Below are 55797 nucleotides of genomic sequence, written 5' to 3' on the forward strand. Positions count from 1 at the left end.
TGGGATAAGCCCTCTCATTCATCTACTTGGACGTGGCCGTTCTAGACGCCGTTCCATTATGTGATATACATCACATGCCATTGGCCGTGGCGTCGTCAGAAGAGGGTGTCGCGGCCCGCAACGGCCGTAGCCGGTGGGTCCACACTGGGCTGGTTCGGCGTCGATATCAACCTCGATCGCACCGACGAGGTCAATGTTGTCCGAGTGGGCCGGTGAGATATGGGCAGGCTATTGATTTGCGCGATTTCACCGGCCCTCGTATTCAACTGCGCCCCAAGTGATGTGATCTCATCCAGATCGGTCTTCAGCGGCTCGACCATCGGGAGCTCTCCATTGTTAGCACCAAATCCCCGCTACAGCAGGCGTGAACGCATCACTCCGGAGGCGGCGGGGTTGTGGCCCATCGACGGGTGCCGGGGTTGCGGCGCGAGGAGTTGGCGCGCGCGGCGGGGGTCTCGGTCGACTACTACGTGCGCATGGAACGCGGCAGCCTCGCAGGCGCCTCCGAATCCGTCCACGACGCCCTGGCCACCGCGCTGCAAGCCCCGCTGAACGCAACGCGAGGGTCAGATGGTGACGACGATTTTGCCGACCTGATGTCCCTGTTCCAGGTGGTGGTGTGCGGCGACGATGTCGTCGAGGGTGAACACGCTGTCGATCGTGGGGTGCAGGGCGCCGGTGCGGATTCCCGCGGTCAGGAATGCCGCGATGCGGCGCACCGCCACAGGGTCGAGGGTGTGCTCGAAGCTCATGTACCGGATCATCGTGATCGGGCTGGCCGGGAACGGCGCGGGCCGGGGATCGAGCCAGCCCACCGTGACCAGGGTGCCGCTGAATGGCTTTGCCGCGTCGGCCAATTGGGCCAGGCCGGGACCCATGACGGAGTCCAAGACGATGTCGGCGCCGGCCCCGGCGGTGTGCCGGTGCGTGGCCTCGACGACATCGTCGTGGTCGGTGACGATGACAGCGGCGGCGCCGGTGGCCAGCAAGATGTCCCGCTTCGCGGCGTGCCGGGTGACGGCTAGGGGAACAGCGCCGATCTGGTTGGCGATCTGGATGGCGGCGAGGCCGACAGAGCTGGAGGCGGCGGTGATCAGGACATGGTGACCGGGTCGCATCGCGGCCTTCTCGACGAGGGCGCCGTAGGCGGTGGAGTAGGCCACCCATAGCGCTGCGGCGCTCGTGGCGTCCAGTCCGGCGGGTCGAGCGATGACCCGATCGGCGGGCAGGACGATGTGTTCGGCGTAGGTGCCGTTGATGTCCATGTCGGGCACGGCGGTGACGACGACCGCATCGCCGATCGCCCATCCCTCGACCTCGGCGCCGAGGGCATCGATCGTTCCGGTTGCTTCGACTCCGAGACGGGCGTGTGGCATTCGGATCGGCCGCGGGGACATGCCCGCACGCACCATCTGGTCCAGTCGGTTGATGCCGATGGCTTCGACCTTGATTCGCACCTCGTCGATGCCCGGGTCGCCGACCGGCTCGTCGATGATGCGCAGGACTTCGGGGGCGCCGGTCTCGTCGAAGACGACGACTCGTGACATGGAAGGCTCCTGACTCAAATTTCTTGTACAGTCGTTCTAGGAACAATTTCTAGTACAGTCGTTTTAGGAATGTCAATCCGCGAACGAGGGAGCGCAACGATGGCAGGGCGGCCGGTCGACCATCGACACCGGGAAGAGCTGCTCGAGGCGGTGGTCGACTACACGATCGAGCATGGGCTCTCCGAACTGTCGTGGCGGCCGGTCGCGGCAGGCCTCGGGGTCTCACCGACCACCCTGGTGCACCACTTCGGCACCAAAGAACAAATGCTTCAGGCCATCCTCGAGCGGTTGCGGCGGCGCATGTTCGCTGCCACCGGTGATGCGGCGGGCGCGCATCCCGACCTTGCGACGGCAGCCCGCGCGGTCTGGACCCGCAGCTCCGACCCGCGGCGGTGGGCGGAGTTCAAACTGTTCTTCGCCGTCTACGGGCGCGCTCTGCAAGCTCCGCGCCAATTCGCCGACTTCCTCGACCATGTCGTCACCGACTGGAAGATCGCACTGTGCGAAGCCCAGGCGTCCGACACCGACCCCGAGACCGCGGCTCGCACAGCCACATTGGTGATCGCCACGATCCGCGGCCTGCTGCTCGACCTGCTCGCCACCGGCGACCGCGACCGGGTCCAGGACGCCGCCGAGAGCTTTCTGGGAACTCTCGAGCGCCGGGCGTGACCTCCGGAGATCTCGCTCGGCTAGGCGTGGCGGCCGAGAGCTCAGGAGCTGCGGCGAGAACTCGGTGAAAGCGGTCTGCGCGCGTCGGTATCCGGTCGGCACGACTGGAACAGCAGCTCCACCGCGGTCCGCAATCGGTCAAGCGGTTCGCCGCTGTTGACCGTGGCCGCGCGAATCTGTTCCACCGTGCGGCTCAGCGCGTCCTCCACAGCAGCGTGCGCCCGCGCCCCAGCGAACCGTTGGCAACCCGCCAGCCGCCAGTTCGATTGGCGACCTCCCCGATCCCGGCCGCGTCGAGATCCGCCGGACCTGGCGGTGCGCTCCCAACGGCGCGAACAGCGTCAGGATGAGGTGGTTCTCGCACCGTCCTGACGCTGTTCAGCTGGACTTCACCCTTCTAATCTGGGTCCTGTCGTCAGCTCAGCCTGCTCGGTTCCGTCTCGACGAATTCCGCGCCCTTCGGTGGGCATCGGCTCCGGATGAGTGGGTTGGCGACCGGGCTATGGGCGAGTCACCTCGGTGGCGTGGAGGTTGCGCAGGGTGCCGTCGCCCGCGTCGTACTGGGAGGGGTAGAGCAGTTGTACGGCGACGGTCAGGGGTGTCCCGGGCTCGATGGTGTGGGTGTCATCCGGCGTAGCGATCACGACCGATCCGTCTGTGCCGTCCTTGATCACGCTGTACCACTGACTCTGCTGGGGATTGATGCGGGTTCGTGGCGGGACGTCGAAACCGATCTCCCACCACACCACCCGCTGTTCGTGGGCGGCCAGAGTGAGTTCGTAGCTGATGACCCAGCCCTTCGCGTCGTCGGGCCAGGTCTGGGGCCACTGCCCGACGATCACGGGGGAGACGGTGACGGGCGGTCGGTCGACATCGGTGGTGACCGAGCCGGAGTGTCGTTCGGCGGTATTGGCGCGTGAAGGTGAGGTGATGAGGCTGGTGCAGGTGAGTCGGCCCTCGAACTGCGGATCGATCGTGCCGGTCAGGTGGATGACCGCTTTGCCGCCCTTGGGCAGGTCGATCGGCATGTGCAAGCCGTCGCGAACCGAACCGGTGCCGCAGACAGCTCCGTTGTCGGCTTGGCAGGTCAGTTCCAGATCGGTCAGCTCTGTCGGGACGGTGCCGTCGAGCACGGCGTCGGGGGCGTCGTTGGGGCCGAGATTCTGCACACCGATGGTGTAGGTGATCCGATGCCCCGACTGTGCTGTCTGCGGGCCGCTGATCTCCAGAGGCATTTCCGCGGGCAGGGTCACCTTCAGGTTCCTGATGCGGTGGTAGGCGGTCGCGGCGCCGGTTCCGGCCGCGAAGCCCAACTTGAAGGTCTCGGGCACGCGGGGCTGACCGTCCGCACCGCCGAGATCGAAATTGTCGATCAGCAGGGTGCCGTTCGGGTTGGTCTTGTCGGCGTGCCGAACCGTGAGCCGACCGCCGATGATGGAGACCTGGATGTGAGCGCCGCGCTCCCAATCCGCGCGGAATCCGCCCGGCACCGCAACGCCGGTGAGCCACCTGAACCCTTCCCGCAGGTTGCCTGCTCCGCGTACCCCGAGAGTGTTGGGCCGTGATGTACCGCCTCCGGTACCGGCCAGGGGTGTGGCGAAGTTCCCGAAGTTGTCGAAGCCGACGCCGACGAATCCGGCGGTGACCCCGGGTGCCACGATCTGCCCCGACCCCGTTTTCGTAGTCGAGTAGCCGAGTGCGGCGCCGATACCGCCGGGCTGGGTGGTGTGCGCGCCGTCGATCACGTAGACGCTGAAGCCGTCGCCGAGCATGGCTGCTCCCTCGCAGGAGTAGTCGAAGTCGATGGTGACCCCGAGCGTGGAGGAGAACGCCTGATCAAGGAACGCTGTCCCGGCCTGGGAGTTGGCGTTGGGGGTGAGTTCCAGGCTGCCGTCGTGCAGCCGCGCGCTGCCCAGTAGATGCCAGTGCGGGTTGGTCACGGTGTCCTGGGTGAACGATTCGATGATCGGGAACTGTGCCTGCTGGATGGTGACCGGTGCATACGTCGTCATAGTCGTCCTCCTTGGCCGGATATGCCATGAGATGAGCGGTTGCGCCACGTGGATCGGCTTCGCCGCAGATCCGGCGAAGCCCCGGGCTACTCATGCCGCCCCCGGCCGAGTAGCCAAGGGCCACACCCGTCGACTGTAGGAACATTCGAGCGCGACCGATTCACCTCTTTCGAGTGAACCGGGGCAGCCACCGTCACCTACGCTTCTGCTTCAACGGCGCGACGCCGCCGGCTCGTCGTCCATGCGATATCCGGCATCGGGCGGTCCTCCCCGGCCGCCCAACTGCTTGCCGAGGTCGGTGTCGTTCGTGGTGCGCGAGACGCCCAGCGGCCGGGCGACCGAGGAGCGACACCGGGGCATGCACCGAGAGTTCCAGCCGGAGCGTGGAAACATCGATGGCACCGTCGACGAGGCTTACCGGCTGCGGATTTCAGGCGGCGGCTTTCGCGAGTCGCCCAGTCGTTTCCGGACGGTGGCCGTGATCCGGCGTCGTCCGGAGCCGGACGTCGAAGCCGCGTAGGCGCTGACGAGTATCAGTGCGCAGCCGGACAACTGGAGCATCGTGGGCTGCTCGCCGAGGACGACCGCCGCCAAGGCGAGCGCACCGACCGGGGTCAGCATGAGCATGGCCGCGCTCACCGTGCTGCTCAGGTGGGCGGTGGCCAGGGCGATCAACAGCCAGCCGCCGATCTGTCCGCACACCGCCGTCAGGGCCAGCCAGCCCAGAGCCGCCCAGCCCGGCGTGAATGTGACCCCTGGCCACAGCGCTCCGACGACGGCCGCGGACAGGAGCACCACCCGGTAGGACTGGACCACCTGCCCGTTGTGCCCGCCGCGGCGCAGGAGGAACAGGAACGCCGAGTAGCACAACGCGGCGAGGACGGCGTGGACCGTGCCCGATACGGGGTCGCTGCCGGAGGCTCCGGTCTCGAAGACGCCGCCGGTGAGCAGGATGCCCGCCACCAGGAACGGCGAGACGACGAGGAACGCGCCCCGAATCGGCTCGCGGTCGATGAGCAGCGCCAGCAGCGGAACGATGACGACCTGCGCGTTCACCAGCACCGCGGTCAATCCGGCGCCGACCTCGTAGATCGCTCGCGTCCACAGCAGCGCATCCGCGGCGAACAGCACACCGGCGGTGACAGCGACCGCGGCCTGTCGCCAGGACAGCGCACCTTCCCGGCCCCGTTCACCACCGGCCAGCGGCCACAGCAACGGCAACGGCAACGCACAACGGAAGAACGTGGCGGTGGCCGGTGCGACGCCGGACAGATCGATGAAGACCCCCGAGGTCGCGACGCCGAGCGCGCCCACGGCCATCGCCGACCGGGGCCGTGCCCGAACTCCGCGCGACACCGCTCCCAGAAATCGCTGCCGCCGCGAACCATTGAGCATCGGCCGACGCTACAACCGAAGGATCGGCGAGGGCATCCGATTATCCGCGCGATGGCGAGGTGCGCAGGCGATTGGACCGGAGCACTGGTTCGAACGCGCGTGGCGTCGTGCTGAGATTCGGTGTGAATCCTTTTCCCGAGGTCGGTCCTCTCATAGTCGTGCCGGCAATCGGGTCGGCACGGTAACGAGGAGGTCGTTGTGATCATTGCCGCTGTCGCTGTCGCCGCCGTGCTGGTCGGCTGGTGTAGCGTGACGCTGCTTCGCCGCCGGAGCCGCTCCCGTGACTGACCGGATCTGGCCCGACGAACAGTTGGTCGTGGCAGCGCGCGAGGGCGACGCCGCCGCGATCACCACACTGGTATCGGGCTCCTATCCGCATGTCCGCCGGTTCGCCCACACACTGTGCGCCTCCGCCGAAGACGCGGAGGACGCCGCACAGGAGGCGCTGATCATCCTCTACCGCAAGATCGGGACCTTGCGGGCCTCCGGCGCGTTGGCGTCGTGGATGTTCCGCATCGTCCGCAACGAGTGCCTGCGGCAGTGGCGAACGAAGATCAGGCAGCCCGAGCCGATTCCCGACGCCGCCGTGGCGTCGGCCGAGGAGGAGGCGGTGCGGCGGCTCGAAGCGGGCCGGGTGGCGGCCGTGATCGCGGCGCTGCCCGCCGACCAGCGGCGGGTACTGATCATGCGCGATGTGCAGGGATACAGCGGCCGCACGGTCGCGGGCATGCTCGGGCTCAGCGTCGCGGCGATGAAGTCACGGCTGCACCGCGCCCGCGCGACGGTCCAGCACGAGCTGCGGAACACACCGTGGCCGGACTCCGGAGAGGAGCGAACGAAATGACCGACGAGCGAAGCTTCGCCAGCGCCTCGGTGCCCCGGCACCTGGCCCGCGGTGTCGCGGGCTTCGGCGCGCTGATCGGCGCGATCGCATTGCTGCCGGTATTCGGGGCGTTCAGCTTGCTGCTCGCGCCGGTGGGTCTGCTCGCACTGCGCGGGTGCCCGACCTGCTGGGCGATCGGATTGGTGCAGACGATCTCCCGGGGCCGGTTGCGGCGTTCGTGCGTCGACGGTCAGTGTCGATTGACCCCTGCCGGGCACGGTCGGACAGAGCACACGACAGTCGATCAAGTGCCCGACTCGGCGGTATCGCTCTTCGCCGATCACCGTGTCGCGGTTCGGTCACCGCGGGACTTCTCACGCCGGGACTGACGGGGCCGTCGTCCATCGAGGCCGAGCGCATGATCGCGGGGTGCGCTCGGCTCGGTGCGGTCCGGGTCGCTGTGCGCCGCTGAGCTGCCGAATTCCCTCCGGACAGGTCGAACGAGGTCGTCGCGATGGACGGCGACATGGCGCTATCGCGGTGGCGATGTGGGTTGTACGCTGCGGCGACTCGAGTCCGAGTCCGCGATGATCAGTCGGACTTCACCGGCGACCGCGCGACCTCGGGAAGTCCCCCGATGACACCGTCGGCTTCCGAAGCGTGAATCTCCTTCTCGCTCAGGCCGAGTGCGGTGAGCAGCTCCGTGTTGTGCTGGCCGAGCAGGGGAGCGGGCCGACGGTGATCGCGGCGCGGGTTGCGGGAGAACCCGACCGGCACGGTGCTGTGGCTGGCCGTCTCGGCGGCAGAATGGGCGACCGGCTCGAAGTGCTCCCGGAACCTTCACCTGTCCAGCAGCACGTTCCGGACACGATTCACTGGCGCGCGACTTCGCGCCGGATGGGGAACGAAGAGATACCGCCTCGACGTCGTCGCGACCAGCATCGTCGACGTAATCCAGCACGCGGGCGGATGGTTGTTCGACCGCTCGGTCGCCGGGTGGGATGTCACGGCGCTGGTGACCGACCCGTCGGACACGCGACCGCTGCGCATCCTCGGCGCGGAGGCGCTCGACCTCGAGCAAGTGCTCGCCCCGCGCGGGCAGGGGCGTCAGCCGCACGCTCTCGCGGTGGCCGCCGACGTCTGCGAATGCGATCGCCGGGCGCGCCGGGGTCTGCTGAAGGCGCTGGACGACGGCGGCGTGCAAGTGGTGTTCTGGGGTGAGTCTCGAACCGCCTCCCGCGCGGGCGCATTCCGCCCGCGTCACATCCCGTTGTCCGCGTCTGCCGTGGCGTCGCCGAACGCCGAAACCGCGCAGGCGACGGTGCAGCAGGCGTGGTCTGAGAGCTGCTCGAGGGTGATCACGCTGCCGGTGATCGCTATCGGTGGGGTGACCGGCAGTACGCGGACTCGGAGGGAATCGGTTTCGGCGATCTGGTCCGCCGGAAGCAAGGCCCAGCTGTGCGGGTCGGAACCGATCTCGACCACGGCGTCCTGGGTGGTTCCGATAGGCCGGCCGAACTTCGGACGCACTCCGGCTTCTCGGAACGCGGCGTCGATCGCGTCGTGCAGCGGCGGATCGGACTGCCGGGACGGGACCCGCAGTGCGTCCCCGGCCAGGTCGGTGATGGCGGCTACGCCGCGCGCCGCGGCGGGATGATCTCTGGACACCACCGCGCGCAGCGGTTCCGACCAGGTCGGTGAGACGGTGAGCCCTGGCGCGGAGACCACACCGCGGGCCAGCGCCAAGTCGAGTTCGCCGCGCCGCAGCGCGTTCAGCCGCTCGACGACCGGCAGATCGACGAGGACGACTTCGAACGCCGGGGTGTGTTCGCGCAGCGCATCGATGCCGCGCTCGAGGCGGGCGGTCAGTCCTGCCGTGGTGCCGATGCGTACTGTCGCGGCGGGCCGACCGGCGACAGCGCGAACTCGGTCGGCGGCGGCGAGCGCGTCCCGCGCCGCGGCGAGCACGCCACGCCCCGCCTCGGTGAGCTGGACGCGGCGTGGCGATCTGTCGAACAGCCGGACCCCCAGTTCTCGTTCCAGTCGTGCGATCTGCTGGCTGACCGCCGGTTGCACGATGCGCAGCCGCTCGGCGGCCCGGCCGAAATGGAGCTCCTCGGCGACGGCGACGAAGTATCGCAGAGCACGTAATTCCACTGTGCCTCCCGTCGGTACCTGCGGCGATCACATCATGTTATTGCTGCGCAGCGGAATCGGGTCTGGCTGCCTCCAACCATCCCGTGCTGGAGTCGAAGTCATGAGCATCGAACTGGGTACGCTCGGAGCCCACCTGCGCCACAGCGAGGTGACCCTGCGGCAAGCGGCCGAAATCGAAAGATCCGGGTACGGCGCGTTGTGGCTGACCATCTCGCCACCCGCCGATCTGACCGTGGCCGCGCGGATACTCGACGCCACAGAGCATCTCGTGGTCGGCACCGCCGTGGTGAACATCTGGACCACCGACGCGAGGACGGTGGCCGCCTCCTACCACCGGATCGCGGCCGAACACCCCGATCGGTTGATCCTCGGGATCGGCGCCGGACATCGCGAAACGGATCCGGAGTACGCGTCGCCCTACGACGCGATGGTGGCTTACCTCGCCGAGCTGGCCGACGCCGGTGTGCCCTCGGACCGGGTGGTGCTGGCGGCATTGGGGCCGAGGATGCTGCGCCTGGTGCGCGACCGCGCCGCCGGGACGATCCCGGTTCTGGTGACGCCCGAATATATTCGGCGAGCGCGGGAGATCCTCGGCGCTCGCCCGCTGGTGTTGCCCGGCCAAATGGTTGTGCTGGACAGCGATGTCGAACGAGGCCGCACGACCGGCCGAGCCCACGCCGCGGCCCCTGCCTTGCACGTCGCCAACTACACCGCCAATCTGCGCCGCATCGGCTTCACCGACGCCGACCTCACCGAGCCGGGCAGCGATCGCCTGATCGACGCTCTCGTGCTGCACGGCGATCCGGCCACCGTGGCCGCGGGCATCCGGGTCTCCCTCGAAGCGGGCGCGAACCACGTCGGCCTCACCGCCCTCGGCGACGACCCGATCGGCACGCTCCGTACGATCGCCGACGCGGTATTCAGCGCCGTGCCACGGAACTGACACCGGCTACCCGTTCGTTTACGAACCGCCTGGCCTCATCGAATTCGCCCGATGCAGGCCGTCGGAGGGCTGTTCGCCATGTCGACGGACGCGGTGCGGTTCTTGTTCCGGAGACTGTTCCAGACCAGAGCGTTCCTCGAGCAGTCGTGGTTCATCGTGCGGGTTCGATCGGCGCGGAAACGCCACCGGCACCGTTGTGCTGGTTCGGCTTCGAACCCGGTCGCTCGACACCACTCGCCACTGGAACCTCACCCCGGCGTGTGGCAGGCGAAAGTGGCGGTGTCCCGCGTCGGCGATCTCAACGAGTGGGATCGGTGATGCGGCGCAGGGCTTCGGCGAGGTCGCTTCCGGTCGGCGCGCTCTCTGGGTCGATGAGGTATTGCGCCGCGACGCCGGTGAGCAGGGCTTGATAAAGGGTGCCGAGACTGCGCGCCGCGGCGGTGTCGGTTTCGGCGACGCCGTCGAAGAGTCGGGCCAAGCCGGAACGGGCCTCGTCGAGGTTCTCGGCGAGCCGGGCGCGGGCCTCGGGGTGGGCCAGCGCGTCGAAGGTGGCCGACCACACCCCGCGATGGGCGGCGAGCGTGGCCAGCACCGCGTCCCAGCGGTCGGCGAAGCGCTGCCACGGGTCGGTCTCGTCGGGCAACCGGGTGAGCGCGTGTTCGAGATCGGCGCCCCATTCGCGGGTCGCCTCGGCCAGCGCTTCGGTGAGCAGGGCCTCTTTGGTGCCGAAGTGGTACCCGATGGCCGCCATGCTCACCCCGGCGGCGGTGGCGATGTCGCGCACCGTGGTACGTGCGTAGCCCTTGTCGAACAGGCAGCGGCGTGCGCCTGCCAGCAGATCCTCACGGTTTCCCATATGGATCATGGTAGCGCAATCGCCTTAGACATTTGTCTTGCGCAGATGCGCAACACCGTTGTACGGTTCGTGGCATGCGGCAGATGAGCAATCGAAACGTCCTGATCTCCGGCGCCAGCATCGCCGGTCCCGCCCTGGCCTTCTGGCTCAAGCGCTACGGGTTCACCCCGACGATCGTGGAGAAATCGCCGACCCTGCGCGAGGGCGGGCAGGCCATCGACGTGCTGGGCACCGCCACCGAGGTGGTGCGGCGCATGGGCCTGCTCGACCGGGTGCACGAGATGAGTACGGGCAAGCGCGGCACCTCCTACGTCGACGCCACCGGCAGAACGCGGGCCAGCATCAGCAGCGAGACGTTCAACGGTGTCGGTGCCAACGGGGACACCGAGATCCAGCGCGGCGATCTCGCGCGAGTGTTGTATGAGGCCACCAGCGACGACGTCGAGTACCTCTTCGGCGACTCCATCACCGCTCTGGAGCAGGACGAGGAGGGCGTGCGGGTGAGCTTCGAGCACGCCCGGTCACGCACCTTCGACCTGGTCATCGGCGCCGATGGTGTTCATTCGAACACGCGCACAATGGTTTTCGGTTCGGAGTCGCAGTTCGCGCGGCATATGGGCTACTACATCTGCATCTACACGATCCCGAACTTCCTCGACCTCGATCACTGGGAGCTGGACTACAACACTCCCGGCAAGATCGCCGGAGCCTACAGCGCCCGGGAGAACACGCGAGCCAAAGCGATTTTCGCGTGGGCATCCGATCCGATCGACTACGACTACCGCGACATCGAGCAACAGAAGAAGATCGTCGCCGACACCTTCGCCGGCCTCGGCTGGCAGGTGCCGCAACTGCTCGCCCACCTCGATCCCGCGCCGGATTTCTATTTCGACGCGATGGCGCAGATTCGCATGGACAGCTGGCACAAGGGCCGCATCGCCCTCGTCGGTGACGCAGGCTACTGCGCGTCACCGCTGTCCGGGCAGGGCGCGGACCTCTCCCTGGTCGGCGCCTACACCCTCGCGGGCGAGTTGGCCGCCGCCGCAGGCGATCACAGCATCGCGTTCGCTCGCTACGAACAACGGATGCGGCCCATGGTCGACGCCTGCCAGAAGTTCGCCGAGGGCGTGGGCGGGTGGTACGCACCCGAGAGCAAGGCGATGATTCGCTTCCGCGATCTCAACGTGCGCCTGCTGCCGTACCTGCCGTGGCGGGGCCTGATCGGCGGCGCCCCGCAGAAAGTCGCCCGCACCATCTCGGCCGGAGATTACGCGGACCTCGAGCGAGCCTCAGGGCGTTAATTCGGGTGACTCCTACCGTGACATGGTCGATACTCGACCGTTCATGGGTCGATGTCCGGAGGTGGGGAAGTGAAGTTGGCGGAGGCGTTGGCGTTGCGCGCGGATTCGGCGCGCCGGATCGAACAGTTGCGTGCTCGGATCGTGAGTAACGCTCGCTTTCAGGAGGGGGAGGAGCCCGCTGAGGACGCGGCGGATCTGCTGGCGGAGGCGGGACAGGTGCTCGGTGAATACGAGACGCTGATCCGGCGCATCAATCGGACCAACGCCGCCGTGCGGATCGGAGACGACGGCACCTTGACCGACGCGCTGGCCCGCCGGGATGCGTTGCGGCTGCGGCACTCTCTCGTCACGGCTGCGGCGGACGCCGCGGCGGGCAAGGGGCAGCCCGGGTACGCGCGCCAGTTGCGATCCGAGTTGAAGATGTTCTCGGCGTTGCCGGTTGCGGAACTGCGCGGGCAGGCCGATGACCTCGCCAAGGAACTGCGGGAACTCGACGTGCGCATCCAGCGCTCCAACTGGGAGGTCGACCTGCTGGATTGACGCGAGAGGTGGAGCGGGTAGCCGTCACGGAGGCGTGCACGAACCCGACGGGCCGACGGGATATCCGGCCCACTTTCTCGGCGCACGAGGGGCAGTGCGAGGGGTTCGATTCCCCGTCTCACACCGCAGCCCAGCACCGCGCACACGAGACAGTGCACAGCACACAGCACACCACCATGTGCAGATCCGTGACGACGAGGGCGGGTAAGGGGCACTCCACCTCTCGCGTCGATCCCAGAGTGCGCCGCACGGCAGGGGCCGCAGGCCGGGGCGTACGTCGTCGTCGACGGTGATGACGAATCCGCTGTGGGCGCCCAGGTCCGCGACGTCCGCGATCTGCGCCGTGCCCGCGTGGTACCCCCCCGGCGAAAGCGCCCGCGTCGAAGGTCCGATCGGATTTCCGGCGCGCTCCGTGTGGGCGGCCCGGGACATCAGGGTGCCGGTCGCGCGGAGCGCCTACGCAGCAGCAGGGCGAAGAGCAGCACGAGGACGCTGGCGAAGGCCAGACCGCCCAGCCGGGTGGCGCTGCTCGCACCGGCGGCTTGGAGCATTTGGAGCATGTCGATCGGCTCGGCCGGTTTGCGCGCTGGGGTCTCGGTGGCCGGTGTCGCGGCGACACCGGCCACCGGCACCGCCGACAACGTGCCTGGCTCCGGCCCGGCCTGCGCCGAACCCGATCTACGTGGTCCCGAGTTCGCCGAGGTCACCCTGTTCGAGTACGTCGGCGCGGACGACGACAGCGTCATCTCGGTGGCCCCGGCGACCTGCCGGGGCTGGGTCCCAACGCACCAACTGAGCACGTGCTCGGTGATTCGACCGCTTGCGCACACGGTCCTCGACGTGCTGTTCTTCGCCGGCGCGGCTCCCGCTTCTCCCACTCGCGCCCGGCCGGGAGTGGATCGGGAGATGTGCTACAGCGCTCCAGCGCCGAGTAGGTTTGTGCGCCGGCCACCCTCTAGGGCTTGGGTGACGCCGGCTCGATCCACCCGTATCAATGGCTCGATGCGCAGCAGCAGGCCCGCTGGACCTTGATTAGGGAAACGAACTTCCGAGGGCTGTCGGACTTCCATTGGTCGCATGGTCGACCGAGTTCCGCGCGGCCCAGGCAGACCGTGTCTGCGGCGGATGCGTACGCGAGAGGGCGTGGATTCGCGCCGTTGCACTCGCCGGTTACTCTCTTTTTCGACCACTTGCCCGGGCTATGCTCGAATCGTCGCTCGCGCCATCTCGGCCCATCGGCGGCAGTGCAGTCGAACTGCCATTGTGAACAATCACTATCGCTTGCCGACCGCGCTTGCCGAATATCACGTTACTCGGAGTAAACCGTTCTCTACGTTCTTGCGCTGGCTACGCTGGTGCAATAGCTCAGTTAACGGGGGTGGAAGGAAGCTCCACCATGGCTCTCACCTTCGCCGGACGGCAAGGACTCACTGTATCCGGTCGGCCCATGTCGCTGCCGCTGAAAGACGTGCGCGCCTTGTCGCGGCAGATGGTCGGGCATTTTGTCGAAACCGTCGCACCCTGCGGCACCTTGCCTGGTGACGCGATCCATGGCGACATCACCATCATCACCCGTGTGTGCTTGGAGCTGGCAGTCAGCATGCTGGACGGCAGCAACATTTCGGAGAAGACCGGGCAACTCGAGGAGGCTGCGGCGCAATGGGCTCGCGAAGGTGTGCCCATCGGTACCATTCACCACGCAATCCATGAGGGTTTCAAGATCGGCTTCGACCTGGTGGTGTCCACAGCCTTGGCCGAGCAGCGTGCCTCCGGCTCAGCTGACACCGATCCGATGCTCGCCGTCAGTACGGCCGATTATCGAAGCATCCTCGACGGCGCCAAACTCGTCGTCGAAATGCTCGACACCATGACCACGGCGGTGTCGGCGGCCTATGTGCGTGAACTGCGCGCGGTCGTGTCGGAGCACCACACCGCGGTGCACACGCTGACCTCGGCGCTGCTCGGGGGCCATCCCACTTCCACCATGGCCCGAGAGTGTGGCATCGACATCTCCGAGCGCTATCGCGTAATAGCCCTCGCCATTCCGTCTCACCCGGACGAGTCCAATCCGGTGCTGGACGCGAAAGTCGTTGCCCGCCGCAAACTCCGGCGGGTGCAGGCGGAATTGGCCACCCGCTGCGACGATACCGTGCTGTCGCTGCTTTCGGTCGACGGTGGCACGCTGCTCATCCCCGCCGATCACATCACCAAGGGCGCCCTGAAGGAACTGATCGGGCATCTGTCGCGGGCGGCTCGCGTGCACATCACCGCCACCGAGGTGACCGCCTCTACCGACACCGTGCCCACCGCCGCGGATCAAGCCCACGAACTGCTCGACATGGTGACCCGGCTCGGGTCGGTGCCGGACCTGTACCACTTCGACGAGCTGGCTCTGGAATACCAGCTCACCCGCCCCGGCCCTGCCCGCGAACAGCTCGGGTCGCTGCTCGATCCCCTGGATGAATATCCGGAACTGCTGGAGACTCTGCAAATCCATATAGCGCACAACCTGAACCGCCGGCGCACTGCGCGGCTACTGCACGTACACACCAACACCGTGGATTACCGGCTCAAGCGGATCGGTCAGCTCACGGGTTTCGATCCGGCCGAGGCGAGCGGGCTTTGGCGCCTGCGTTCTGCGTTGGTCGCCCGCACATACCGCACGTGATCGGCGTGCGGTCGAGTGGGTGTGGAATCACTCCAGTCGATCAGCGTGCGCCGTTCCCGGTCGCAGCGCGGTAGCGCTGACGCCGGGCGAGCGTCAGTAGATGCGATATAGGGGCATGTTTGCATTCTCCATTCATGCCCGGACCCGACCCGACCGATTATCCGTGAACCAAAATCAGCAGGAGGCCGACATCGATAACGGTTGAAATGCATTGGGCCAGAGTCGAAGAGTTGGAAACCGAACATGAATGATATGCGAAGAACCGAGGTCGAAGGATTTCACGTGACATGGCGGCTGTTCCAGGATCACTTGATCTCCATCGTCGCCGTCCACGAGGCATCCGGCGTCACGCCGATCGTATCCTTCGGTCCCGAGAACTTTCCGGATCTCGCACAAGCGCGAGAACTCCTTCCGGAAATGACCAAGTTGTGGGACGCGGTACGCCATGACTTCTGGACGAAACTCATTCCGCCGCAACCGCGGTGCCGGCAGCGGCGATGGAAATGATTTCGAAACCAGATCAGTCCCGGCGTCAGCGCATTCGACCGCTCCACCCTGGGACAGCAGCGCCGCCCGCTCGGCATTCCCGCCGCCGCGGTCGGCGACCTGCCGGAAGCGCTGGATGCCAGCCCCGAAATCGTGGTGACGGCGGGGATATTTCGTTTGGTCGGCAGCCCGATCCGGATCGCCGGTTACGAGCCCCGCTACGCGCCACCGCCGCGATTGGGCGAGCGCGGCAGCTGAGGCCGTGACCGGCGGGCCTGTGCGGGGCGGCCGCGATCACGAAGCCGGACGAGGCACTAGGCCTCGGGGCAAGGCGTGAGCCACCACCATCCGCCTGCCAGCTCCGTCGTTGGGCAGATAGGATCGCCGAACCCGTCGTACGGCCCGGCTCCGGGTGTTCCGGTGAAGTGCCCGTAACCGATTGCGCCGTCCGGGATTCCGACGTAGTCGGGCACGAACCGTACCGGCTGTCCACCGCTGGTGCCGATGACCGCCACCTTGCAGTTCGCCGAAACGAAGCACAGGTGACGCGGTAGCGCGACACCGTAGTAGTCGCCTGCGCCATGCTCCGGCACTTCCACTGTGGCCGCCGCTGCGAACGCTGGGCGCTCGAGCTGAAACCGGGTCCACGCGGCGGCCTCGGGTTCGAGGATGAGGAAGACAGGTCCGCAGAGACCGATCACCGCGAGTACCGCCGTGACAGCCAAGGGCCACCGCTGCGCGTCGCGTCGCGCCTGCCACAGCGCGAGAGTGAACAGTGCGATCGAGATCAGGAACGCCAGCGCGGACAACGGCAAGGCGAGGAGCCACAGCTGAGTCAGTATCCAGCCGCGATGCAACGTATAGCCGAGTGTGACCACAGTCAGGAGAGCGGCCGCAAGAGGTGGCGTGGCCGAACCAAGCGTCTTCACGAACACAACGGCAAACCTACGTCGGCTGTGTGGAGAACTCGTGCGTGCGGTGTGCGGATGGTGTGTCCGGGCGTGCTCGATGCGGTCACGACCGGTGGACGTCAGGGCGGTGCCGGCCGCCCTGGATTACGCGACGACCGCGGAGGATCTCTCCTTCCAGACCGCGGACTTCCACGCGGTGATCAGCAAACACACCGCGGGCCGGGGCTGACGCCGCGTCGCCGGTCGCGGGCAGCGACGCCGGAACAGTAGCCGTGCAATAGCCCGTCGGACGCGCGAAGATTGCGCGGAACCAGATGCACCGCAGGATATCTCGCGGCAACCGGCGGTCCTGGAAAGGGTGCTTGGCTAAGTGAACATTCGCGGGGCACACTCTAGGTAACGACGTCCGGCGCCGCCGGTCGAATGCGGGGGCGAGGTCCGAGAAAGATGAGGATTCGGCCGAGGCAGCAGTTGCTCGAGCTGTGGCGAGCGGTGCTGGCCTACTCCTATCGGAACGGAACGTGGACGTGGGGCGGGCGCGACGGCGCCAACTCGATCAGCGACGCCGAACAACTGCTCTGCCTGCTGTATCCGGCTACCGAGATCGCGGCGTTCGCGCTGGACCAGCCGAACGACATGAGTCCCGACGTCCGGTCCGCGCTCGCCCCGTTCGGCGAGGAGACCCGCATCGGCGGCGTCCTGGTCGACTTGGTGGAGGACTATCTGCGCCGCTACACCGGACCCGACGGCGAACCGGTCTTCGCCAGCGGCTCCTACTTGCGCTCGGGCGACGACACTCCGCTCACCCCGGGTCAGCAGGCGGTGGAGGTCGTCGACTCGTACTCGATGTCGTTGAGTCTGTGCATCGCGGCGCTGCGATTCCTGCGCGGATTCATGCGCTTCGTCAGCGGTGAGGTCCGGCTGGAGGCTCGCCAGCTGCGCGAGCGGATCCCCATGGTGATCGAACAGGTCAGCGCGCGGCTCACCGCGGCGATGGCTGGCCTGGTCCGCAGTTTCGTCATCCACACACCGGAGCCGAAGACCGAATACGGTCAATCGATCGTCTACATGCTCAATCAGTCCCGTACGCCGTCCGACGAGGTCATCGAACGGCTGTCGACACAGCTGGAACGCCTGCGGGTGCAGGCGGCCAACGAGGTCAGGCTCAGCCAGACCACCGAGATCGATATCGCCGACGACGGGCGGCTGTTCGAATGCGGATGGAGCTGGGGCATCGTGCGCAGCGCCGAACCCATCGACCTCGTGCCCGGCCGGGTCAGCAGCACGCCCGGGCACGCCGAATCCCGTCCCTACCTGTACTTCACGGCCGTCGCGCTGGACGGCATCAGCGACCTGTCGTCGCAGCGCATCCGGGAACTCGATCTGCTGACCGACGAGCAGCGCACGCTCGCCGACGCGCTGCAGTTGCGCTTCGAGCTGACCCGCAACTACTGGTCGAGGGTCGCCCGCTTCGACAGTGGCCGCTGGCCGCTGGAGGACATCCCGTGGCGTACCTCCGACGGCGAGGAATCGGAGTACTTCAGTCTCGTGGTCGCCGCCGTACTCATCCAGGACCTGGTCTACCGGGAGAGCACCGAGGATCTGGCGCGCACGGTGTCGGTGCTCGATCAGCTGGCCCGCCGGGGACGCATCACCAGCCGGTTCACCGTCGATGATCCGGCCGCGCCATTGCACTTCCCGGGTGTGCGACTGAACCTGGCCGGCAGCGAGGACGTCGCCGACGGATCCCGATTGATCTGGTACGTCCCGGATTTCGCGACCTTGCTGCTCAAACGCTGCCTGGATGCCGCACGCCTGCGCACCGACGTGGACACCCGCGATCGGTTGATGGAACTCGCCGAGGCGGCGATGGATCACCTCGACCGGCGGGTGCTGCGGAACGGCTCGGTGGTCGGTTTGTGGGACGACATCGGCAGGCTGGTCGGCACGGGCGACATACGGACGGAAGGGCCGTCCTGGTTCGTCACGGAGCGAATGATGGAGTGCTTGGTCATCGCGTACAGCACCTTCGAGCAACCGCCGCTGGCTCCGCAGGCGATGGTCGCCCGCGCGGTGGACCTGCTCAGCGAGGCCGAGCATCTGCTCAATCAAGAGGAACTGGAGGTCGAGGGCCAGGATCGCTCGCCGAAACAGGCTGCGATCAACCGGATCCGGCAGTCGCTGGACCGGGCCCGCCGCGTGCTGCGCGAACGTCCCGGCACCGCCTACAGCCTGGCCACCCAGGCGTTGGTCCAGCTCGACGAACTGGCCTACGCCCGCCGGGACGCGACACGGTAGGGGCGGCATCGTGCTGGTGTTCTCCACCTCCGACAAGGGCGGCACCGGACGGTCGGTGACCAGTTGCAACATCGCCTACCGGCTGTGCCGTTCCGGCCTCAACGTCGTCTACGCCGACTTCGACCTCGGCTCGCCCACGGCCGGTGCGCTGTTCGAGATCGGCGCGGCCGAACGCGGCGTGCCCAGCGGCGGCGTGCATTCCTACCTGCTCGGCGAGAGCGGAACCGTCGCCCGCGTCGACGTGGGCGCGGCGACCGATCGGCCGGAACTGCGCCGGATCGGCCCCAACTCGGGGCGGCTGGTGCTGCTGCCGGGAGACGAGGGCGGCGCCGAATTCCTCACCGACGACGACGCGGTGGTCGAGCGCTGCGCGGAACTGCTGGTCGCGCTGGATCACGAGTTCCGGGTGGTGTTCGTGGATCTGAGCGCTGGCCGTTCCGCGGCGCTGCAGATCGTGTTGCAGGCGACCGCCTTACCGCAACTGCGCGGGCTGACCGCTCGATGGTTGATCTTCCACCGCTGGACGCGCCAGCACATCCTGGCCGCCGCCGGCCTGGTGTACGGCTCGCACGGATTGCTGAAGGCGGGAGCCGAGTGCGGCCACGACCCGGAGGAGTTGCTCGGGTCGGTGCGTTACGTGCGCACCGCGGTGCCCGACGCCAACTGGGACGGTGTCGCCCAGCGCCCGGCGCAGGCGGCGTGGCTGCAAGAGCAGGACACCGCGCTGCGGCGGCTGGCCACCGCCAAACGGCTCGGCACGACGGCGGTGCTCGGCTCGACCCCGATCGAGCCGGTGCTGCAACGGCGCGAGCAGCTCATTCTCGACGCCGACGTCAACGCCCAGATCGCCAACGAGCAGACCGCGCAGGCCTATGCCGAGCTCGCTCGACGACTGGTCGACAACGCGACCTGGGAGAGGCTGTAGATGGGGGAAACACAGGGCTACAGCGAGGCCACGGAACAGCCGCGAATCGCTCAGGTCCCGTTGTCGCACTTGTCGATCGAGGTCGGGCATTTCTATCTCAACGACATCAGTTCCGACATCGAACGGGTCGGCGCGGAGTTTCGCCGCATCGTCCCGCTGGTATCTGCCTTCACCGAGTCGGCCAAGGTGCAGTTCGGACCGAACGCCCGGGTCAGCACCTGCTACCTGATCGACGACTACTTCCAGCCCGACACCGACCCCGCCGCCATCCTCACCAAGCTGCTGGGCGCCGCGGACGAAGCCGGGTTGGTCATCGACTATCTGGCCCGGGAGTCCGCCTGCTGGCGGGCCTCGAGGTTCGTCGACGGTGTGGCGTTCGGTGAGCCGATTCCCGTGGCGGAGATGGTGGCCGCGCGCATCGTCGCCGAGCCCGCGCCGCCGAGCACGGGCCGCAGGCCGCCGACCGCGGAATCGGGCTGGCTGTGCAACGGGCGGCGGTCCTCCGAGGACGAACGCGGCCAGGCCATGCGGCAGCGGATCTATCAGCCGCCGGAGGAGTTCGGCCGCCGCGAGCATTCGATCTTCCTGGACGTGGAACTGTGGAGCAAGCACGTCGTCGACGGGGTGGCGGTGACGCGCTGGTCGTGCCCGTTCCTGGCCGCGGTCTGGCATCTGCTGCGGCTGGGCATGCTGCGCTACCACGGCGCCGCCGTGGTGGATCCGCAACCATGGCGCCGCGAGGATCTCGCGCCGCGCCGCTGGCACGACATTCCGCCGGTGGTGCGGCTCAATCCGTCCGCCGCGCCGTTCGCCGCTTACAAGACCTTGTCGATGCTGCCCAAGCGGTACATCGGCATCGAGCACGCGGTTCGGCTGGTGCTCGACCATCTCGATCTCGACGACGACGTGGTCGAACAGACCATCGTCCGTGGCGGCGGAGAGGTGCCACCGGTGCCGGTGCCGCGCGCGGTCAGCGAACGGCTCTCGCACCTGCTGCTCGACGGAGCCTGACATGGCCTCGACCACGCCTTTGGTCGTGCTCGGTGAAGTACGCACCTGCCTGCTGCCGTCGGCGACCGCGCTGACCGGACCCGAGGCCTGCGATCTGCTGGCGCTCATGCCGGGCTGCACGGTGCGCTGGCGGGAGCGGCCGGGCACGCTAGCGGTGTCGCCGACCACCGCGGTCGGCGTCGATTGCGATCTGGCCGTGGGCGAGCAGACCGCCCACATCGTCGGGACCGTGGCGACCAGCGCGGTCCTGTCCGGCGGCCGCGTGCTGCAGTCCAGCGCGCGCACCCAGGTGGTCCGCGCGGCCAACCGGCGCAGGCAGACGTGGTCGCACTACCTCAGCCGCAAGGGCGTGACCGAGGTCATCAGCCGCCTGCCCGAAAGAAGCGGCAGCGCTGAGGCTTTGGCCGAGGGTTATCTCACCGGTCCGGTCGGCTCCGAGACGTTGGACCTGGCTTCGATCAGCGAGCGGCTGCTGGCTCGCCTGCGCGCCGACACCAGGCTGGACCAGAAGCCGCCGGTGCGGACCGGCGCCACCCGGTTGCGCTGGGTTGCCTGGATCGGGGGCGGTGCGGGCCCCACCGCCAAGCTGCACCTGGACGACGCCACCGTGCGCACCGTCCGGATGCGGGTGCGCAACGAGGCCGATCTGCATGAGGCGCAGCGGTTCTGCGAGGACCTGGCCGCGCACGACTGGCTGCTGACCGTCGTCACCGACGCGCTGGCCGAGGCCGACCGCTTCCCCTCGCACAGTCGCGAACGCACCGACATCCTCGCCCCCGTGCTGGAGGATCTCACCGGACTGTGGATGCCGGGAGCGCACACTCCGGCATCGATGCGGACGTTGTGGCAGAAGTTGCAGACGGATCCCGGGTTGTCTCGCCAGTGGAACGCCCTCGTCGCGCGGTTGCAGAACCGTATCGCCATCGCGACGCTGGACGCGCTGCGGCACAAGGCTTTCGACGCCGAATGGTAGCGCCGCGTCACGCTACATCCGGAACCACTTGCGCACCAGCAGCGCGAAGAACACCGACATCGACACCGTGCCCATCCACGCTTCCACGGCGAACAACGGCCGGGCGATCGGGCGCAGATCCTCGGTGTCACCGGGGCCCAGGGGATTGATGAAGCTGGTCACGCAGGTATAGACGGTGGCGGCGGGCGAGGGATTGCCGTTCAGGGCCAAAGCGGCGACGGTGAACAGCACCAGCTGCACCGCGACCCAGCCGAGCAGCCAGAACGGCCGGTACCCGTAGCCGCACAGCACATACGACAGTTGTCCGGTCCACCGCCGCCAGCCCGGCGGCAGCGCGAGCGTGCGCGCCCGCGCCAAGCGCAGACCGCAGCGGTCCTGCGCTTCGTCGTCCTCGTTCATCCGGTACAGTGCGGCGCCTCTGCGATAGGCGAGGGCGGCGTGACCGGGCAGACGCGCCGCGGAGAGCTGAGCGCCCAACTGCTCGTACACCTCGGCCAGCATGGTGTTCTGCCGAGTGCTCAGCCGCAATGGGCCGCGGAATTCGAGTTCCGCGGCCAGCAGCGCCGCCGGGATCGCGCTCGGCACCCGCCAGCCGGCCTCGTCGGGTATCGGTTGCCGTGCGGCGGCGTACAGATGCCGGAACACCAGGGAATCGGAGCGCCGCCGCGTGCTGGGCGGGTCGTAGTCGGCCAGAATAGCCTCGGCGTGCGCTGCGAACCGCTCCAGTTCGGTCTGCTCGGAGCGCTCACCCCGATCGAGTTCAGCGGTGTATTCGTCGGCGCGCCTTGTGATCCGGGTCGAGACGGATGCGACGAAGGGCGAGATCTCCCCCATATCACGAGTCTAGCGGTCGGCCTTTCAGCCGGTATTCGAAAACGTCGCGGGGCTCGCCGGGGCCGAAATACCGGTCGTCGTGCTCGACGAACTCGAAGCCCGCTCGTTTGAACAGGTTGCTCGCGTGCTGATTGTCCGGCCGCACGGTCAGGTACACCACTTCGGCTCCCACTTTCTGGCACGTCTGCAGTGTGCGGCTCAGCAGGCCACGCCCGTACCCTCCGCCCTGGTGCCTCTTGGCCACCGCGAAGGTGAACAGCAACGCCCGGCCCTTCTTCTCCAGGGTCAGCGCGTAACCGATCACCGTGCCGTCCACCTCGACGACCAGCCATTCGGATCCGTGCAGGTCGAACAGTTGGCGCAGCATCAGATACAGGTACGGCTCGGCGAACACCTCGGCCTCGATGGCCGCGATGTCGTCCAGATCGGCGAAGCAGGCCCGCCGGTATTCCGGCTGAGGCGCTTTGGCGATGTTCATCCGCTCCCTACTGCCAGGGCATAGGCCGTCCGATTCCAGCTTAAACGTCACTCACCGAGCGGGGTCAGTGTAGAACCAGCGAAATCGTTCCCCGGCGCGGCGGGCGGTCGGTGTCGCGTCCGCGCCGGACGACCCGGGCGATGCCGCGAGGCTGTAACGGAGGCAGTCGGGCTCGCTCGCCGCGCAGCGGGCTACTTCGGCGGGAAGCGCAAGGCGGCGTCGAGGCGGATGACTTAGACGTTGAGGTAGTCGTTTTCGATGATGGCGGCGGCCAGCTCGGCGTACTCCTAGGAAGGGCCCATGCGCTCGGGGAACGGCACCTGCGGGCCCCAGTAGGCCTCCTCCGTGGGTGTCGACCGAGATGCGCAGGGGCCCGAGCGATTCCGCTCCGGCTACGGCGGCGAGCACAGAGTCGCGTCGGTGGCGTCGGTGTGCATGTAGCGGATTCCGAGTTCGGTCTCGAAGATCGGGCATGCACCCGAGTGTAAGTTAAACTCTCTATTGGGAGAATGGAGTTCTCAGTCGCGAGCGAAACCGTGGGCGCAGAAGTTCCATACTTCGGACGCGGTGATCGGATGCTGCGTCTCGTCGTCGGCCGCTCCCGCGGATTGCGCGGTGAACATGACGGTCTGCATGACCATGGCCGCCGTCCGGCGCGAATCGACCTCCGGGCGCAGTTGGCCCGCGTTCTTGGCCAGGTCCATCAGTTCGGTGAACAGCGCCAGCATCGGCGCGTGCGCGACCTTCACGTGATCAGGATGCGAGATCAGCAGCTGGGATGCGAAATCGGTGAACAGTGGGCGTTGCGCCGACGGATCCGGCCGGCACAGCTCGAACAGCAGCTCGACGGCCACCTGGAGTTTGTCCAGCGGGTCGGTCTGGCCGTCGGCGGCGGCGCGCAGCTGGTCGGACGTGCGGCTCAGGGCGTCCTCGAAGAGGGCGAGCAGCAGTTCGTGTTTGCCGTCGAACTGCAAGTAGAAGCTGCGCAGGGACTGCCGTGAGCGGTCCACCACCTCCTGCACCGTGAAGTCCGTGCTGCCCTTCTCGGTGATGATCGCCTGGGCGGCGTCCAGGAACCGCTGCACGCGCTCCTCGGCGCGCAACTTGGCGGTGCGAAGGGAGCGCTCGACGGCGCGCTGCTTCCAGGCCGGTTTCTCGCTCGGGCTGGTCACGGGCGCCTCGGTCCTCGGTCATATGCAGAGAACATGAATGCACTGTATCGGAGAACGGTGTGTCATCGGGTTCTCGAGTCGCCGTGTCCGCCCAGTTGTGAGACTATCCTTTCCTGATACGAGAATAATATTCTCGCAACCGAGTGACGTACTCGACGCCGCCTGGGTGCGTGCCGCCGAGGACGACGAGGTCGCGGTCATCGTGCTGTGCGGTGCGGGTGAGCACTTCTCCCACGATCACCACCGGGATAAGCCATTGCGGGCGGCGGAAATGCGCTTCGCGCGCCCGCTACTTCCCGGCGGTCACGGGCTCGTCAACGCGCGGGGCTCGGAGCTCGAGCGTTCAGCTCTCACGCCTTCGAGCCGGGCGCGATCGTTGCGGTCGGCATGAATCGGCGGGAGGCGGGTCATCCGTTGCTCCCACTCGCCGTCGCGTACTTCCATGCGCCAGGTCTTGTTCCAGCCGAATGGCATCATGTGCACGGCGAAGTCGTGATCGCGCAGGTGTTCGGCGATCCGGGCGAGCACGGTTCTCGCCGTCGTGGTGTCGCATTCGTGACCCGGCCGGGTGAGATGCGAGAAGCCATTGATGACGATCCAAGTAGTGTCGGTCTTGCGCGCGATACGGCGGATCGCTTTGGCTGCGGCACGGGCGAACGTCGAGTCTCCGCACTCGACACCGATGAGAAGAAGCAGGCACTCGCCGAATTCGTGCGTCACCCCGGGTATGTCGGGCTCGAGCGGCATCGCGGCGGAACTGGGAGTGGTTACGGCATAGTTGAGTGTTCGACAACGTTGACTCAATATGTTCACGCCGAGTCCTCGCCTGGAAACCATCTGATCACCAGCCAACCGTCATCGCCCTTGATGGCCGGCCGCGGTGTGAACTATAAAGGCCGACCATCGCCGCGGCGCCTTCCCTCGGTTGGAGGGCTTGGGCCACCACTCGGACTGAGGAGCCTGCCGTGGTGCCGACTACATCGAACACTCAGATCTACACCTTGCGTGCCGACAAGGTCGGTTACGCCGAGATCTGCGCCCCGTGCCGACATCGCACAGGTCGCCGCTGATCGACCTGAAGCCGTAGATGAGCCCATGGAGTGTTACGAAACTGGGATGTTCTCGGGCACTCGCTCGTCAGCACTTGCTTCGACCTGCGGATCCCGGAGCCGCCCTCGTGCGGTCCGTCCGTCGGGCGAGGCTCGCCCATCACACTCGGTTTTGGGTCGGAAGATCCAGTGTGAGAGTTTGAGTTTTGGATGGAACCGAATGACTATCCGGTGCGTCCAACCATTCGAAACCATCCTGTGGGGGGATGAGAGGGCATAGCAGTTGACGTACGACCCGTCTGCCACAACCACGTTCACCGTGGTTCCTGAAACCGTCTCCGATGCAGGGCGCTATGTGCAACAGACCGCGCAGGCCCTCATCAGCGGGTTGCGTTCGGCCAGCGCCGAAGTCGACGGGCTCATGTCGAGCTGGCGCGGCGCGGCGGCCAGCGCATACGCGGGCGCCTGGGACGAGACCCATAGTGCCGCACTCGAGGTGTTCGAAGCGCTGGCTGACATGGCCGACTTGCTGGGCGTGGTGGTCGACCGCAGCGCGGCCGCCGATACGGAGGCCGCGAACCAGTACAGCTCGTTGAGCTTGCCCCCGATCTGACCGCGATCCAACCGAAACCGCTGGGAGAACCCGTGACCGAGTATCGCGTCGATCTCGCGCACCTGGAATCCGTAACCGCCCGAATAGAGGGCTTGAACGGATTTGTGGCCGATTCCCTGGTCGAGATAGACGAACGCATAGCCGCTCTGCAAGGAACATGGAACGGTGAAGCCGCCGAAGCTCACGCCCTGGCTCACGCCGAGTGGATCACTGCCGCTGCGAAGATCCGTGACGGGCTCGCGAGGATGAAGTCCGCCGCCGCATCCGCTCGCAAAGAGTACGAAGCTGTCGTGGCGGCCAATCTGGCTGTCCTCGGGCGTGGCGGTAGCGGTGGCGACGGGGCCCCGCGGTGACCGTGCTCGACGTGTCGGTGCCGGTCTACTACGACACCGCGCAGAAGTTAGCCGATGCCGCGTCGCGATTCTGGATGTCCATCGATGACGAGTGGCCGAACATGGCCATGGCTACGAATATGGCGGGCTCGTATTCGGATGCGAAGAAGTGGGGCGAGTCCTACGACAATCGGGCCGCTGCCATTCTGAGCATGGTATCGAAAATCGCTACCGCCGCGCACGACTACGCCACGATATTGCAGACCCTCGGCTACAACCACGAGCTGGCCGAACACAAAGCAACCATCGGTGAGGCAGCGCCTCCACCCGCCCAGCCCCCGCCGTTCCTGCCTCCGGTGGTGGTGTGCCGAATCCCGTTGCCCTCGGCCGGCGGTCCCGGAAATGGCTTGGTCGATGAGGGCATCGGGCTCGCCGAGATGATCGGCATCATCGTGCCGGACGGCAACGCCACGACCATCTCCAATGCGGGCGATACGTGGGCGCGGACTGCGGCAGCCGAAGCGGTGGCATCTTTCCCGGCCGCGCTCGAGGCGGCGGCCGTGGCCTTCGATTCGCTCACCGCACCCGAAGTCGCGTTCATCGATGAAGACCTGCGCACGGTCAAGGCTTCCGCCGAATCGGTGATCGCCGCGATGAACGATCTTGCCCAATCCTGCCGCGACCACCGTGTCGCGCTGGACGAGCTACGCGCCAACCTCGAGACCCAACTCGAGGCGATTCGGGATGCGCTGCTGACCGAGCTGGCCATCAACGCGGCCATCTCGATTGCCTCGAGCTGGATCACCTTCGGTGTCTCCGCGGCTGTCGGTGTGGCCGGTGCCGCTGCGATCTGTGCGCGGTATGCCCGGCCGATCCGGCTCATGATCGAGCAATGGCAGACCGAACGCAGGATCGCGGCCGGGGTGAAGCTGGATGAGGATATCGCCCGGCACGTGCGGGACCTGGAGGCCCTGCCAGGCGGGCGGCTGCCGGTCAAACCCGATCCGGTCGGACCGCCGAAAAAGGACCCGATCGAACTACCCAAGATCGAACATCCCGAAGGCATTCCCAAGCCCGATCTACCGCGGGCGGATATCGACACGATCGGCCGCTACACCGGCAACAGCGCACCACTCAACACCGCGATCCGATCCGGCGAGCCACTGACAGCCGCACAGATAGCCGAACGCGACGCGATGAACGCTGCATTGGACAAATGCCCTGTCTACGAAGGGCCTGTGACCCGGCGCGTGGACATCTCCCCGGAAGACCTGGCACGATACGAGCCCGGATCAACGGTGACCGAAAAGCCGTTCACCTCGGCGTCCGCCACCTCGGCCGCCGCGAAGGATCTGCCGGTGGAAATGCAAATCTGGTCGGCAGACGGCCGCTACATCGGCCACCATTCCAGCGTTCCCGAAGAGCTGGAAGTCGTGTTCAAGACCGACACCCCGTTTTATGTGGAGAACAAATTTCCCGACCCGGAGACAGGGCGTATCATCGTTCGAATGCGCGAAGTGCCCCGGCCATAGAAAGGACAGAGAACGATGCCGGAAGAGATCAACGGGAAGACGTTTTATGCACCCGGTGAATACCCGCACCCCGTCGACATCTCCGATGAGGAACGGGCGAAGATCGAGGCGGGATGGGCGGCATTCAACGCACGCCGCGACGCTGTACCGGAAAACAAGCGAATCCACTTGCGCGACCGGTTCGGCGACGAAGACAAATTAGGCACCCCCCAGGAAGCCGAATACCTGGCCGAAGTGGAAGAGCGCAAAAAGCGGGGCGAGTACTGGGGGTAACCACGGGAGTCGGGTCGGGGCGGATGCTCATCGGGCGAACTGTGATCACCCGACGGCACGGTCTCCCCGGACTTCGTCGCCGGCCTGAGCGTGGCCCACGTCCACAAGCACGTCCTCACCCGCCCATCCGACACCGCACGAGATGTGCCGTGGCACAACACCGATACCCCGGACGCACCTCGGATCCCCGCATCCGAACTCGACGCGCTGTGCGGCGAACTGGCGGCGGCGCTGCCAGGCTGAGGTAGATCGACTCAACCGCCAGTTCGCCGGACTGGACGACGCGCCGACCGCCGCACCGTTCTGCGCTCGGTGCTGATTGCGGCTCAGTTGCCGGGACAGGCGTCGCGGTCGTGGCTGGTGGGGTGGCCGTCCTTGTCGTACCACTGGCCGTTCGCGTTGCGGGTCCAGCCATGGAAAGCGATACCCGTTTCGCGTGGTCGACAAATTTCCTGGACCAGATGGTCATACCATCATTCAAATGCGAGAATTGCCCAAGTAGGAAGTAACCCAGTAATGCCCGAAAAAATCGGAGGACAAAACCTTCTACGCACCGGGTGAATACCCTGGCGACGATGATATCTCTCCCGAAGAGTTGGAGAAGATCAAAGCGGGATTCGCGGCCTGGAATGCCCGCCGCGACGCCGTACCACCAGAGAAGTGCAAGCATCTGCGCGACCGGTTGGGCGACGAGGACAAACTGGGCACTGACGAGGAAGCTGCATACCTGGCCGAAGTGGAAGAGCGGAAAAAGCGCGGCGAGTACTGGGGGTGATCCTGCGAACCCGGTTTGGGCGCGTAAACGCGTCGGGTCGCTGGCCTGCTTATAGGACGGCGGCCATTCGCCGCCCCCACATCTGCATCATGTGCGGTCACGTCGTCTACACGCCGCGCGTCTTCGCGGACTGCGAGCACCCGACGACAGGGTCGACGTGAACCGATCAGTTGGTCAGATCAGAGTCGGCGGCTACTTGATGTCGTACGGGAGTGCGACTCAAACCACGTGACAACAATTTTGGTGATTTTACTGTCGGCTTGTGGAACTGGCCCTCGCATAGGTGCCCGACTGCCGTCTGCCTCTGATCGAATGACGCAACCCTTATGTCGGCTTCGGCACAGAAGGCAGTCTTGAACCGGCCGACCGGCTCGGAGGCCTACACGAAGACTCCTTCGTGCCACCAGCGATCGGGGTCGCTGAACCAGGGGCCGACCCGGCCAGCGCCGAGGACGCGTAATTCGCTCAGGTCGATGTTGTATCTCCGGTAGAGTGCGACGATTTCACACAATCCGCCTTCATCGACGGCTTCGAGATCGATGGTGAGGTACAAGGTGCGCACTCGTCCGTAGTACGACTCGACGCAAGCGATCTTGTCTAGCCACCCGAAGAACGCCGCCTCGTCCTCCGGCGAATAGTAGGTGACGCCGGTGGCCTCGATGACCACGGTGCTGGTATCGCTCACCGTGACTTCCCGCCCGGATACACGTTCGTATAACCACCTTCCTTCTCCGTGAACCCTATCGGTGCGAGCCGGACATCATCGAGTTCTGCAACCGAAAGTTTTACCGTGGCTTGCTGATCCGGGATACGTGCAGCACGCCGGGCGTTGCATTGATGCAGTGGTGGGGGCCGTCCCACGGCGACCACATGCGCCGCACCTACGGCGACGACGACCTGAATTCGAAGGGGCGGAGTGACCAGCGCGAGACCGACGATGTGAGGTCGATCTTCGACCTGCTGTACATCGTCTACACGCAGCGGCGCCGCGCCCACCGGTATAGCGGGGGCGTACCGATTGGACTTTCGGAGGACATCGCCTTCACGATGCTGGAAGCGATACTCGCCGAACCCGGCTACGACCCCACCTCGGTATACACCCGCAGGTCTACCTGCAAAATGTGTTCCCACGCAGCGACGCGTTGAAGAACGAGGCGACGTTTCGCGCAGCATAGGTGCGTCGCCGCGCCGACGGTACATCCGGAGTCGTGTGCGCCCCGGCGGCCCTTCGGAGACTACGCGTCTTGCTCGAACCGATCCCACCCCGCCAGGCGTTGCGTGATCGGGACAGACAGGGCTCTCATCCTGCGATATTTCGAATCGCCGCCAGCGCGTCGTTGATCTCGTCTTCGTAAAAGCCGGTTCGGTAGCGCGCTTCCTGGCTGCCCAGAAACTGAAAGGTGAGATCCAACAGGGGTGGCCACACGTCGGCGATGGACGTCAGCAGGTGCCGCACGAAGTCGCCGGTCGAGTCGGCCGCCTCCTCGTCGCCCCCTCGCCTTCGGAGGCGACCACCCTCATTCGCGTATCCGGGTCCAGTTGGCGGGGCACGGAACGGACGAGTCGCTGCAGGCAGTCCTGGACCCCGGCATCCCAGCCCAAGGGAGTCAGGAGGTCTTCCCGAACATTCGCTATTCGAAGTCGCGGACCAGCAGGGCGGAACGGGATCGCGGTGACGATGCTCACCGAGAAGGCGAGCGACCGCGCAGTACTGTGGATCGGTCACCTGCGGTGCGGGTGTCCGGCTGGACGAGAGAACTGACTACCCATGAGCGACGAGCGACAAATCCTCATACCCGGCGAAACCTGCTGGCAGATCGCACGGGCCGACCGGCTGGCATGCATTGTCGACGCGGCGGACTATTTCCGCTTTGCCAAGTCCGCCATGTTGCAGGCCCGTAAACGCATTGTGCTGATCGGCTGGGACTTCGATACCCGGATCAAGTTCGAGCCGCAGGAGAAGACTCTCGAAGGGCCGAATCGGCTGGGTGAATTCCTGTCCTGGCTGCCGAAACAGCGACCGGATCTCGACATCTACCTGCTGAAGTGGAATGTCGGCGCGTTCGCGGCGATCGGCCGTGGGATGACACCGATCTTCGTCGTCAATTGGATGACCGATCGGCGGTTGCACCTGGAAATCGATGGCGCGCACCCGATCGGTTCAGCGCACCATCAGAAGATCGTGGTGATCGACGACGCGCTCGCCTTCTGCGGTGGTATCGACATGACCGTCGATCGCTGGGACACCAGCGACCATCGGGACGACAACCACTACCGAACCGAGCCGAACGGCAACCGGTACGGACCATGGCACGACGCGACCACCGCCGTCGACGGCGACGCGGCGAAGGTGATCGGCGAATTGGCCCGGGCCCGGTGGAAGGCGGCGACGGGAGAGCAGTTGGCCGCGGTCGACGAGATCGCCGGTGACACGCTGTGGCCGGACGGGTTGGAGCCGACGATGCGGTCTGTGGATGTCGGTATCGTGCGGACCTTCCCAGAGCTCGCCGACCGCGCCGAAGTCAGGGAGGTCGAGGCGCTGTATCTGGCGGCGATCGCGGGCGCCACGCGGTCGTTGTACATCGAGAGCCAGTACCTGGCCTCGCGCACTCTCGCCGAGGCGATCGCCGCGCGGCTACGTGAGCCGAATGGTCCGGAGATCGTGCTGGTACTGCCGCGTCACGCCGATGGCTGGCTCGAGCAACAGGCGATGGATGGGGCTCGCCGCCGCTTACTCCATCTGTTATGGAAGGCCGATACCGAAAACCGGTTCGGTGTCTACTATCCCGTCACCGAGGCGGGCGCGCCGATCTACGTCCACGCCAAGGTGCTGGTGGTGGACGATCGGCTGCTGCGGGTGGGATCGTCGAACCTCAACAACCGCTCGATGGGCTTCGACACCGAATGCGACCTGGCCGTCGAGGTCACCCCCGCCACCGAGGAAGGTGACCTGCTGCGGGACACCATCCTCGGTATCCGGCGCCAGCTGATCTGCGAACATCTCGATGCCGAACCCGCGAAGTTCGACGCCACACTCGCCGAGACGTCGTCGCTGCTGCGCACGGTCGAGACCCTGCGCGGCAACGGCCGGACCCTGGTGCCGTTCGAGCCGGGGACCGTCGAGGACGAAGACAGCCCACTGGCGGACAACGAATTGTTGGATCCCGAACGCACGCCACCGCGCCTGCGGGACAACCCGTTGCTGATCCGGGGTATCCGCAGGCTGAAGACAGCGGTGGGTGTGCGCTGACCGCGGATCACAACGACCAACCGCCGAACGTCGTTCCAGATGCGGTGACGGTGGTCGGAAGCACGCCTATGACGTTGCGCAGCAATTGAAATCAGCATCGGCAGCGTTGGACCGTGCGGTTCAAGCGTTATTCGGCACCTGGAAGGGGAGTGCCGCCGATACTTATCGCGAGGGATGGGACGACATGCAGGACGGCGCGATAAAGGCATGGGACGCGCTCACCGACCTGGCCTCGAAGCTCGGCGTCAGTGTGTCGACGCTGCAGAATCCGGACAGCTCCAACGCGGCGCCGATCATATTTTGAACGCACGGTAATGCCTGATTCCGGGTGATTGGGGAGTGAGGACGCGATCTCGGCTGCACCGATGATTTTCGGGTGAACCTGTCGTCGATACCTCTGGAGATGCCGACAGATAGGAGTCCAGGCATGGGATCGTTTCGGTCGGGCATGACGTCGGTGCGGGCGAACGGTGTGGATCTGGGCATCGAGAGCTTCGGTCGCGAGGACGATCCGCTGGTCCTGCTGGTCGGTGGCACGACGATGTTGTCCTGGCCCGACGCGCTGGGCGAGCGGCTCGCGTCGGGCGGGCGGCGCGTGGTCCGCTACGACCTGCGTGACTCCGGCGCGTCGACGACCCTCGACCCGGAGAACCCGGCCTACGACCTGCGGGATCTCGCCGCCGACGCTGTCGCGCTGGTCGAGGTGCTCGGCGCCGGGACCGCCCATCTCGGTGGTGTCGGCGTCGGCGGGATGGTCGCTCAGGTCGCCGCGCTGGACCACCCGGACATGTTCTGCGCACTGACTCTCGTCGGCACCCGGCCGGTGGCCCCAGGCCCGGTCGATGAGGACCTGCCCGACCACGACCGCGCGGTCATGGGCGCGCTGTTCTCCCGCCCACGGCCGGACTGGACCGACCGAGATGCTGTCGCGGCGTTCGCCGCCGAGGGCGCCGCGCTGATGGGCGACGATCCGCAGCAGGCGCGGGCGACGGCGGCCCGGATCTGGGATCGGACACCGTCGAGCGATCCCGCGGTGCACCAGGCGAACCAGCTCGGGATGGTGTTCTCCCGGATCGACTGCGCCCCGCGCTGGCGGGAGCGGCTCGGTGAGCTCGACGTGCCCACGCTCGTGGTGCACGGTCGCGCCGACCCGTTCTTCCCGGTCGGCAACGGTGAGGTCCTCACCGCCGAAATCCCGGGGGCGCGACTGCTCGTCCTCGACGACATGGGTACCGCTCTGCGCCCAGCGGCGGCCGACCAGGTCGCTGCCGCCATGCTCGCCCTGTAACCGCCCGGCTGGGAGGCATCCTGAGCCAGCGGCACGCACCATAATGCCGCTGATCGCGCTGACGGAACCGGCCCGGCGCGGCACCTCGGCTGATCAACGAGCAGTAGTGCGCGTCCGACGCTGGCCGATCGCACCCTCATGCCGAGTACAGGGCGTCCGCAGGAGCGTGTACGCGACCTCGACCGCACCGATGAATTTCGGGTGGCTCCCTCGTCGAATGGAGTGTCGAACTCGAGGCGTCGCCTGCTGATGCCGAGCAGAACAAGATGCGCACACGTGGGGCTCGGCCTGCGCTCCGGCGCCAGCGTAAGGCGCCGAGTAGCTCGCCTATCCCGTCGGTGCGTGCCATCGCGTCGACAACTGGCATCCCACCGCGAACTCTTCGGCGTCGCGCAGCGCTCTGCCCGCGATGAGGTCCAGTTCGAGCGAGTCGTCGCCGTATCCGGTTGTCGCCGCGATCATCTGGCGGGCGGTGGACCGGATCGCCGACTTGTCGCCGGTCACTGTCCAGCGGTTCACGGCAGGCACGTGGATGAGCCAGCGTGGGCCGCAGCAGTGCACTGTGACGCGGTAGTGGCGCACGGTCACGGCCTTCGCGCGCGGACGGCCCGATGGCGGGTCACTCGGTCCACGACAGGGCTTCGGTGAGGGTCACCGGAGGCGGGGGAGGGGTCGGCACCCCGCCTCCGGGACGTTCGGGTGTGTCGGCCCACTGCCGCAGCGCGTCGGCGTAGCGCTCGAGCACGAGTAGCGGCACGCCCTTGTAGGGGGCGCGAGCCCGTGGGAACGGAACGCGTTGCGGTAGTGCGTTGGTCATGTGTCCTCCCACTGTCCGAGTGGCGGCGAACGGGGAGTAACGCCGCGCCGATCTCGGGGTCAGTGGAGCACCGGATGCGGGCCGTATGGATATTCCCGCGCGAATTCGCGACAGAAAGTGGCGAAAGCCCTGGACACCTTCCAGCGACCCTGCACAATAGCCTCCGGTGGGGCGAAAGATCGCCTTCCACAAGGACTTTCGGAACATTCCAGTTAGTGGGTGTGAATATTCCACGGAAGGGAGCAAACAGCATGGGGGAGAGCGATGCGGGCGCCGGTATTCGGCAGCTCAAAGCCGACATTCGCGGGACGGGAGGCGTTCCACACCGCAGCCTCGGCCGCTGCCTGCGCGGCATGAGGCAGGAGGCGGGGTTGTCCATCGAAGTGGCGGCGCGGGCCATCGGGCGCGGAGCGGGGACGCTGCACCGTTTGGAAACCGGTGCGCCGAACGTGGTCGTCCGGGAGGAAGATCTGCGGCGGCTGTGCAGGCTGTATCAGCGGGTGGACATGCTGCCGGTGTTGAAATCGCTCGCTGCACAGGGGAGGACGCCGTCGTGGTTGGACGAGTTTCCCGATCAAGTGAATCCGACATTCAACGCCTACATCCAGATGGAGGCGGCGGCCTCCCATCTCACGAGCTACCGTACTGATCTGCTGCCCGGCATCTTTCAGATCCCCGAGTACGCGCGTGCGCTCGACCGGGTGTACTTCCCGATGGATACCGCCGAGGAGATCGAGCGGAGGGTGAGGGTTCGTCGCAACCGGCAAGGGTTGATCACCCGCGATATCGCCCCGCTGAACGCGATGCTGTTGCTGGACCAAGCAATGACCAGGCGAGTGGTCGGTAGCCCTCGCGTCATGTCGGTGCAGTTGCGGCACCTGGCGGACCTGCCGCCGAATGTTCGCGTGCAGGTGCTTCCATTCGGGGCAGGATATCCGCTGGGGACTTCCACCGGACCGTTCACAATTCTGGACTTTGCAGCAGACAACGACGGGCGGGTGCTGGAGCCATCGGTGGTCTACGTCCAGAGCTACACCGGTGATATCTATCTGGAGCGACCAGGCACTGTTCGCCGCTATCGGGCTGCAATCGAGGTCATGCAGCGGGTAGCGTTGGACGTGCCGAGTAGCAAACGCCTGTTGCGGCAGGCAGCGAAGGAGTTCGACTGTGTCCGTTGATCTATCCGGAGCGCGCTGGTTCAAGAGCACTCGTAGTTCCGCCGGTAGTGACTGTGTCGAGATCGCGCATCTGGACGGCGGGCGCGTGGCGGTTCGTGACTCGAAGAATCCTCACGGTGGGGCGTTGGTGTTCACGCCCTCGGAGTGGGATGCGTTTCTGTCGGTCGCGCGGGGCGGCGAGTTCGACCGACCTTGAACTCCGCCTGCTCGATCGCCGGTGTTCATCGAGGACCGCAGTAGGTACGCTGCTGCGGCCAGCAGTACTTCCGAGTCCGAGGGCTTCGACGGATATCGTGCGCTACATCGGCTGCGTCGGCGGGTCGGGGGACCTGCCGACCTCCCCGCGCAGTGCACCGCCGATATCAACGATCGACGGTGTCTTCAGCATCGGCACCGCATACATTTCATGACGCGGCGAGACCGATGAGACCGATGAGTACACCGATTCCGCCGCGAACGTTGACCGACCTCGAAACCAGTGTCGCCATGAAGCTGCTGTCGTCGGGCGACCCCTGCGCCTCCGAGTACCAGGCGCAGGTGCCGTATTCGCAGGTCGTCGCCACCTGGGGTATCGGTTCACCCAGCATCGATCTGGCGGTGCGGGCCGGTGCGGTGCGAGCATCCGGTTCGCCGGACGGGATCTTCGCCAGCGGAGGGGTCACCGACCGCAACGGATCACCGATCGGCGAGGTCATACTGTGGGTCGAGAACGGCTGGCTCAGCGGAATCGAGTACGCCTGGTATACGGACGAACGCCCGCACGCGCTGCCCGAGCCCGGTCGAATCGAGCTTCTGTAGCGCGAGATGATGATTGGGCCATATTGAGCCGCATGCCGCACACCGAGATCGAGATCACCGCGGAGTTGGTGCGGGATCTACTGCGTGACCAGCACCCCGACCTAGCCGACCGCCCTGTGCGGCTCGGCGCGCGTGGCTGGGACAACCAGCTGTGGCGGCTCGGCGACGACCTGGCCGTCCGATTGCCTTGGGCGACAGAGTCCGCCGACGCGTTGCTGCGCAAGGAATACACCTGGCTGCCTGACCTCGCTCCGCGTCTTCCGCTGCCGGTTCCCGTTCCGCAGCGCTTCGGTGAGCCCTCCGAACGGTTTCGGCGGCCGTGGATCGTCACGACCTGGGTGCAGGGCGAGGCTGCCGACCGAGCTCCCGTCACCCACGGCGCGAAGGCTGCCACCACCCTGGCCGCCTTCCTGAGGGCACTTCACCAACCTGCCCCCGAGCACGCGCCCGAAGGCCGCGACCGCGGAGGGTCGCTGGCCGGTTGTTCCGACAGGTTCGCCGAGCAGCTCGCAGCAGTCACCGAGTTAGGACTGATCGCCGATCCCGACGCCGTCCGCGCGGTCTGGGAAGACGCTGTCGCCGCACCGGATTGGAACGGACCGGCGCTATGGCTGCACGGCGATCTGCATCCGGCCAACGTCCTCACCGCGGATGGCGCGATCTGCGGGGTGATCGACTTCGGCGACCTCTTCGCCGGCGATCCGGCTTTCGATCTCGCTGCCGCGTGGATTCTGCTGCCCGACGGTGCCACCGACCGCTTTCATGACGCCTACCAGTCGTCCATGGATACGGCGACTCTGCGGCGCGCCCGCGGATGGGCAGTGTTACGCGCCTTCGCGGGCATCCTCATCGCAGACGCCGGGGTCCACGGCCGCCCTGGCGGCAAGCCGACATGGGGTCCACCCGCCCAGGCCGCACTGCGACGCCTCATCGCCACCCATCGCTGATCGTGCGCGTGCCCCGACGCTTCAGGAGACGGTGACGACCTGCGCAGGGTTCGAAAAGCTACTATCTACCGGTTGTCTCGCCGCCGCGATATCAGTGATGCGCTCGAGCTTCGGCCCGTGATCCCTTCGGGTCGATGCTGTATCTGCGGTACATGTCGTGCGGCGTAACGACTAGAGGTTGATCACGGATAAGACGTGCAGCCGGGCCGGTGTTCTCGAACTCCCGGTACCGAGGCCCGGCGGCCGTGTATCCGGGCATGTCGATCAGTGTGCAGACTCAGAGGGGAAAGATCATGCGCTCAGTTACCAAATTGGCCACGACCGCCGCTGCCGCCGTAGTGGCCTGCGCCCCGGCGTTCGTCTTCGCCGGTACCGCCTCGGCCGAGGCCGTCAACCTCCCGGTGCTCTACACCACGGCGACGGAAGCGGGCCTGTGCTACGGCACGATTCGCGGGAACGTTGACCAGGACTCCTCCCAGGGACTTCACCTCACCAGCGCCTTCGAGGGCATCGGCACCTGCGCCACCACCGCCTACGTCTCCTGGCACAACATCGACACCGGCGCGCGGGGGAACACCACGATCAAGCTGGTCGGCTCCTGGTACAACTCCGCCACCATCCCCTCCGGCCCCGGCCACGTCGAGTTGTCCGTCACCACAAAGGAAATCTTCCACTCGCCCGATTCGGTCCAGGTGCAGTACGTCATCCCGGGGTGATCGGCAGTGAAGCCGGGCATCACGGCCGCGGCAAGTCGCATTGGCGGCCTCGGGTTCGGCAGGTAACTTCGAGCAAATGGATGCCGGCGTAGCCTACTTCCCGACCCACGACGGCCTCGGGCCCGCGGAGCTCGCTCGAACCGTTGAGGAGCGCGGCCATCGGTGGCTGATGTGGGCCGAGCACACGCACATCCCGGCGGCGCGGAAGACGCCATGGCGCGGCGAGCAGGGCGCGCCGCCGCTGCCGCGAAAATACGCGCACACCTACGACCCCTTCGTGGCGAGCGCCTACGCATTGGGCGCCACGAAAGCGCTGCGGGTCGGGACCGGTATCGCGCTCGTGGCCCAGCGCGACCCGATCATCACCGCCAAGGAGGTCGCGTCGCTCGATCATTTGTCCGGCGGGCGATTCGACTTCGGCATCGGCGCAGGCTGGAACCGTGAAGAGATGGCGAATCACGGCACCGATCCACGGACCCGGATGAAGCGCATGGGCGAGTACGTCCGAGCGATGAAGGTGATCTGGACGCAGCACGAGGCCTCGTTCGACGGCGAATTCATCTCTTTCGACCGGATCTGGAGCGACCCCAAGCCGATCCAGCGGCCGCACCCGCCGATCCTCGTCGGAGGCGGCGGGCCGACGGTGCTGGATCGCGTGCTCGAATACGGCGACGCGTGGATGCCCAATCACGGCCCCGGGATCATCGAGCGGATCACCGAGCTGCGCGAGCGGGCCGATCGCCCGATCGACGTCGTCGTGATGGGCGCCCCCGTCGACGACCTCGAGGCTCTCGAATCCTATGCGGAAGCGGGAGTCGACCGCGTGCTCTTCTGGTTGCCGTCGGCACGCCGGAGCGTCGTCGATCGCGAGCTCGATCGGGTCGAGGCGACGATGGCCGAGTTGCACGACCGCCCGGTGTGAAGTCGGAGGTGGAGTCGCCCCGGTTTCCTCCCGCACCCTTTGCCGGGACGGCCGCCCGCTCGGGGCTGAGCACGGCCCGACAGCCGGTCCGGAAGCGGAGCGATGGCTCCGCGTTGACTACGCTGACGCGGTGTCCCAATCCGTGCCACTGACGAGACTTCTCGATGACGCGGGCTTGCTGTCGCTCGAGCACCGCCTGCACCTCGAGGAGGTGCTCGGCGCACACGTGTTGGAGGCCGACCTGGACGGACGTCGGCTCGAATTCCTCGGTGACGAAGGCTCCTTCGTGTGCACCGACGTCCACCTGCTCGGAACGGCGGATGCCGACACGTGGCTGTGGGGATGGGTCAACCCGTGGGGCTACCCGCCGTCGCTGCTGCGCGCGGCGGAGACGGTGCGCGAGTTCGGGTCCCGCTACCGTGTCGCCGAATTGTGTTCGGCCGAACTGCCCGTGGTCCTCGGTGGCGCGGCGCCGGAGCCTTATCAGGTGGCCGGCTTGATGGCGGATGCCGCGAAGATCGTCTGCGGGCGCTGGAACTCCTACTGTGGTGTCATCGATGGCGCCTGCGTGGCGTTCCTCATCGACCACCCGGCCTTCGAATTGCCCGCGCCCACCCCCTCCGGCCTCGCTCGCGTGCTGGCGCACGGCTTCGGAGCACTGCCACTGACGGATCACCGGCGTGCCGTGTACAGCTACCTCACCCGGCGGGGACTGAACACCGAATTCCTCGACGACTACCGGTTGCTGGAATTCGGCGACGACGGTCTCGCCGGCGAGGTCGAGTTCGACGCTTCGGGTCGGATCGCGAACCTCGATATCCGGATCGTCATGGACGGGATCGACGCACCCTTCGAATCGCAGCCCCAGCCGGCGTGAGCCGCCCGGTCAGCTCGGCGGGAACTGTTGCTCGAACCAGCCGATAATCTCGGGGACGGCTATCCGTGCCGTTCCGGCGTGGTCCACGTCGCCCAGGTCCCGCAGCGTGGCGTCGCCGCCGCCGAGAGCTTGCAAGCAGTGCTCGGCATTCGGAAACGGCACGGCGCGGTCGCCGCGAGCAGCGTAGAGGTGGACCGGCACCCGCGGCGTCCAGTCGCAGGTGCCGTCGCTCTCGGTGATAGCCGCCGCGGTGGCGCCGGTCGGCTCGGCGGCGGACCGGACGAACCCGGGGGTCAGCAATTGTCCGGGGGTGGGCGCCAGCGAGGTCACGATGGTGATCTCGGTGTGGAAGCCGTCGAAGAGTTCTTCGACTTTGTCGGCGTAGGGCTGCTGGAAGGCCTCGGTCGGGTCGTCGTAGAGGTGGTGGATCCGGTTCATGGAAGTGATCCAGTAGGAGAGGAAGAGCACCGCCGCGCCCGGTAGGACCCGCCCGTCCAGTGCGGCGGGCGCCTGGACGTGCCGTAGGTCGTAGGGTCCGCTTATCGGGGCCAAGGCAGCCACCCCGAAACCCGGGATCGCGCCGGAGGCCAGCGCTTTCCCGAGCGCCATCGCGGCGTGGCCGCCTTGGGAGAAGCCGGTCACCAGCACGTCCGGATCGAGCTCTCGGCGCTGCTGGGCCACGAGGGAAGCGGTCGCGCGCAACAGGTCGGCCGAAGCGCTGACCTCCGAAGGCGCATGGGTGTAGGGATGCGTTCCCGGACCGTTCCCGAGGCCCAAGTAGTCCGGTGCGGTCGCCGCGTAGCCCGCGGCGGCGAAGGCCACCGTACGCAGCCGATCGGGGAGGTTGCGGGTGTCGACCGACGGCGCGTCGCTCTTCAGCGTCATGGTTCCGTGCTCGTAGCTGACCACCCGCAGCCGCCGGGAGTCCGTGCGCGGCAGCGCCACCAGCCCGCTGGCGGTGGTCGGGTCGCCGTGCGGGGTGATCGTCCGGTACTCGATGCGGAAGGCGTCGACGCCGTTGCGCACCGGAGTGGAGATTCCACCGTTGGTCAACAGCGCGGCGGTCTGCTCGGGCGGCAGACTCAGCAGGGGCGTCGTGGAAACGATCTCACCGCGGGCGGGCGGCGGTTCGTGTTCGGTCCCGCAGCCGGCGGCTGCCAACAGGACGACCACCGCGACCAGGCAGCGCCTCAGACGGTACATCCGTCGGTCCTCTCGACGATCATCGGCTTCGTTCCATCATCGCGCGTACGCGTACAGGTCGTCGGGCGGTGCGGCCGAGCCGCCGGGATCTGGGGGTGGTTTCGGGTCTCGTGGAAGGCTCGAAGTTCGCGGCGGGCGGGGGGAAGCCGCTCCGATCGTCCGCATCCCCCGCGTCCGGTGCCTGGTCGTAGCTGATCCGGCCACACGCAGTTCACCCGACCGTTAAGTAAATGGCTGTTTCAAGCAATATGGGGCTATCTACCAGTCCAGAGAAGCGATATGTTATGAATCATTATCGTCGACTGTGGTAGTTCGGTGTGGTTGCTACCCGGGCGGCGTGGGGTTGTCGACGCTACCCGGCCGACGCCGTCCGGGCGGCGTCGACACCCCATCGCGGCTGATCGAGGGACTACCCGAGGAGTGGGCATGAGCACGCCGACGGCGAGCGCGACTACCGAGATCTACTTTCGCGCGGCGGCCGCGACCCTGGTCGAGGCAGCGACGGTGCTTGCGGACTTCGGATGCTCGCCGGTGGATGTCTCCGGGATACTCGAGCGCTCGCGCCGAGTCGAGCACGCGCTCGGCGTGGTCATCGGCAACTTGACCGCCGCGCTGGAGTCCGAGCCCGTGGCCGCCGACGGCGCGCAATTGTCCGAACTCGGGCGGGCGCTCGGCCGCGTCGTCGAACGGATCCGGGCGGCAGCAGCGCTCGCGGACGCCCGCCTCGTCACGTCGGTGCCGGACGAGGTGCTCGAAGTCGTGATGACGATAGGTCGCTGCGCGCATCTCACCGCCGCTGCGCTGGGCGCGTGCGACCAACCGCTGCTCGGGTCATATCGCGCCGAGTTGCTGCGTCTCGCGGTGCACGCCGAGCGGACGTTCACCCGGTGGTCGCTGTCGCGGCCACGGACCGGCGCGAACCCGACGGCGGAACTCGGCAAGGCGCTCGTCTCGGTCGTGCACGCGTTCCTGGCGGTCGGTTACGCGGCCGCGATCGTGATCAGGGCGTGAACGCTATGTGGCCATGCATTCTTTCCGAGCGATCCGAAATCACCAGGGCAAACGGGTCTTTAGTTAGTGGTTGTTCATGTCGTGTGATAGAACTCACTGGCGAAACGAAGGGGACTGTTCGACATGGAACCAACAGCCAAGCAACGCGCGGCGATGAACGTCATCTGCGACACGTTCAACCCCGGCGACGGGTTGACGCTGCCGTCGGCGAGCGCGCTCGGAGCCGTTGACACCGTCTTCCAACTGCTGGGGCGCAATCCGCGCGAGGCGGAGAAGAAGCAACTGGCCACGCTGCTGAACCTGTGGGATTCCCGGCTGACCGGCCTGCTCACCGGCAGCGGTCTCCGGCGCTTCTCCCGCCTGTCGCAGGAGGAGCGGGAACGGGCATTGCTGCGGCTGGCCGATTCGCGTTTCGAATCCGTGCGGGTGATCTTCGGGGCGCTCAAACAAGCGTCGCTGCTGTCCTACAACATCACTCCCGGCCCGACGGGCGTCAATCCGCTGTGGAAGGAGATCGGGTATCCGGCCCCTTCCGGTCCGCTGACCACGGCGCCCGCGCCCGTGTTGACACCGCTGCGCTGCACCGAGACGACCGAATTCGACTGTGATGTAGTGATCGTCGGTTCCGGCGCCGGAGGCGGTGTGGCCGCCGCGGTATTGGCCGAAGCGGGCCTGGACGTCGTGGTGCTGGAACGCGGAAACTACTACGACGACCGCGATTTCGGCGCGGGCGAGCTGGACGGGTTGCAACACCTGTACGCACCGGGGCCGCCGGGCACCGCCGACGGTCAGATCACCCTCGTCGCGGGCACGTGCCTGGGGGGTGGGACGGTCGTGAACTGGAGTACGTCGTTGCCGACGCCGGAGGATGTCCGGGCGGAGTGGGCCGCCCTGGGCGCCGCCCAGTTCGCCGAGGACGAATTCGGCGACGCGCTCGACGTGGTGCGGCGGCGGCTCGGTGTCACCGATCGGCGGTCGGTGCTGTCGGCTCGCGACGGCGTTCTCGAGCGCGGCGCCCGCGCGCTCGGCTGGGAGGTGGACACGTTGCCGCGCAACGTGACCGATGCCTGCGACGCCGGTGTGGAGTGCGGCCGGTGCGGTTACGGCTGCCGCCTGGGCGCCAAGCAGTCGGTGACCAAGACCTGGCTCGCCGATGCGGCGGATCGGGGCGCGCGACTGGTCGTGGACGCCGACGTGCGGCGGATCAGTGTGCGAAATGGTCGCGCGGAAGGCGTTTCGGCGGTCACGTCCGACGGCCTGGCGATCGAGGTGCGCGCTCGTGCGGTGGTGGTGGCGGCCGGTGCGATCCAGACTCCGGCGTTGCTGCGGCGTTCCGGGCTGCGCAACCAGAACATCGGCCGCCACCTGCGCCTGCACCCGGCGGCCGCGGTGTTCGGGGTGTTCGAGGAAGAGATCCGGCCGTGGGAGGGCGGCTTGCAGACCCGGATCTGCCGCGAGCACAGCGATTTGGACGGCAACGGCTACGGCGTGATCTACGAAACCGGCCCGATCCATCCCGGTCTCGCCACCGGGTTCATGAGCTGGCGCGGCGCCGAGAACCATCGGACCACCATGCTCGATTTCGCGCGTTCGAACGCGATCGGCATCATCACGCGCGACCGCGATTCGGGCACCGTGTCCGTCGACCGCGGCGGTGAGCCGATCGTGAACTACCGGTTGTCGGACTACGATGCCGCCCATTTGCACACCGGGTTCGAGGGGGCGGCGAGCATTCTGGAAGCAGCGGGTGCGCAGCGCATCTTCTCCGGGCACCAAGCGGGTGTCTCCTACGAACCGGGCCGCCGCGGCTCGCATGCCGATTTCGCCGCCGCGTGCCGGGCCGCCGGGTACGGACCGGGGCAATGCTCCCTGGGCGCACTGCACATCATGGGTTCGGCGCGGATGGGCGGCTCAGCGAAAACCTCGGCCACCAACCCGGACGGCGCCACGTGGGAGGTGGCGAACATCGTCGTCGCCGACGCCTCCAGCTTCCCCACCGCGTCGGGCGTCAACCCCATGGTCTCGATCGAGGCGATCGCCTACATGAACGCGAAAAGGCTTGTCGCGCGGTTGAGCTGAATACCGGCCGGGGTCGGGTCAGAGCGCGCGGATGCCGTCGAGCACCGCGCGCAGGAGGCCGAGATCCGATTCGGACCCGGCCGTGGGCTCCGCCGACCGGTAGATCAGCCTGCCGTCGTCGAGCAGGTCGCCGATGAGGACCTTCGTCATCGTCAGCGGCAGGTTCAATCGCGCGGACACCTCCGCTACCGACTGCGGGGTGCGGCAAAGCTGCACGATAGCGGCGTATTCCGGTTCGGTGCGCCGCAGTGCGGTGCCCGGCGCGCCATCGACCACCAGGGTGACCAAGTTCAGTTCCGGGCGCACGGCACGACCCCGGCCGCGGGTGATGGCGAAGAGCCGGACCATCGGACCGGCGTCTTCCTCGTACCAGGGATCGTGCTGATAACTCATGGCTGTGTCGAAGCGGATGGGTGCGGGCGCGTGTCGACCGACAGATGTGTTCCGACTCGCTGCACCGTCTGATTCATTTCGTAGGCCACCATACCCATATCGGCGGTCTCGGACGCCAGCAGTGCCAGGCAGGCGTTGGTTCCGGCCGTGGTGACGAACAGCACGGCGTGGTCGAGTTCCACCACGGTCTGGCAGACGCCACCGGCGTCGAAATGGTGGCCGACGCTGCGGGATAGGCTGTGCAGTGCCGATGCCATCGCGCAGAACCGCTCGGCGTCGGCCTTGTCCAGTTGGGCCGAATGGCCGATCAGCAGCCCGTCGGAAGACAGCAGCACCGCGGATTTCGCTCCGACCAATCCGGTGACCAGCTCGTCGAGCAGCCAACCGAGGCCGGTTCCCTGGGAAGTAGTCATCGTCGCCTTCTGCAAAGGGGGGATTGCGGACTAATCGAAGTCGGGACGCTTCCGGCGTCCCTGGCGGGTGCCGTTCTCGATGGCACTCATCAGATTGCGTGCTTCATCGGCGGTCCGCTGTCGTATCGGGGCGGCGGGCGCCGTCTGCTCCTGCTCCTGGGGAGATTGACGGCGGCGGCGTGGGAGCGGCGGCCTGGCGTCCGCGGCCGGACCGGGATCTGGTGTGGCCGCGGTGTCGAAGCCACGGTCGTCGCCGTGCGGGATCGGTGCCGGGGCCGGTTGCTCGGAGGCCGGGGTGAACCATGCCGATCGGCCCGGTACCGGCGCCGGTCGAGGCGGGAGGTCGTCCGGCGTCTGCGGCCGCACGGGTTCGATGGGGTCAGCGTCGCTCTGCTCGCGCGGCGAGGTCTCCGACCGCAGGAGTGCGCTCGGAATGAGCACCACCGCCCGCACGCCGCCGTAGGCCGACTCGCCCAGACGTACCGAAACACCGTGCCGGTGCGCCAATTTCGCGACGACGAACAATCCGAGCCTGGTGTCGCTGGACAAGGTCACCACACTGAAATCCGGTGGGTTGGACAGCAGTTCGTTGCGCGCGGCGAAGTCGGCCTCCGACATGCCCAAGCCCTGGTCGATGATCTCGACCGCGACGCCGCGCCCGACCACGACGCCGGACACCTCGACCCGCGCTTGCGGGGGTGAGAAGGCTGTCGCGTTGTCCATCAGCTCGGCCATCAGGTGGATCAGGTCGGCGACGGCGTTGCTCGACACCTGCAGTTCCGGCAGCCTGCCGGTCTGGATCCTGGCGTAGTCGAGACTTTCGGCGACGGCGGCGCGGACCAGATCGATCAGTGGAACCGGCTTGCGCCAGCGTCTACCCGGCTTCTCGCCGCCGAGGATGATGAGGTTCTCGGCGTTGCGGCGGGCCCGCGTCGCCAGGTGGTCGAGCTGGAACAGCAGCTCGAGCTGGTCGGCGTTCTCCTCCTTGCGTTCGGCTTGGTCGAGCAGCGCCAACTGGCGGTGCACCACGACCTGGCTGCGATGGGCGATGTTGAGGAATACCGCGTTGACGCCCGTTCGCGTCTTCGCCTCGGCGACCGCGGCGGACACGGCCGCGACATGGGCGCGGTTGAAGGCGTCGGCCACCTGGCCCAATTCGTCGGAACCGAAATCCAGTCGGGCCAACTCGGCCTCGGAGTCGATGCTTTCGCCTCGGCCGAGCCTGCCCATGAGATCGGGCAGCTGCTGGTCCGCCAGTTCCAGTGTGTCGCGCCGCAATCGCCGCATTCGCCCGATGAAGCGATTGGCCATGATCAACGCCGCGAGGAAGGCGATGGTCGCGACCAACAGCACCCCCGCGCCACCGAGCATGGACCGCCGCGCGGTTTCATCGCCTCGCTCGCGCGCGATCTGGTGCGCGTCGCGGCTCTGGTCGTCCCAAAGCTTCAGCAGGGCCGCCGAGACCTGGCCGGAGGCCTCTTGCCAGGCCGCGACACCCATGGGCAACGACGACGTGGTCCTGGAGGCCGAGCGGCCGCTCTGGGTCCTACCGGTACCGGTGGACTCGTCGGAGTCGGAGCCCGCCTCCACTGGACCGCGCACCAGCACCGCGTCCTGCATCGCGACGAGCTTCTGATAGGCCGGTCCGGCGGTGATCTCCTGGAGTTGGGCGAGTCGCTTGTTCTTCAACACGCGGCCGGAGTAGGCGACCTCACTGCGGAATTCGCCTACCAACCGGCTGAATTCGGTCAATTGCGCGGGAGTGTTCTCGCCGACGGTCAGCGCCACCGCGCCCAGGGTGTCCGCCATCGACAGGGCTTCGGCCGCGCGTAGGGGCTCGACGCCGTAGTTCAGTTCCATGGCGATATCGGCTTCCGGCGCCACCCGTGCGGCGAGCGTCGACGCGGCGATGATCGTGCCGATGACCCCGCTGAAGACTTCGAAAACCTCGTGCGGCGCGGCCTGCCGGGTGTCGACCCCGCCGCGCAGCGTCGGAACCATCGCGAACAGCTTGTTGTAGCCCTCGATATCGGAGGCGGACCCGCCGGGATTCAGTTTGCGGGCGGCATCGCCTTTCGCCATCACCCCCGCCAGCGCCGCGTCCGAACGCTGGCGTGCGGCGGCGAGCCCGCGGGCGACTTCGGTGTCACCGGCCAGGGACAACAGCGACAGGCGACGCTCCTCCTGGAACGCCTGGACCATGAGGATGGCCGGTGCCGTCGTGCTGCTGGCCAGCTCCGCCCATTCCTTGGCCGCCTGGGCGGATCGCACCAGATAGCCGGCCGCGCCCACACCGATGATGAGTAGCGTGACGCTCGATATGAGCACGATCGCCAGCAGGCGTACCCGGACACTCACTCGACCACGGACATCACGCCGGCTCGACCGAACCGCTCCCATAGCGGATTCGCGCAGCTCTGACCACTTGCTCACGGCTGGAAAATGCCTACCCTCTGACACGGCCCCGCCCGACCCGGGCGGCACCTCACCTGTACCCGTTCCGAAGAATAACGAAAGTGTAGCGGTTCGATCGCGAATCCCACGGATTCGCTTGGACCAACAAGTGAATCGAAATTATTCCGAAATTCGAGCACGCGAGCTCGGGTGCGCCGGGCTCCGCGCGTGATCGTCGACCGTAAACGCGCCCGGAAGGATTGCCACTCGGCGGTATAGCGTAGCCGATCCGCAGCTGCGCGAACCAGAGCGAACATCAATCTCTAACTTACCGATGGTTCTGGTCGTATATGGACAGCTCGTTCGATTCCTCAGCTGTCCGCCTGTGCGATATGGGTGGTCGGTACCGTGTCATCGGACCAGACACCGAGAAGGGCAGCCCAATGTCCACGGAACCGGGTGATGATATAGCGCCCACTTCGATATCCGATTCCCGCTGCTGGCAATAAATCCGTCGCTCGATCGCCACACCGGCACTCGCCGCCGCGACCCGCGCTGTTCGTGGAAGCGTTGCGAAGTCCCGGAGCGCCGCCGGGTGCCCGGCGAACGATTCCAGCGTGGCTCTCGTTACCGGACCGTCGGCGCCGCGCCGGGAGTTCGTGTCATCGCGGTGACCAGGTGGCCCGCAGTTCGAGCGCGGCGATAACGCGATGAAGCGTTTCGACGGGGTCGGGGCCGCATTCGAGATGCAGGCCGCCGGGAACGGTGCCGGTCGTTCGGCACGTGTCGAAGAACGCGCGAATCACGTCGGCGACATCGTCGGCACCGAAGTCGCCGCCGCCGTGCGGCATGCGCGTGGACGGCATCGGATCGCACACCCAGCAGATCGGTGTGTCACACGCGGCGGCCGCGGCGAACAAGGACGGAAGCGTATCGAGGGTACGGGCGACGCCGAGTCGGGGGACCAGTGTGAGCCGCCCCGGCTCTTTCCGCGGATTCAATGTGCGACAGAGGAACTCGATGTCGTCCGGGGTAGTGGCGGAGCCGAGTGCTACCGCGACAGGGTTACCGGCATGGATGGCGACCCGCATTCGGTCGTGGGCGAGAGCCCCCGCCCGATCGTCGAGCCACAAAAGGTGTGCCGAGCGATCCCACCATCGTTCGTCGGGTCCCTGGCCGGGCGGGACGACCGGTTCGCGGGAGATGCGCAGCAGCGGTAGCCAATTGTGCAGTTCACTGGCGCCCGGCGGTGCGATCGCGGCGACGGGCAACAGCCCGCTCACCGCGCGGAGCAGGTCGCGTCGCACCGGATCGTGCGACCGGTCGGCGGCGCGGCGCAAAATGTTCACGCACAGCGTGATCGGCAAGCGGTCGGCGGGCCACTCGTCGAGCGCCGCGGCAGCGCGGAGGTCGCCGCGGTGTCGTCCGGGCGCTCGTTCGATGGTGACCGTCGCTGCTCCCAGCCCATGCGTCATGACCGCGGCCGCCGCGTACGTCAGTGCCCTGCGCGCGGCAACCGTTCTGGTGTCGGCTCCAGCAGAGGCGTCGTCGTGGCCACCGAGGTGCAGGACGAAACCATCTCCCCGTGCTGCCTTCGCCAAATCCGCTGTGAGGACCTCACATTCGTGGGGTTGTATGGGCCCGGGCCGCGAATGCCGCAAGCGGATGGGTGGCGCTGCGGAGTCCGCACCCCGCTGTACGCTGCCCAGGAATTCGTGCGCCTCGAACAGTCGGCTCGCCACCAGGAACGACCCCGGCCGCGCGGGTTCCGGTTCGTCGGCCCAAGGCGGATCGGCACCGGCCGTGGCGGCGTGGTCGGGTGGGATGACGTCCGGGTTGAACGACTCCCGGATGTAGCAGAGCGGCCGATCCCCGAGCGTCATGACGTATGCCCGTGCCGCGCAGAGGCGACCGTCCGGCCACCGCACCACGCCGGTCCGCAGGAGATGCCGCCGCTGGGATACGCCACGGGAGATGAGTCCGGTCCCGATCGGCACCCGCACATCGTCCATACCGGAAGCGGCCGCGCCCGCGCGCACCGCGACGACGTAATTGATGGATGCGGTGACCAAGTCGGCGTTGACCAGGCAGGAGCGGCGGACGATGACGCGATCGGAACCGGATACGCCCAAAGCGTCGGTGACCGTGGTCGGCAGCCGACCGGCCGCGATGTCGTCCTGACGCAATACCCGCACGTGCAGGTCGGTGCGAAGTATCGCCGCCAGCGCGGGGGTGGTGAATCCGTCACTCGCCAGCAGCATCCTGGTCAGCGGGTGGTCGAATCGCCCGATCTCGTCGTGGGTGCGCAATCCCGAACCACCGGGCGGGCGATCACCCGGTGGTTCGGGGCCGGTGTGCGTGATCGTCACGACCGGCTCCGTGCAGTGCCTGTCACGAGGAATCCGTGCCGGTACCGGCGCTAAAGGGTGGTGGCAGCCGTCGGTGGGAGAACGGGACGAGCCACGGCGGCGATCTCCGCTTCGGTCCGCGGCCGATCGGTGAGGCCGAGCACCGGCTCGGTCGTGATGCGCAACTGGCCGGTCGTCGTGTCCGCCAACGGATCGCGCCAGTGATCCCACACGACGGACATGTCGAGGTGGCCCATGTACTCGAGGTTCGCCGACTCCGCGTGCAGACCTTCGGCCGCGGAGATGATGGTCGCGGTCGCGGCGCGCTGTTGCACGCCCGAGGACTCGTCCATGTCGGTCAGGCCGGCCATGATCTCGGTGAACTGAGCCTGCTTCGTGTCGCCGCTGTGCCCGGTGGTCAAGGTGCCCGCGTGCGCGAAATACTCCTCCGAGCCCACATACTGCTCGTACATCCGCGACACCAGGACGAGGAATCGCGTGTAGGCCCGGCGATAGGCGTCCTCGTAGAAGGCCAGCGCGGCGGACTCGCTCAGTTCGCCGCGCAGGATCGTCGCGATCGCCGCCGCGGCGACCAGGCCGGAGTACGTCGCGAGATGCACGCCGCTGGACAACAGCGGATCGAGGAAGCAGGCCGCGTCGCCGACGACCACCCAGCCCGGACCGCTGAACCGGTCGGAGGTGTAGGAGTAGTCCTGCTCCGCCTTGACCTCCGCGACCTGCCGCGCACCGACGAGCAACTTGCTCATCGCCGCGCTGTCGGCGATGGTCTGTGCGTAGTACGCCTCTCGGCCGAGTTCGCGGAGTTTGGGAGCGGCTTTGCGCGCCGAGACGACATAGCCGACGCTGTGGCGGCCGTTCGAGAGCGGAATGTTCCAGAACCAGCCGCCCTCCGGCGTGGAGACGACGTTGATCGCGCCCTCCGGGCTGTCCGGATGTAGGTGTGCGCCTTCCCAATACGACCACACGGCGACGTTGCGGAAGGCGGGATGCTGCTGACGATCGACGACCTGGTGTTTGGCCAGCACGCCCGCGCGGCCGGAGGCGTCGACGAGAAAGTCGATCTCGGTGGTGTGCACTTCGTCGTCACCGTCGACGGTCCATTCCACGGCCGTCGGCCGGTCGCCGTCGAACAGGACGTTGGTGACCGTGGCCTGCTCGATCACCCGCGCACCCTGCTCTGCGGCGTTGCGCAGCAGCAGTTCGTCGAAGACGTCGCGCTGGACCTGCCAGGACCAGGCCTCGGCGTCCACGAGCTTGGACCAGTCCAGCAACCAGTTGTCGTCCTGCCACTGGAAGTGGCCACCTCGTTTGATCTGGAAGCCGTGGGCGGCCACCGCGTCGTAGGCGCCGGAGACGCGCAAGGTCGACAGGACCGAAGCCAACAGGCTCTCGCCGATGTGGTAGCGCGGGAACTTATCTCGTTCCAGGAGGGTCACGCGGACCCCCGATTTCGCGAGCAGGGCTGCGGTGGTGGACCCGGCTGGGCCGCCACCGATGACCAGAACATGCGGATTGTCCATAGCGAACTCCCTGGAACTGCCGACAACGGATCGTGCGCCCGCCTCAGTGGTGGAAGGACTCCGGGCGAGCCGCGGTCTTCGACGCGCCCGAATCAAACTTTGCCACTGATTAGCTAAACTAACGGTGCACGGTTCGATTGTAGCAATTGATAGCCAAACCTCAATAGACACAGGCTATTTGGCAACCCCTGGTCTATCCGCCTGTGGGTTACTGGAGGGTTGCCAAAATGCCCGCAGGAGACCTTGCCGCTGGACTGTCGTCACTGGGCATGAGCTGCGATGCCGAAGATGGTGGACATCGCATCGTCTGTGGAAACCGTTGCGGGAGCGAGTGTTTCGCCAGCGCTATGCGGTCGCGGCGGGGAATGTGGAGGTCAGGGTAGGCGGCGATGACATAGGTCGTTCGGTCATCACCCCTCTTTCCCAACGGATCCAAGGATACGGCGGACCCTCGCGTTGCACGAGTCGTTCACCAAGAGTTACCGCGCTGGTGACCAGGTCTCCGCTTCGGCCAACTCCCGGCGACGGTCCAGGCGAGCGGATGACATTGTGGCGCGGCGGATTTGCCGACCCTTCTGACCTGCGCGGTAAAGAATTTCGCGGTGTCGGTGGTTGTGACACTCCGGTGGGCGAACTCGGTGGCGTGCGCCGAGCCGTCATCGCGGGGGCCGCGAACGGCGACACGACCGCCAAATCATCCAGGAACGGGCGTTCGCGATCACGGAAGTCGGTGTCGCGTCGCGTGAAAGCGGCGGAGTGCCGGGAAATGAGCGAGAAGGGGCGAGTTCAGGCAGGGCCGCGTCCGGCGGCGACCCGGCCCGCGACGGGCCGTACGTCGCGGTGGGATATCAGCCACTCGCCGTCGTATTTCTCGTATCTGTCCTGCACCAGGCCGATGGTGGTCCAGTCCGCGGGGCGGTTGGTGTCGGCGAATTCCCTGGTGGTGAACCAATGCCATACCGTGGCGTAGGCGGTGAGCAGCGGGCCGTCCTCGGTCCACTCGATGGTGGCCTGCCCGGCGACATGCGCCACCATGGCGCGCTGGGATTTCGGCGCGCGGCTCATGTACGCGGTGAACTCGTCGCGTCCGTGGAAGCGCACCACCGGGCCGGGCATGATCCGGTACTCGATCAGCGCGTCCGGTGTGAAACATTCGACGAAACGTTCGCTCTCCCCGGTGTCCGCGAGTCGGAAGAAGTGATAAAACGTGCGGTAGATCGCCCGCTCGGCTTCGATGGTCGCGAGCAGATCTTCGGGTGAGCCGGTCACGTCGGTCCTTTCCCGGCGACAAGGTATCGCGCGGCGAGTCGTACGGTGTCGAATTCGGCGGCAGCGGTACTTCGCAGGTGCGCTGCGGCTCTCGCCAGGTGCGGCGGACGCGGTGCGCTCCTGCGCGTCGACGGTGGAGGCGGTTTCCAAGCGGACGGCATACGGGCTCAGGGGGTTTCCGTCGCTTCGTGGGCGCGCAAGAAGGTGTCGACCCCCGTCGTGGCGACCGCGCGCATCTCGGTGGTGGAGACCTTGCGGGTGCCCAGCCGTGAGCGGCCCTCCATCGGGCCGGTGATCAGCGCGAGGAACTGTTCCGCGGCGGTGGCCGGGTCGCACGCGCGCAAGCGGCCGGACAGCGACAGGCGCGCCAGCCGATCGGCCAGCGCATCGGCCAGTTGGTCGGACGTGCGGCTCACCACGATGTCGATCAGGTCGGGGAACTGGGCGACCTGCCCGTAGGTCAGCCACCGCAGCGACCGGGATCGCTCGGAGCAGCAGACCCGGATCAGCCGGTACGCCAGGTCCTCCAGCGTGGCGCGCAAGTCGGGGCCGGGGTTGCGCAACCGGTCCACGACCGCCAGGTTCTCGGCCAGCACCGCGTCGCCCGCGGCCGCCAGCGTGTGCCGGAACAGGGTTTCCTTGTCGTTGAGGTGGTTGTAGATGGTCGGCTTGGCGACGCCTGCCGCCTCGGCGATCTCCTGCACACACGCCTGCGCGTAACCGCGGCGTGCGAAGACCGCGAACGCCGCGTCCAGGATCGCCTGCCGTTTGTCGATCCGCCCGCGCGAAGCCGCCTGTCCGGCTTGCGATGTCACTGCTGCCACTCCCGCAGTCTAGTACGCCGACGAATATCAAATTGAACCGGCTGGTACAAAGCTTCGCATGTTTCGGCTCGAGCCCGTGACCATGAGACCCGGCGAACGGCGGCACCGATGAGTTTCCGGCGGTCACGGCGTCGTTGGTGAGGGAGTATCCGCGACCTGATCAAGGAGAATCATGACCGACGACCTGGCTGCCGCCTCCACGGCCGATCCCGAATTGCTCGATGTCCCGGAGGTCACCACGGCGGTTATCCGTGACCGTGTCCCACCCGCGGGCTTGCGAGACTTCTTCGACCGGTCGTTCCGGATCCTGCCGGAGGTCGTCGCCGGACAAGGCGCGACGATCGAGGGGCCGGCATTCTGCGTGTATCGGGCGGAGTCCGATGCCACGCTGGATCTGGAGGTGGGGTTCGCGGTCGACCGGGGCCTGCGCCCGGAGCGCGACGTCAGGGCCGGTTGCCTGCCCGCGGGCCGCGTGGCGAGGATCGTGCACGCCGGTGGATTCGACGGCTTGGCTGCCGCCTGGGAACACCTGCGGGCCTGGATCGATGAGCAGGGACTGGCCGCGGAGCCGCTGCGGTGGGAGGTCTACCTGACCAAGCCCGCTCCGGACATGGACCCCACGGATCTGCGCACCGAGCTGAACTGGCCGGTAGCGCAGCGATGATCGAACCCGCGCCCGCCCGACGGCGCAGCCGACGAATTGTCGGCGGCAGCTTCGGCGGGACGGCGTCGAATCGAAGACCTCGCTTCGAACGCGTAACCAGCGGCGTCCCGGAATCTCACGACGCTGATCCTCGCGTCGGCCCGGCTTGGCGGCTTCACGTATCGGGGTCTTCGTCTCGGTCGGTGTTGGGCCCCGGGCCCGCCAGATTGCCGGAGTTCTCGGAGTGGCCTTCGAGAATGCCCTTTTCCCGCGCGTTCGATGTTTCGTGCGAGTCGTCCTTGTCGGTGGTGTCGTGGGGCTGATTCATGACTGCTTCTCCTCGGGAAAGTCGGGTGTCCAGTCCGGGTGGGGCTATCGCGAATCGGCCTACCCCTGGAGCTGCGCGGCAAACCGAGGGGAGCGCCCGGTCCAGCCATATTGGACGCGGCGCTCGACGGGTTCAATCGCGCTGTAAGTCAATTGAATGCGTGATGCACGGCTCTCGCGGTGCGGTGACGGGCTACAGGCCGAGCAGAGTTTCCGCGACCTTTCCCATGGCCTCGCGATACTCCGCACGGCTGGATTCGTCGGCGGTCCGACGCGCGAGGATGCCCGCGGTGAGGGTGTAGCCGATCGTTTCCGCGATCACCCGCGGCGTCGCCACCGGGGTGATGCGGCCCGCGTCGAGTTGACGCTGGAGATACCGGGTGAAGCGGCGGATCGGCCGTTCGGTGATCTCCTCGGACAGCGCCGCAACCTTGGGGTCCACGGACCCGCGCTCATCGATCAGGCGCAGCAGAGGTCCCGCCGCGGCGACCGCTGTGGCGAAGGATTCGATGGTGGCGCGCAACATATTCCGCGGATCCTCGTCCTCGATGCCCGGCTCCTGCGCGGCGAGGAAGTCGTCGCGCACCCGCTCGGCCAGCGCGAGGAAGATCTCCTCCTTGGAGGCGAAGTACACGTACATCGTCGCGCGGGAGACGCCGGCCTCGGCGGTGATGGCGGCGACGGTGGTGTTGTCGTAGCCGCGCTCGGCGAACACGCGGGTCGCGGCGTCGAGCAGATCGCGGTGCCGGGAGGTGTGCGAGCGCTCCCGCGCGGCGCGCACCGACCAGGTGGACTGGGTCACGCCGATATGGTGACCCATATTGACGTTGACGTCAATGTCAACGAGACTGGGCGGCATGCAGGTCGTCGTGGCGAACAGGGGAGAAGTAGCGGTCCGCGTGTTGCGCACCGCCCGGGAACGGGGTTGGCGAACCCTCGCGGTGCACACCGCCGAGGAACGAGACGCGCTGCACGTCCGTCTGGCCGACGATGCCGTGCCATTGCCCGGCGTGGGAGCCTCCGCCTACCTCGATGTCGCGGCCGTCGTCACGGCGGCGAGGAAGGCGGGCCCCGGCGCGTTGGTGCACCCAGGCTACGGATTCCTCAGCGAGAGCGCCGAATTCGCGAAGGCGTGCGCGGCGGCCGAACTCGTGTTCGTCGGTCCGTCGCCCGAAGCGCTCGACATCTTCGGCGACAAGACCGCGGCACGCGCGGCGGCCGAGCGCGCGGGTGTCCCGGTGATCCCGGCGAGCCCCCGCGGCGCGGACATCGCCGAGGTGCGGGCACTGCTCACCGCGCATCCCGACGGGGTGATGGTGAAGGCCGCGGCGGGCGGTGGCGGGCGCGGTATGCGTGCGGTGCGCGACGCGGCCCGCCTCCCGGAGGTGTTCGAACGCTGCCGCGCGGAGGCGCTGGCCGGATTCGGTGACGACGCGGTCTACGCGGAGGCGCTGATCACCGGCGCGCGGCACATCGAGGTTCAGATCGTCACCGACGGAGCCGTGGCGGCGGCGGTCGGCGACCGCGATTGCAGCGTGCAGCGCAGGCAGCAGAAACTGCTCGAGGTCGCGCCCGCCCCCGAATTGCCGGCCGGGTTGCGCGAGCGGTTGCATCGCTGGGCGGTCCGGCTCGCCGAATCCGTCGGCTGCCGCGGTGTCCTCACCGTCGAATTCCTGGCGCGCGGCGACGAGGCGTGGTTTCTCGAGGTCAACCCGCGGCTGCAGGTCGAGCACACCGTCACCGAAGCGGTTCTGGGAATCGATCTGGTGGCGGTGCAATGCGATCTCGCCCGCGGCGCCACGCTGGCCGATCTCGCGCTCCCCGATCCCGGTTCCGCGCGCGGTTACGCGGTGCAGGCGCGCCTGAACGCCGAAACCGTCACCGCGGGCGGCGACGTGCTGCCCGGCACCGGCACGCTGACCCGGTTCGCGCCACCGACCGGAGTCGGCGTACGGGTCGACACCGCCGCGTTCACCGGTATGCGGC

At 67.1% G+C, this 55797-nt stretch carries 61 protein-coding genes and 4 pseudogenes (1 of these 65 only partly in view); 37 read left to right on the forward strand and 28 right to left on the reverse strand.

What is annotated here, in order from left to right; all coding sequences use genetic code 11:
• Window positions 1-318: 318 nt before the first annotated feature.
• A pseudogene (locus ACIHAX_RS13085) lies at window positions 319-542 on the forward strand (helix-turn-helix domain-containing protein); the annotation flags it as partial.
• A gap of 24 nt (window positions 543-566) precedes the next feature.
• On the opposite strand, the gene ACIHAX_RS13090 reads toward ACIHAX_RS13085, so the two are convergent.
• Window positions 567-1547 (reverse strand): zinc-dependent alcohol dehydrogenase family protein, encoded by a 981-nt coding sequence (locus ACIHAX_RS13090; protein ID WP_364432123.1) that lies wholly within the window; start codon window positions 1545-1547, stop codon window positions 567-569.
• A 99-nt stretch (window positions 1548-1646) separates the two neighbouring features.
• Between ACIHAX_RS13090 and ACIHAX_RS13095 the strand changes: the two genes are divergently transcribed.
• Window positions 1647-2216, forward strand: coding sequence for a TetR/AcrR family transcriptional regulator (locus ACIHAX_RS13095; RefSeq protein WP_355075111.1), 570 nt, complete (start codon window positions 1647-1649; stop codon window positions 2214-2216).
• Window positions 2217-2716: 500 nt separating this feature from the next.
• Here ACIHAX_RS13095 and ACIHAX_RS13100 read toward each other — a convergent pair whose 3' ends face one another.
• From ACIHAX_RS13100 to ACIHAX_RS13110, 3 genes are all read right to left on the reverse strand, one after another.
• Window positions 2717-4228, reverse strand: coding sequence for a hypothetical protein (locus ACIHAX_RS13100; protein ID WP_397277469.1), 1512 nt, complete (start codon window positions 4226-4228; stop codon window positions 2717-2719).
• Between the two features lie 210 nt (window positions 4229-4438).
• On the reverse strand, window positions 4439-4588 hold the full coding sequence (locus ACIHAX_RS13105) for a hypothetical protein (RefSeq protein WP_397277471.1): 150 nt from the start codon (window positions 4586-4588) through the stop codon (window positions 4439-4441).
• Window positions 4589-4642: 54 nt separating this feature from the next.
• Window positions 4643-5623, reverse strand: a complete 981-nt coding sequence (locus tag ACIHAX_RS13110; protein WP_397277473.1) for a DMT family transporter — start codon at window positions 5621-5623, stop codon at window positions 4643-4645.
• A gap of 280 nt (window positions 5624-5903) precedes the next feature.
• Between ACIHAX_RS13110 and ACIHAX_RS13115 the strand changes: the two genes are divergently transcribed.
• Window positions 5904-6467, forward strand: coding sequence for an RNA polymerase sigma factor (locus ACIHAX_RS13115; protein WP_355075115.1), 564 nt, complete (start codon window positions 5904-5906; stop codon window positions 6465-6467).
• Window positions 6464-6835: a hypothetical protein gene (locus ACIHAX_RS13120; protein ID WP_355075117.1), complete on the forward strand. Its 372-nt coding sequence runs from the start codon at window positions 6464-6466 to the stop codon at window positions 6833-6835. Before ACIHAX_RS13115 ends, ACIHAX_RS13120 begins: the two co-directional genes overlap by 4 nt.
• Window positions 6836-7037: 202 nt before the next feature.
• On the opposite strand, the gene ACIHAX_RS13125 is transcribed toward ACIHAX_RS13120, so the two are convergent.
• Both ACIHAX_RS13125 and ACIHAX_RS13130 read right to left on the reverse strand, forming a co-directional pair.
• On the reverse strand, window positions 7038-7223 hold the full coding sequence (locus tag ACIHAX_RS13125; protein ID WP_364432134.1) for a hypothetical protein: 186 nt from the start codon (window positions 7221-7223) through the stop codon (window positions 7038-7040).
• A 483-nt stretch (window positions 7224-7706) separates the two neighbouring features.
• On the reverse strand, window positions 7707-8603 hold the full coding sequence (locus tag ACIHAX_RS13130; RefSeq protein WP_397277476.1) for a LysR family transcriptional regulator: 897 nt from the start codon (window positions 8601-8603) through the stop codon (window positions 7707-7709).
• 100 nt (window positions 8604-8703) lie between these two features.
• On the opposite strand from ACIHAX_RS13130, the gene ACIHAX_RS13135 reads away from it, so the two are divergent.
• Together ACIHAX_RS13135 and ACIHAX_RS13140 are read left to right on the forward strand one after the other, a co-directional pair.
• Window positions 8704-9546 carry a TIGR03620 family F420-dependent LLM class oxidoreductase gene (locus tag ACIHAX_RS13135; protein ID WP_397277478.1) on the forward strand — a complete coding sequence of 281 codons (843 nt, stop codon included), beginning with the start codon at window positions 8704-8706 and terminating at the stop codon, window positions 9544-9546.
• Window positions 9547-9597: 51 nt separating this feature from the next.
• A pseudogene (locus tag ACIHAX_RS13140) lies at window positions 9598-9720 on the forward strand (ABC transporter permease); the annotation flags it as partial.
• A gap of 124 nt (window positions 9721-9844) precedes the next feature.
• Here ACIHAX_RS13140 and ACIHAX_RS13145 read toward each other — a convergent pair.
• Window positions 9845-10402 (reverse strand): helix-turn-helix domain-containing protein, encoded by a 558-nt coding sequence (locus ACIHAX_RS13145; protein WP_364432143.1) that lies wholly within the window; start codon window positions 10400-10402, stop codon window positions 9845-9847.
• A 74-nt stretch (window positions 10403-10476) separates the two neighbouring features.
• Here ACIHAX_RS13145 and ACIHAX_RS13150 point away from each other — a divergent pair, with 74 nt between their 5' ends.
• Together ACIHAX_RS13150 and ACIHAX_RS13155 are read left to right on the forward strand one after the other, a co-directional pair.
• A complete protein-coding gene (locus tag ACIHAX_RS13150; RefSeq protein WP_397277481.1) occupies window positions 10477-11703 on the forward strand; it encodes an FAD-dependent monooxygenase in 1227 nt (408 codons plus the stop codon).
• Window positions 11704-11772: 69 nt separating this feature from the next.
• On the forward strand, window positions 11773-12243 hold the full coding sequence (locus ACIHAX_RS13155; RefSeq protein ID WP_397277483.1) for a DIP1984 family protein: 471 nt from the start codon (window positions 11773-11775) through the stop codon (window positions 12241-12243).
• A 431-nt stretch (window positions 12244-12674) separates the two neighbouring features.
• On the opposite strand, the gene ACIHAX_RS13160 is transcribed toward ACIHAX_RS13155, so the two are convergent.
• Window positions 12675-12950: a hypothetical protein gene (locus ACIHAX_RS13160; protein WP_397277485.1), complete on the reverse strand. Its 276-nt coding sequence runs from the start codon at window positions 12948-12950 to the stop codon at window positions 12675-12677.
• Window positions 12951-13690: 740 nt separating this feature from the next.
• Here ACIHAX_RS13160 and ACIHAX_RS13165 point away from each other — a divergent pair.
• From ACIHAX_RS13165 to ACIHAX_RS13175, 3 genes and pseudogenes are all read left to right on the forward strand, one after another.
• Entirely contained in the window at window positions 13691-14911 is a 1221-nt protein-coding gene (locus tag ACIHAX_RS13165; RefSeq protein WP_364432396.1) for a helix-turn-helix domain-containing protein, read from the forward strand.
• 282 nt (window positions 14912-15193) lie between these two features.
• On the forward strand, window positions 15194-15418 hold the full coding sequence (locus tag ACIHAX_RS13170) for a hypothetical protein (RefSeq protein WP_355075138.1): 225 nt from the start codon (window positions 15194-15196) through the stop codon (window positions 15416-15418).
• 57 nt (window positions 15419-15475) lie between these two features.
• Window positions 15476-15655, forward strand: a pseudogene (locus tag ACIHAX_RS13175) (CoA transferase); the annotation flags it as partial.
• Window positions 15656-15711: 56 nt separating this feature from the next.
• Here ACIHAX_RS13175 and ACIHAX_RS13180 read toward each other — a convergent pair.
• The gene (locus ACIHAX_RS13180) at window positions 15712-16332 is read right to left on the reverse strand and encodes a hypothetical protein (protein WP_355075140.1); all 621 of its coding nucleotides are present in this window, start codon (window positions 16330-16332) and stop codon (window positions 15712-15714) included.
• A gap of 73 nt (window positions 16333-16405) precedes the next feature.
• Between ACIHAX_RS13180 and ACIHAX_RS13185 the strand changes: the two genes are divergently transcribed.
• The 5 genes from ACIHAX_RS13185 to ACIHAX_RS13205 all read left to right on the forward strand — a co-directional run bounded on the left by ACIHAX_RS13185 (window position 16406) and on the right by ACIHAX_RS13205 (window position 21515).
• Window positions 16406-16537, forward strand: coding sequence for a hypothetical protein (locus tag ACIHAX_RS13185; RefSeq protein ID WP_397277488.1), 132 nt, complete (start codon window positions 16406-16408; stop codon window positions 16535-16537).
• A gap of 218 nt (window positions 16538-16755) precedes the next feature.
• Window positions 16756-18606 carry an SCO2524 family protein gene (locus tag ACIHAX_RS13190; protein ID WP_355075144.1) on the forward strand — a complete coding sequence of 617 codons (1851 nt, stop codon included), beginning with the start codon at window positions 16756-16758 and terminating at the stop codon, window positions 18604-18606.
• A gap of 10 nt (window positions 18607-18616) precedes the next feature.
• The gene (locus ACIHAX_RS13195) at window positions 18617-19531 is read left to right on the forward strand and encodes an SCO2523 family variant P-loop protein (protein ID WP_355075146.1); all 915 of its coding nucleotides are present in this window, start codon (window positions 18617-18619) and stop codon (window positions 19529-19531) included.
• On the forward strand, window positions 19532-20542 hold the full coding sequence (locus ACIHAX_RS13200) for an SCO2522 family protein (protein WP_355075148.1): 1011 nt from the start codon (window positions 19532-19534) through the stop codon (window positions 20540-20542).
• 1 nt (window position 20543) lies between these two features.
• Window positions 20544-21515, forward strand: coding sequence for an SCO2521 family protein (locus ACIHAX_RS13205; protein ID WP_355075150.1), 972 nt, complete (start codon window positions 20544-20546; stop codon window positions 21513-21515).
• Window positions 21516-21527: 12 nt separating this feature from the next.
• Here ACIHAX_RS13205 and ACIHAX_RS13210 read toward each other — a convergent pair whose 3' ends face one another.
• The 5 genes and pseudogenes from ACIHAX_RS13210 to ACIHAX_RS13230 all read right to left on the reverse strand — a co-directional run bounded on the left by ACIHAX_RS13210 (window position 21528) and on the right by ACIHAX_RS13230 (window position 24851).
• Window positions 21528-22349, reverse strand: a complete 822-nt coding sequence (locus ACIHAX_RS13210) for a hypothetical protein (RefSeq protein WP_397277491.1) — start codon at window positions 22347-22349, stop codon at window positions 21528-21530.
• Between the two features lies 1 nt (window position 22350).
• Complete coding sequence (locus tag ACIHAX_RS13215; protein WP_397277493.1) at window positions 22351-22827, reverse strand: GNAT family N-acetyltransferase; 477 nt, start codon at window positions 22825-22827, stop codon at window positions 22351-22353.
• Window positions 22828-23060: 233 nt separating this feature from the next.
• Window positions 23061-23288 (reverse strand): annotated as a pseudogene (locus ACIHAX_RS13220) (hypothetical protein); the annotation flags it as partial.
• A gap of 57 nt (window positions 23289-23345) precedes the next feature.
• Complete coding sequence (locus ACIHAX_RS13225; protein WP_364432164.1) at window positions 23346-23999, reverse strand: TetR/AcrR family transcriptional regulator; 654 nt, start codon at window positions 23997-23999, stop codon at window positions 23346-23348.
• A gap of 303 nt (window positions 24000-24302) precedes the next feature.
• Entirely contained in the window at window positions 24303-24851 is a 549-nt protein-coding gene (locus tag ACIHAX_RS13230) for a threonyl-tRNA synthetase editing domain-containing protein (RefSeq protein WP_397277495.1), read from the reverse strand.
• Between the two features lie 480 nt (window positions 24852-25331).
• Between ACIHAX_RS13230 and ACIHAX_RS13235 the strand changes: the two genes are divergently transcribed.
• The 6 genes from ACIHAX_RS13235 to ACIHAX_RS13260 all read left to right on the forward strand — a co-directional run bounded on the left by ACIHAX_RS13235 (window position 25332) and on the right by ACIHAX_RS13260 (window position 28573).
• Complete coding sequence (locus tag ACIHAX_RS13235) at window positions 25332-25661, forward strand: WXG100 family type VII secretion target (protein ID WP_355075160.1); 330 nt, start codon at window positions 25332-25334, stop codon at window positions 25659-25661.
• 32 nt (window positions 25662-25693) lie between these two features.
• Window positions 25694-26014, forward strand: coding sequence for a WXG100 family type VII secretion target (locus ACIHAX_RS13240; protein WP_397277498.1), 321 nt, complete (start codon window positions 25694-25696; stop codon window positions 26012-26014).
• On the forward strand, window positions 26011-27525 hold the full coding sequence (locus ACIHAX_RS13245; protein ID WP_397277500.1) for a hypothetical protein: 1515 nt from the start codon (window positions 26011-26013) through the stop codon (window positions 27523-27525). The genes ACIHAX_RS13240 and ACIHAX_RS13245 overlap by 4 nt, the downstream gene beginning before the upstream one ends.
• Before the next feature lie 15 nt (window positions 27526-27540).
• Window positions 27541-27798 carry a hypothetical protein gene (locus tag ACIHAX_RS13250; protein ID WP_397277502.1) on the forward strand — a complete coding sequence of 86 codons (258 nt, stop codon included), beginning with the start codon at window positions 27541-27543 and terminating at the stop codon, window positions 27796-27798.
• A 90-nt stretch (window positions 27799-27888) separates the two neighbouring features.
• Window positions 27889-28041, forward strand: a complete 153-nt coding sequence (locus ACIHAX_RS13255; RefSeq protein ID WP_397277504.1) for a hypothetical protein — start codon at window positions 27889-27891, stop codon at window positions 28039-28041.
• A gap of 352 nt (window positions 28042-28393) precedes the next feature.
• Window positions 28394-28573, forward strand: coding sequence for a hypothetical protein (locus ACIHAX_RS13260; protein WP_397277506.1), 180 nt, complete (start codon window positions 28394-28396; stop codon window positions 28571-28573).
• Between the two features lie 379 nt (window positions 28574-28952).
• On the opposite strand, the gene ACIHAX_RS13265 is transcribed toward ACIHAX_RS13260, so the two are convergent.
• A complete protein-coding gene (locus ACIHAX_RS13265) occupies window positions 28953-29258 on the reverse strand; it encodes a hypothetical protein (protein ID WP_397277508.1) in 306 nt (101 codons plus the stop codon).
• Between the two features lie 185 nt (window positions 29259-29443).
• On the opposite strand from ACIHAX_RS13265, the gene ACIHAX_RS13270 reads away from it, so the two are divergent.
• Window positions 29444-29719: a hypothetical protein gene (locus ACIHAX_RS13270; RefSeq protein WP_397277510.1), complete on the forward strand. Its 276-nt coding sequence runs from the start codon at window positions 29444-29446 to the stop codon at window positions 29717-29719.
• Window positions 29720-29873: 154 nt separating this feature from the next.
• Here ACIHAX_RS13270 and ACIHAX_RS13275 read toward each other — a convergent pair whose 3' ends face one another.
• Window positions 29874-30029 (reverse strand): hypothetical protein, encoded by a 156-nt coding sequence (locus ACIHAX_RS13275; RefSeq protein ID WP_397277512.1) that lies wholly within the window; start codon window positions 30027-30029, stop codon window positions 29874-29876.
• Window positions 30030-30341: 312 nt separating this feature from the next.
• Between ACIHAX_RS13275 and ACIHAX_RS13280 the strand changes: the two genes are divergently transcribed.
• From ACIHAX_RS13280 to ACIHAX_RS13290, 3 genes are all read left to right on the forward strand, one after another.
• Window positions 30342-31823, forward strand: coding sequence for a phospholipase D-like domain-containing protein (locus ACIHAX_RS13280; RefSeq protein WP_397277514.1), 1482 nt, complete (start codon window positions 30342-30344; stop codon window positions 31821-31823).
• Window positions 31824-31929: 106 nt separating this feature from the next.
• Window positions 31930-32127, forward strand: coding sequence for a WXG100 family type VII secretion target (locus ACIHAX_RS13285; protein WP_397277516.1), 198 nt, complete (start codon window positions 31930-31932; stop codon window positions 32125-32127).
• A 144-nt stretch (window positions 32128-32271) separates the two neighbouring features.
• Window positions 32272-33111 carry an alpha/beta fold hydrolase gene (locus ACIHAX_RS13290; RefSeq protein WP_397277743.1) on the forward strand — a complete coding sequence of 280 codons (840 nt, stop codon included), beginning with the start codon at window positions 32272-32274 and terminating at the stop codon, window positions 33109-33111.
• Between the two features lie 327 nt (window positions 33112-33438).
• On the opposite strand, the gene ACIHAX_RS13295 is transcribed toward ACIHAX_RS13290, so the two are convergent.
• Window positions 33439-33630 (reverse strand): hypothetical protein, encoded by a 192-nt coding sequence (locus tag ACIHAX_RS13295; protein ID WP_355075174.1) that lies wholly within the window; start codon window positions 33628-33630, stop codon window positions 33439-33441.
• Window positions 33631-33730: 100 nt separating this feature from the next.
• Window positions 33731-33928, reverse strand: coding sequence for a hypothetical protein (locus tag ACIHAX_RS13300; RefSeq protein WP_397277518.1), 198 nt, complete (start codon window positions 33926-33928; stop codon window positions 33731-33733).
• Window positions 33929-34179: 251 nt separating this feature from the next.
• Here ACIHAX_RS13300 and ACIHAX_RS13305 point away from each other — a divergent pair, with 251 nt between their 5' ends.
• From ACIHAX_RS13305 to ACIHAX_RS13335, 7 genes are all read left to right on the forward strand, one after another.
• A complete protein-coding gene (locus tag ACIHAX_RS13305) occupies window positions 34180-35106 on the forward strand; it encodes a helix-turn-helix domain-containing protein (RefSeq protein WP_397277520.1) in 927 nt (308 codons plus the stop codon).
• The gene (locus tag ACIHAX_RS13310) at window positions 35096-35302 is read left to right on the forward strand and encodes a DUF397 domain-containing protein (RefSeq protein WP_364432201.1); all 207 of its coding nucleotides are present in this window, start codon (window positions 35096-35098) and stop codon (window positions 35300-35302) included. The genes ACIHAX_RS13305 and ACIHAX_RS13310 overlap by 11 nt, the downstream gene beginning before the upstream one ends.
• Before the next feature lie 236 nt (window positions 35303-35538).
• Entirely contained in the window at window positions 35539-35904 is a 366-nt protein-coding gene (locus tag ACIHAX_RS13315; RefSeq protein ID WP_364432204.1) for a hypothetical protein, read from the forward strand.
• 32 nt (window positions 35905-35936) lie between these two features.
• Window positions 35937-36851 (forward strand): aminoglycoside phosphotransferase family protein, encoded by a 915-nt coding sequence (locus ACIHAX_RS13320; protein WP_397277523.1) that lies wholly within the window; start codon window positions 35937-35939, stop codon window positions 36849-36851.
• Window positions 36852-37144: 293 nt separating this feature from the next.
• Entirely contained in the window at window positions 37145-37567 is a 423-nt protein-coding gene (locus tag ACIHAX_RS13325) for a hypothetical protein (protein WP_157170822.1), read from the forward strand.
• A gap of 76 nt (window positions 37568-37643) precedes the next feature.
• Entirely contained in the window at window positions 37644-38489 is an 846-nt protein-coding gene (locus tag ACIHAX_RS13330) for an LLM class F420-dependent oxidoreductase (protein ID WP_364432211.1), read from the forward strand.
• 130 nt (window positions 38490-38619) lie between these two features.
• Window positions 38620-39366: a DUF6882 domain-containing protein gene (locus tag ACIHAX_RS13335; RefSeq protein WP_355075187.1), complete on the forward strand. Its 747-nt coding sequence runs from the start codon at window positions 38620-38622 to the stop codon at window positions 39364-39366.
• Between the two features lie 9 nt (window positions 39367-39375).
• Here the strand turns inward: ACIHAX_RS13335 and ACIHAX_RS13340 are convergent, their stop codons facing one another.
• Window positions 39376-40569, reverse strand: coding sequence for a hypothetical protein (locus ACIHAX_RS13340; RefSeq protein WP_364432215.1), 1194 nt, complete (start codon window positions 40567-40569; stop codon window positions 39376-39378).
• 426 nt (window positions 40570-40995) lie between these two features.
• On the opposite strand from ACIHAX_RS13340, the gene ACIHAX_RS13345 reads away from it, so the two are divergent.
• Together ACIHAX_RS13345 and ACIHAX_RS13350 are read left to right on the forward strand one after the other, a co-directional pair.
• Window positions 40996-41580, forward strand: a complete 585-nt coding sequence (locus tag ACIHAX_RS13345) for a hypothetical protein (protein ID WP_397277526.1) — start codon at window positions 40996-40998, stop codon at window positions 41578-41580.
• Window positions 41581-41703: 123 nt separating this feature from the next.
• Entirely contained in the window at window positions 41704-43659 is a 1956-nt protein-coding gene (locus tag ACIHAX_RS13350; protein ID WP_397277528.1) for a GMC family oxidoreductase N-terminal domain-containing protein, read from the forward strand.
• An 18-nt stretch (window positions 43660-43677) separates the two neighbouring features.
• Here ACIHAX_RS13350 and ACIHAX_RS13355 read toward each other — a convergent pair whose 3' ends face one another.
• From ACIHAX_RS13355 to ACIHAX_RS13385, 7 genes are all read right to left on the reverse strand, one after another.
• On the reverse strand, window positions 43678-44052 hold the full coding sequence (locus tag ACIHAX_RS13355) for a DUF742 domain-containing protein (RefSeq protein WP_356965655.1): 375 nt from the start codon (window positions 44050-44052) through the stop codon (window positions 43678-43680).
• On the reverse strand, window positions 44049-44465 hold the full coding sequence (locus tag ACIHAX_RS13360; protein ID WP_397277530.1) for a roadblock/LC7 domain-containing protein: 417 nt from the start codon (window positions 44463-44465) through the stop codon (window positions 44049-44051). The genes ACIHAX_RS13355 and ACIHAX_RS13360 overlap by 4 nt, the downstream gene beginning before the upstream one ends.
• A gap of 30 nt (window positions 44466-44495) precedes the next feature.
• On the reverse strand, window positions 44496-46823 hold the full coding sequence (locus tag ACIHAX_RS13365) for a nitrate- and nitrite sensing domain-containing protein (protein WP_397277532.1): 2328 nt from the start codon (window positions 46821-46823) through the stop codon (window positions 44496-44498).
• A 698-nt stretch (window positions 46824-47521) separates the two neighbouring features.
• On the reverse strand, window positions 47522-49228 hold the full coding sequence (locus tag ACIHAX_RS13370; RefSeq protein WP_397277534.1) for a 3-deoxy-7-phosphoheptulonate synthase: 1707 nt from the start codon (window positions 49226-49228) through the stop codon (window positions 47522-47524).
• A gap of 50 nt (window positions 49229-49278) precedes the next feature.
• Complete coding sequence (locus ACIHAX_RS13375) at window positions 49279-50748, reverse strand: NAD(P)/FAD-dependent oxidoreductase (protein WP_364432232.1); 1470 nt, start codon at window positions 50746-50748, stop codon at window positions 49279-49281.
• A gap of 786 nt (window positions 50749-51534) precedes the next feature.
• Window positions 51535-52017: a nuclear transport factor 2 family protein gene (locus tag ACIHAX_RS13380; RefSeq protein ID WP_364432235.1), complete on the reverse strand. Its 483-nt coding sequence runs from the start codon at window positions 52015-52017 to the stop codon at window positions 51535-51537.
• A gap of 167 nt (window positions 52018-52184) precedes the next feature.
• Window positions 52185-52841: a TetR/AcrR family transcriptional regulator gene (locus ACIHAX_RS13385; protein ID WP_397277536.1), complete on the reverse strand. Its 657-nt coding sequence runs from the start codon at window positions 52839-52841 to the stop codon at window positions 52185-52187.
• Window positions 52842-53013: 172 nt separating this feature from the next.
• On the opposite strand from ACIHAX_RS13385, the gene ACIHAX_RS13390 reads away from it, so the two are divergent.
• Window positions 53014-53505, forward strand: coding sequence for a GyrI-like domain-containing protein (locus ACIHAX_RS13390; RefSeq protein WP_364432241.1), 492 nt, complete (start codon window positions 53014-53016; stop codon window positions 53503-53505).
• A gap of 154 nt (window positions 53506-53659) precedes the next feature.
• On the opposite strand, the gene ACIHAX_RS13395 is transcribed toward ACIHAX_RS13390, so the two are convergent.
• Window positions 53660-53812: a hypothetical protein gene (locus ACIHAX_RS13395; RefSeq protein ID WP_355075209.1), complete on the reverse strand. Its 153-nt coding sequence runs from the start codon at window positions 53810-53812 to the stop codon at window positions 53660-53662.
• A gap of 192 nt (window positions 53813-54004) precedes the next feature.
• On the reverse strand, window positions 54005-54613 hold the full coding sequence (locus ACIHAX_RS13400) for a helix-turn-helix domain-containing protein (protein WP_355075211.1): 609 nt from the start codon (window positions 54611-54613) through the stop codon (window positions 54005-54007).
• A gap of 55 nt (window positions 54614-54668) precedes the next feature.
• On the opposite strand from ACIHAX_RS13400, the gene ACIHAX_RS13405 reads away from it, so the two are divergent.
• Window positions 54669-55797 carry the beginning of a carboxyl transferase domain-containing protein gene (locus ACIHAX_RS13405; protein ID WP_397277746.1) on the forward strand. Its footprint extends 2057 nt past the window's final position, so the window shows 1129 of its 3186 coding nt (coding positions 1-1129); its start codon is at window positions 54669-54671; the stop codon falls past the right edge of the window.

Source organism: Nocardia sp. NPDC051929, from assembly GCF_044548645.1.
In the GTDB taxonomy this organism is placed as follows: domain Bacteria; phylum Actinomycetota; class Actinomycetes; order Mycobacteriales; family Mycobacteriaceae; genus Nocardia; species Nocardia sichangensis.

Coding starts and splice junctions, on each gene's coding strand:
- ACIHAX_RS13300 (WP_397277518.1), bottom strand. CDS start 33,928: ATGACCAACGCACTACCGCAACGCGTTCCGTTCCCACGGGCTCGCGCC.
- ACIHAX_RS13390 (WP_364432241.1), top strand. CDS start 53,014: ATGACCGACGACCTGGCTGCCGCCTCCACGGCCGATCCCGAATTGCTC.
- ACIHAX_RS13215 (WP_397277493.1), bottom strand. CDS start 22,827: ATGAACATCGCCAAAGCGCCTCAGCCGGAATACCGGCGGGCCTGCTTC.
- ACIHAX_RS13100 (WP_397277469.1), bottom strand. CDS start 4,228: ATGACGACGTATGCACCGGTCACCATCCAGCAGGCACAGTTCCCGATC.
- ACIHAX_RS13165 (WP_364432396.1), top strand. CDS start 13,691: ATGTCGCTGCCGCTGAAAGACGTGCGCGCCTTGTCGCGGCAGATGGTC.
- ACIHAX_RS13325 (WP_157170822.1), top strand. CDS start 37,145: ATGCGCTCAGTTACCAAATTGGCCACGACCGCCGCTGCCGCCGTAGTG.
- ACIHAX_RS13270 (WP_397277510.1), top strand. CDS start 29,444: ATGCGCCGCACCTACGGCGACGACGACCTGAATTCGAAGGGGCGGAGT.
- ACIHAX_RS13110 (WP_397277473.1), bottom strand. CDS start 5,623: ATGCTCAATGGTTCGCGGCGGCAGCGATTTCTGGGAGCGGTGTCGCGC.
- ACIHAX_RS13345 (WP_397277526.1), top strand. CDS start 40,996: ATGAGCACGCCGACGGCGAGCGCGACTACCGAGATCTACTTTCGCGCG.
- ACIHAX_RS13135 (WP_397277478.1), top strand. CDS start 8,704: ATGAGCATCGAACTGGGTACGCTCGGAGCCCACCTGCGCCACAGCGAG.
- ACIHAX_RS13375 (WP_364432232.1), bottom strand. CDS start 50,748: ATGGACAATCCGCATGTTCTGGTCATCGGTGGCGGCCCAGCCGGGTCC.
- ACIHAX_RS13315 (WP_364432204.1), top strand. CDS start 35,539: ATGAGTACACCGATTCCGCCGCGAACGTTGACCGACCTCGAAACCAGT.
- ACIHAX_RS13280 (WP_397277514.1), top strand. CDS start 30,342: ATGAGCGACGAGCGACAAATCCTCATACCCGGCGAAACCTGCTGGCAG.
- ACIHAX_RS13205 (WP_355075150.1), top strand. CDS start 20,544: ATGGCCTCGACCACGCCTTTGGTCGTGCTCGGTGAAGTACGCACCTGC.
- ACIHAX_RS13185 (WP_397277488.1), top strand. CDS start 16,406: ATGCGGTCACGACCGGTGGACGTCAGGGCGGTGCCGGCCGCCCTGGAT.
- ACIHAX_RS13250 (WP_397277502.1), top strand. CDS start 27,541: ATGCCGGAAGAGATCAACGGGAAGACGTTTTATGCACCCGGTGAATAC.
- ACIHAX_RS13190 (WP_355075144.1), top strand. CDS start 16,756: ATGAGGATTCGGCCGAGGCAGCAGTTGCTCGAGCTGTGGCGAGCGGTG.
- ACIHAX_RS13120 (WP_355075117.1), top strand. CDS start 6,464: ATGACCGACGAGCGAAGCTTCGCCAGCGCCTCGGTGCCCCGGCACCTG.
- ACIHAX_RS13395 (WP_355075209.1), bottom strand. CDS start 53,812: ATGAATCAGCCCCACGACACCACCGACAAGGACGACTCGCACGAAACA.
- ACIHAX_RS13290 (WP_397277743.1), top strand. CDS start 32,272: ATGACGTCGGTGCGGGCGAACGGTGTGGATCTGGGCATCGAGAGCTTC.
- ACIHAX_RS13350 (WP_397277528.1), top strand. CDS start 41,704: ATGGAACCAACAGCCAAGCAACGCGCGGCGATGAACGTCATCTGCGAC.
- ACIHAX_RS13145 (WP_364432143.1), bottom strand. CDS start 10,402: ATGGGAAACCGTGAGGATCTGCTGGCAGGCGCACGCCGCTGCCTGTTC.
- ACIHAX_RS13355 (WP_356965655.1), bottom strand. CDS start 44,052: ATGAGTTATCAGCACGATCCCTGGTACGAGGAAGACGCCGGTCCGATG.
- ACIHAX_RS13340 (WP_364432215.1), bottom strand. CDS start 40,569: ATGTACCGTCTGAGGCGCTGCCTGGTCGCGGTGGTCGTCCTGTTGGCA.
- ACIHAX_RS13105 (WP_397277471.1), bottom strand. CDS start 4,588: ATGCCCCGGTGTCGCTCCTCGGTCGCCCGGCCGCTGGGCGTCTCGCGC.
- ACIHAX_RS13330 (WP_364432211.1), top strand. CDS start 37,644: ATGGATGCCGGCGTAGCCTACTTCCCGACCCACGACGGCCTCGGGCCC.
- ACIHAX_RS13200 (WP_355075148.1), top strand. CDS start 19,532: ATGGGGGAAACACAGGGCTACAGCGAGGCCACGGAACAGCCGCGAATC.
- ACIHAX_RS13360 (WP_397277530.1), bottom strand. CDS start 44,465: ATGACTACTTCCCAGGGAACCGGCCTCGGTTGGCTGCTCGACGAGCTG.
- ACIHAX_RS13320 (WP_397277523.1), top strand. CDS start 35,937: ATGCCGCACACCGAGATCGAGATCACCGCGGAGTTGGTGCGGGATCTA.
- ACIHAX_RS13090 (WP_364432123.1), bottom strand. CDS start 1,547: ATGTCACGAGTCGTCGTCTTCGACGAGACCGGCGCCCCCGAAGTCCTG.
- ACIHAX_RS13150 (WP_397277481.1), top strand. CDS start 10,477: ATGCGGCAGATGAGCAATCGAAACGTCCTGATCTCCGGCGCCAGCATC.
- ACIHAX_RS13095 (WP_355075111.1), top strand. CDS start 1,647: ATGGCAGGGCGGCCGGTCGACCATCGACACCGGGAAGAGCTGCTCGAG.
- ACIHAX_RS13210 (WP_397277491.1), bottom strand. CDS start 22,349: ATGGGGGAGATCTCGCCCTTCGTCGCATCCGTCTCGACCCGGATCACA.
- ACIHAX_RS13305 (WP_397277520.1), top strand. CDS start 34,180: ATGGGGGAGAGCGATGCGGGCGCCGGTATTCGGCAGCTCAAAGCCGAC.